Origin of the sequence: Burkholderia sp. Bp8994, from assembly GCF_003853805.1 — a bacterium.
Classification (GTDB): Bacteria; Pseudomonadota; Gammaproteobacteria; order Burkholderiales; family Burkholderiaceae; genus Burkholderia.
In genome coordinates, this window is sequence record NZ_QTQH01000025.1 from 54,507 (window position 1) to 103,272 (window position 48,766).

Genomic DNA, 48,766 nt, shown 5'->3' on the forward strand with positions numbered 1-48,766 from the left:
CGTCACGCGCCTCGCGAACCGCGGCACGCCGGCGGTGGCGCTGCAGGCGCCGCTTGCGGTGTCGGCCGGCGCCGGCCGCGTGACGCTCGGCGCGACGCGGCTCACGCTCGAAGGCGCGGCGATCGACCTGAAGTCGTTCGTGTTCGACCACGGCCAGATGCGCTCGGCAGGTGCCGTGCGCGATGCATCGGTCGCCCGTTTCCTCGAGATCCGCCAGGAACTGACGGGCCAGCGGCCGCCGGTGCGCACCGACGTCGTGCTCGATGCCGACTGGGATTTCTCGCTCGGCGCGAACGCGACGGGCTACGTGCAGGTGAAGCGGCGCGGCGGCGACGTGACGATCGAGACCGGGCGCGGTATTGCGTCGCTCGGGCTGACCGACCTGTCCGCGCGCGCGAGCTTTGCACCCGGCAACCGGCTCAACGTGGTGGCGCTCGCGAAGGCGAACCGGGTCGGCACGCTCGACGCGAACGTCACCGTGCCGTTCGCGCTGCGCGACGGCGTGTTCGGCGTCGTCGACGACGGCCCGCTGTCGGGCCGCATCGACGCCGACATTCCGTCGCTGAAGGCGACCGGCAACCTGTTCGGGCCGAGCTACCTGCTCGGCGGGCGCGCGGCGTTGAAGCTGACGGTCGCGGGCACGCCGGTGAAGCCGAACGTGTCGGGGATGCTGACCGGCGACGACCTGTCCGCGACGCTCGTCGATCAGGGCGTGCAGCTGAAGGACGGCATCGTGCGCGTGAAGCTCGCGGAGAACCTCGTCGAATTCCAGCAGGTCGAGTTCCACGGCGGCGACGGAACGCTGCGCGCGATCGGCCGCGTGCGTCTCGACGGCGAGGCGCCCGACCTGACCGCGAGCATCGTCGCGGACAAGCTCGAGCTGTTCGCGGCGCCGGATCGCAAGCTGTCGCTGTCGGGCAAGGCGACCGTCGCGAACGACGGGCCGCGCGGCGCACTGTCGATCGACGGCAAGTTCGTCGTCGACCGCGCGCTGTTCGACCTGCCGGAGGAGTCGGCGCCGCACCTGTCCGACGACGTCGTGATCGTGCGCCCGGACGGCACGGTGCGCGGCGACGTGCAGACCGGTACGGCGGTCGCGAAGCCGCAGAAGGTCGAGGACAAGCCGGCGCCGTCGCTCGCGCCGCGCGCGAACATCGACATCGGGCTCGGCAACAACTTCCGCTTCAAGGGGCACGGCGCGGATCTCGGCCTGCGCGGCACGATCACCGTGATGAGTGCGCCGGGCGTGCCGCTGCGCGCGGTCGGCAACGTGCGCGTGACGGAAGGCTCGACGTATACGTCGTTCGGCCGCAAGCTCGCGGTCGAGAACGGCTTCTTCACGTTCAACGGCCCGGTGTCGAATCCGGGCGTGAACATCCTCGCGATGCGGCGCAACCAGGAGGTCGAGGCTGGCGTGCAGGTCACCGGCACGATCCAGTCGCCGACGGTCAAGCTCGTGTCCGAGCCGAACGTCACCGACAACGAAAAGCTGTCGTGGCTGCTGTTCGGGCACGGCACCGACCAGGGCAACAACGTCGGTCAGCAGAACGCGATGACCGCCGCGCTCGGGCTGCTCGGCAGCGCGACCGGCAAGCGCGTCGCGCAGAGCATCGGTCTCGACGAATTCTCGATCGGCCGCAGCGACGTCGGCCTGACCGATGCGCAGGTCGTGCAGATCTCGAAGGCAATCAACGAGCGCTTCGTGCTCGGTTACGAGCAAGGGCTGCAATCGGCGAGCAACGCGTTCAAGGCGACGATCAACCTGACGCGCTTCTGGTCGGTGTCCGCGTACGGCGGCACGTTCCAGGGCGTCGACCTGAACTACACGCGGCGTTTCGATCGCTGGTTCGGCCAGCGGTGACGAAGCGGGCGCCTGGCCGGTCGGCCACGCGCGCCGGCGCTCCGGTTCGCGCGTGCGCACGCGCCGAAGCCTGCCCGCGTAGCGGCGAGCGTCACGCCGACCTGCAACCACCGGCCGCGGCGCCGCTCGCGGCCGCCCATGAAAAAGCCCCGCACGTGGTGCGGGGCTTCTTGTGCAAGCAGCGGCGCGTGCGGCTTACTTAACGCGCATGCCGGGCTTCGCGCCGCTGTGCGGCTCGAGGATGTAGAGGCCCGGCTCGGCCTTCTCGTCGGCCGCCGACGCGGCGAGCACCATCCCTTCGGACAGCCCGAACTTCATCTTGCGCGGCGCGAGGTTCGCAACCATCACCGTCAGCTTGCCGACGAGCTGCTCGGGCTGGTACGCGGACTTGATGCCCGAGAACACGTTGCGGGTCTTTTCCTCGCCGACGTCGAGCGTGAGCTGCAGCAGCTTGTCGGAGCCCTCGACGGCCTGGCACGCGACGATCTTCGCGATGCGCAGGTCGATCTTCGCGAAATCGTCGATCGAGATCGGACCGTCGTCGGCGCCGTTCGCCGCAGCCACCTTCGCGTTCGCCTTGGCGTTTTTCGCGTCCTTCGCGGCGTTGGCGGCGGTTGCTCCCGCGGCAGCGGCGCCGGCGGCCTCGGCCTGCAGCGAATCGCGGTTCGCGGCGAGCAGCGCGTCGATCTGCTTCGGATCGACCCGCGTCATCAGGTGCTGGTACGCCTTGATCGGCTGCGCGGACGACAGCGGCTTCGCGGCGTCGGCCCACGTGAGCGGCGCGATCCCGAAGAAGGCCTCGACGGCTTCGGCCACGCGCGGCATCACCGGCTTCAGCGCGAGCGACAGCAGGCGGAACGCCTCGAGGCTCACGCTGCAGGTTTCGTGCAGCGCGACCGCGTTGGCCGGATCCTTCGCGAGTTCCCACGGCTTCGCGCCGTCGACGTACGCGTTCACTTCGTCCGCGAGCTCCATCGTCTGGCGCAGCGCGCGGCTGTATTCGCGCGCTTCGTAGTGCGCGGCGATCGCCGGAATCGCGTCGCGCAGCGTCGCGACGAGCGGATGGTTCATCGCGCTGTCCTGCACGCGGCCGTCGAAACGCTTGAGCAGGAAGCCGGCCGCGCGGCTCGCGATGTTCACGTACTTGCCGACGAGGTCGCTGTTCACGCGCGCCTGGAAATCGTCGAGGTTCAGGTCGATGTCTTCCATCGTCGCGTTCAGCTTCGCGGCGAAGTAGTAGCGCAGCCATTCCGGGTTCAGGCCCGTGTCGATGTAGCTCTGCGCGGTGATGAACGTGCCGCGCGACTTCGACATCTTCGCGCCGTCGACCGTCAGGAAGCCGTGCGCGAACACGTTGGTCGGCGTGCGATGGCCCGAGAACTCGAGCATCGCCGGCCAGAACAGCGTGTGGAAATACAGGATGTCCTTGCCGATGAAGTGGTACTGCTCGGCCTTCGTGCCCGGGCGGATCCACGCATCGAAGTCGATGCCGTTGCGGTCGCACAGGTTCTTGAAGCTCGCGTAGTAGCCGACCGGCGCGTCGAGCCACACGTAGAAGTACTTGCCGGGCGCGCCCGGGATCTCGAAGCCGAAGTACGGCGCGTCACGCGAGATGTCCCAGTCGGCGAGCCTGGCCTCGCCGGCGTCGCCGAGCCATTCACGCATCTTGTTGGTCGCTTCGGGCTGTGCGAGTCCGCTGACCCATTCGCGCAGGAACGACTCGCAGCGCGGATCGGACAGGCGGAAGAAGTAGTGCGTCGAGGTCTTGCGCACCGGCGTCGCACCGGACACGACCGAGTACGGGTTCAGCAGTTCGGTCGGCAGGTAGGTCGAACCGCACACTTCGCAGTTGTCGCCGTACTGGTCCTTCGCGTGGCACTTCGGGCATTCGCCCTTGATGAAGCGGTCCGGCAGGAACATTTCCTTGACCGGGTCGTACGCCTGTTCGATCTCGCGCTCGGCGATCAGGTCGTTTTCCTTCAGCGCGAGGTAGATCTTCTCGCTCAGCACGCGGTTCTCGTCCGAGTCGGTCGAGTAGAAGTTGTCGAACGACACGCCGAAGCTGTCGAAGTCGCGCTTGTGCTCGGTCCACACGCGCTCGATCAGCTGCTTCGGCGTCAGGCCTTCCTTCTCCGCGCGCAGCATGACCGGCGTGCCGTGCGTGTCGTCGGCGCCGATGTAGTAGACCTCGTGACCGTGCATTCGCAGCGTCCGCACCCAGATGTCGGTCTGGATGTACTCGACCAGGTGGCCGATGTGGATCTGGCCGTTGGCATAGGGCAGTGCGGACGTAACGAGGATCTGGCGGCTGCCTTGCGGCGCCGCAGCCTGCACGGAAGTGAGGTCGGATGCGGACATAGGGTCTGTAGAAGAACGGCGGAAACGACGGAAACTGCGATTCTAGCAGGGGCGCGCGCAGGTCAGCCGGCGTGGGCGCCGTGGATCGGGCGCCGGAAGGGGCGGGGCCGCGGCGGCGGCGTGCCCGGCGGTGCGATGCTGCGATGCAGCAGGCGAATTCCGGGCAAAAAAAACCGGGGCGAATTCGGCCCCGGAGCAACAACGACAAGAGGAGAATGGTGACGCGCCGGCAGCGCCAGCCGCGTACCGTAAAGACAGACCGCGGGTCGCGACAGAAGTTCGAAATTTTTTTCGATTTGTTACGGAGCCCGCTGAAAGCCTTGTGCGGCGGGGGCGCGCGCCCGGCGCGCGACCCCGTTTCCTCTCGCGACGATGCTTACTGCTGGGCCGCGCGCAGGTAGATCTCGACGCGGCGGTTTTGTGCGCGGCCGGCTTCGGTCGCGTTGTCCGCGATCGGGTTCGACGGGCCCATGCCCTGTGCCGCCAGGCGGCCGCCGGCGACGCCACGCTGCACCAGCGCGTTGACGACGCTCTGCGCACGGTTCTGCGACAGCGTCTGGTTCAGCTGCTGCGAACCCGTGCTGTCCGTGTAGCCGACGACCGACGCCGTCACTTGCGGGTTCTGGTTCAGCGTCGTCGCCAGGTCGTTCAGCAGCGGCGTGAAGGCCGGCGTGATCGCGTACTGGTTGGTCGCGAACGTCACCGAGCTCGGCACGTTCAGCTTCAGCGAGCCGTCCGGCTGCTCGGTCACCTGCGTGCCCGTCTTGGCTGCCGACGGCGCGAGCTTGTTCTTGATCGCCTGCCAGTTGTAACCCGTCACGCCGCCGACCAGTGCGCCGACGCCCGCGCCGATCGCCGCGCCCTTGCCGCCGCCGGCCAGCGCGCCGATGCCTGCGCCGAGCGCTGCGCCCGTGCCGGTCCCGACGGCCGTGTTGTTGCCTTGCTGCGTGGCGCAGCCTGCCAGCAGTGCGCCGGCCAAGGCGAAGACGGACAGGCGAGTCGCGATTTTCATGTTCATCTTGAATTCCTCTCTTGGTTGAACGAGTCGACAACGACGACAAACAACAGTTACGGCTCCCGGCACGGACGCCCGAAAAAGGTGGGCAGGCCCGTGCCCGCGGCAGCCGCCGAGGCGGCTGCATGCCCTGTTCGCCAGCGTGGCTGTTCCGGACAGGGTGATGCGTCAGCCTCTACAATATAGGCGGTTCGTGGCCGATTTGGCCCCATAGCATGCCGCACGCGAAGATTGCTCCGCCGCGCGCGTTCGCGCAATGGCGTGCAACAGATTCTTTCACTTTTCCCGATTTTCGCAGCGTTATTTGATATTTCTTGACGTTTGCGCGAGAGAAAAACGTTTTCACGGAGTTTCGATGAGCATTGACCGGGCACAAGTCGACGCCGCATTGGCGGCTGTCGTCGACCCCAATACGGGCCGTCCTTACGCGGCGAACAAGGGCGTGCGCAACGTCGCGATCGACGGCGACGCCGTGGCGGTCGACGTGGTGCTCGGCTATCCCGCGCGCAGCCAGCACGACGACGTGCGCGCGCGCATCGCCGCTGCGCTGAAGGCCGTGCCGGGCGTGCGTGACGCACGCGTCGCCGTGTCGCAGGAGATCGTCGCGCACACGGTGCAGCGCGGCGTGAAGCTGCTGCCGAACGTGAAGAACGTCGTCGCGGTCGCGTCGGGCAAGGGCGGCGTCGGCAAGAGCACGACGGCCGTCAACCTCGCGCTCGCGCTCGCCGCGGAAGGCGCGTCGGTCGGCATTCTCGACGCCGACATCTACGGTCCGTCGCTGCCGACCATGCTCGGCATTCACGGCCAGCGGCCCGAGTCGCCCGACAACCAGTCGATGAACCCGCTGGTCGGCCACGGGCTGCAGGCGAACTCGATCGGCTTCCTGATCGAGGAAGACAACCCGATGGTGTGGCGCGGCCCGATGGCGACGTCGGCGCTCGAGCAGCTGCTGCGACAGACCAACTGGCGCGAGCTCGACTACCTGATCGTCGACATGCCGCCGGGCACGGGCGACATCCAGCTCACGCTCGCGCAGCGCGTGCCGGTGACCGGCGCCGTGATCGTCACGACCCCGCAGGACATCGCGCTGCTCGACGCGAAGAAGGGCCTGAAGATGTTCGAGAAGGTCGGGATTCCGATCCTCGGTATCGTCGAGAACATGAGCATCCACGTGTGCTCGAACTGCGGCCACGAAGAGCACATCTTCGGCGCGGGCGGTGCCGAGCGGATGGCGCAGGACTACGGCGTGACCGTGCTCGGCAGCCTGCCGCTCGACATCGCGATCCGCGAGCGCGCCGACAGCGGCACGCCGACGGTCGCGGCCGAACCGGACGGCGCGCTGGCGCGGCGCTATCGCGACATCGCGCGCGGGGTCGCGCTGGCGATCGCCGAGCGCGCACGCGACATGACGTCGAAGTTCCCGTCGATCGTTGTTCAAAATACGTAAAACCCTTGCGGGGCGGGGCCTCACGCTGTTTACGGCGCCGCGAGGCGCGGTATCATGGCGACTTTTCCCGGGTCCCTTTACCCGCCCGGCATGGCCGCCGTGTCAAATGGCCGCCAGCCGGCATGAGGATCGAATGAACCAACGACATCACGGCGTGCGCGCCGGCCGCGCGCGGCGCGCGCTGCTGGCCGCCGCCGCGCTGGGCCTGCTGGCCGGCTGTACCTCTTTTTCCTCGTCGCACGAAAAGCGTGCCGACGCGCAGTTGCAGCCGACCGTCGGCTCGCAGGCGCGCGGCGCGGTGACGTTCGTCGAACGCCCGGATGGCGTCCAGGTCACGTACAACCTGGCCGGCCTGCCGCCGAACAGCGATCACGCGCTGCAGGTGCACGAGCGCGGCGACTGCAACGCGGGCGACGGCTCGAGCGCCGGCCAGGTGTTCGCGCCGGCCGCCGACCGGCTGCGCGCGGGCGCGCGGGTCGCCGGCGATCTCGGCAACATCCATGCGGATGCGAACGGCGTCGCGGCCGGTTTCATCGTCGCGCCCGATCTGGCCCTCGACGGCGTGCGCTCCGCGCTGAACCGCGCGGCGCTGGTCCACCGCGACCCGAGCGATCCGGCGTTTCCGCAGCATGGCGCGGGACCCGCGCTCGCCTGTGGCGTGATCCGTTGACGGCCGCCGCGTACGCGAGCCGATGATCGCGTAAAATGTGCGCCTTTCCGGGTCGCCGCGTCGCGAGCGACCCTCCCTGACTGTCACGCAGCGTTTCCTGGCGCCCCGATATGAAACGACCCCAACGCTCACTTCGTCCGCTGTCCCCCGCGGGGACGGCCAGCCTTCTTGGGACGGCCCGGCGGAGGCTGGCATGAGCATCAAGTCCGACAAGTGGATTCGGCGCATGGCCGAAGAACACAAGATGATCGAGCCGTTCGTGCCCGATCAGGTCCGCGCGTCCGAGGACGGTCGCCGGATCGTCAGCTACGGCACGTCGAGCTACGGCTACGACATCCGCTGCGCGGACGAATTCAAGATCTTCACGAACATCAACTCGACGATCGTCGATCCGAAGAACTTCGACGAGGGTTCGTTTGTCGATTTCAAGGGCGACGTGTGCATCATCCCGCCGAACTCGTTCGCGCTGGCTCGCACCGTCGAATATTTCCGCATCCCGCGCACCGTGCTCACCGTCTGCCTCGGCAAGTCGACCTACGCGCGCTGCGGGATCATCGTCAACGTGACGCCGTTCGAACCCGAGTGGGAAGGCTACGTCACGCTGGAATTCTCGAATACCACGCCGCTGCCCGCGAAGATCTACGCGAACGAAGGTGTCGCGCAGGTGCTGTTCTTCGAAAGCGACGAAGTGTGCGACGTGTCGTACGCCGATCGCGGCGGCAAGTATCAGGGTCAGCGCGGTGTCACGCTGCCGAAAACCTGATCTGGTTGCATAACGTCTCACCAGTTTCCGGGTGACCGCTGCGCGTGACGCGCCGCGGTCGTTCTTTTTGGAGAATCGCCCATGAAGTTTCGTTTCCCCGTCGTCATCATCGACGAAGATTTCCGCTCCGAGAACATCTCGGGCTCCGGCATCCGGGCGTTGGCCGAAGCGATCGAGAAGGAGGGCGTCGAAGTCCTCGGCCTCACGAGCTACGGCGATCTGACGTCGTTCGCGCAGCAATCGAGCCGCGCGTCGTGCTTCATCCTGTCGATCGACGACGACGAACTCATGCTCGGCGAAACGGGCCCGGACGGCGAACTGCCCGAGCTCGCGACCGCGATCATCGAGCTGCGCGCGTTCGTCACCGAAGTGCGCCGCCGCAACGCGGACATCCCGATCTTCCTGTACGGCGAGACGCGCACGTCGCGGCATCTGCCGAACGACATCCTGCGCGAACTGCATGGCTTCATCCACATGTTCGAGGACACGCCGGAGTTCGTCGCGCGCCACATCATCCGCGAGGCGAAGGTCTATCTCGACTCGCTCGCGCCGCCGTTCTTCAAGGAACTGGTGAAGTACGCGGACGAAGGCTCGTACTCGTGGCACTGCCCGGGCCACTCGGGCGGCGTCGCGTTCCTGAAGAACCCGCTCGGCCAGATGTTCCACCAGTTCTTCGGCGAGAACATGCTGCGCGCCGACGTCTGCAACGCGGTCGACGAACTCGGCCAGCTGCTCGATCACACGGGCCCGGTCGCGGCGTCCGAGCGCAATGCGGCGCGCATCTTCAGCGCGGACCACCTGTTCTTCGTGACCAACGGCACGTCGACGTCGAACAAGATCGTCTGGCACGCGACGGTCGCTCCCGGCGACATCGTGCTGGTCGACCGCAACTGCCACAAGTCGATCCTGCACGCGATCACGATGACGGGCGCGATTCCCGTGTTCCTCACGCCGACGCGCAACCACTTCGGCATCATCGGGCCGATCCCGCGCGACGAATTCAAGCCGGAGAACATCCGCCGGAAGATCGAGGCGAACCCGTTCGCGCGCGAGGCGATGCGCCAGAACCCGGACATGAAGCCGCGCATCCTGACGATCACGCAGAGCACGTACGACGGCGTCGTCTACAACGTCGAGATGATCAAGGACCTGCTCGGCGACCTGCTCGACACGCTGCACTTCGACGAAGCGTGGCTGCCGCACGCGACGTTCCACGACTTCTACCGCGACATGCACGCGATCGGCGACGGCCGCCCGCGCACGGGCGCGCTCGTGTTCGCGACGCACTCGACGCACAAGCTGCTCGCCGGCATCTCGCAGGCGTCGCAGATCGTCGTGCAGGATTCGGAGAACCGCACGTTCGACAAGCATCGCTTCAACGAGGCGTACCTGATGCACACGTCGACGAGCCCGCAGTACGCGATCATCGCGTCGTGCGACGTCGCGGCCGCGATGATGGAGCCGCCGGGCGGCACCGCGCTCGTCGAGGAATCGATCGCCGAGGCGATCGACTTCCGCCGCGCGATGCGCAAGGTCGACGCCGAGTACGGCGACGACTGGTTCTTCAGCGTGTGGGGTCCGGACGACCTGTCGGAAGAAGGCATCGGCTCGCGCGACGACTGGATGCTGAAGCCGAACGACCACTGGCACGGCTTCGGCCCGCTGGCGGAAGGCTTCAACATGCTCGACCCGATCAAGGCGACGATCATCACGCCGGGGCTCGACGTCGACGGCGAGTTCGGCGAGACGGGCATTCCGGCCGCGATCGTCACGAAGTACCTGGCCGAGCACGGCATCATCGTCGAGAAGACCGGCCTGTACTCGTTCTTCATCATGTTCACGATCGGCATCACGAAGGGCCGCTGGAACTCGATGGTGACCGAGCTGCAGCAGTTCAAGGACGACTACGACAACAACCAGCCGCTGTGGCGCGTGCTGCCGGAATTCGTCGCGCAGCATCCGCGTTACGAGCGCGTCGGCCTGCGCGACCTGTGCACGCAGATCCACGACGTGTACCGCGCGAACGACATCGCACGCCTGACGACGGAGATGTACCTGTCGGACATGGAGCCGGCGATGAAGCCGTCGGACGCGTTCGCGAAGCTCGCGCACCGCAAGATCGACCGCGTGCCGCTCGACGAGCTCGAAGGCCGCGTGACGAGCATTCTGCTCACGCCGTACCCGCCAGGCATTCCGCTGCTGATCCCGGGCGAGCGCTTCAACAAGACGATCGTGAACTACCTGCGGTTCGCGCGCGACTTCAACGAACGCTTCCCGGGCTTCCACACCGATATCCACGGCCTCGTCGCGGAAGAGGTGAACGGGCGCGTCGAGTACTTCGTCGACTGCGTGCGCGACTGATGGCGACGCAGGGACGAATCCGGACGATACGCGCGGCGCTGGCCGCGCTCGTCGCCTGGGCGAGCTGGTCGGCAGGGCCGGCGGGGCTGAGCGTCGCGCATGCGGAAGTGGCGGCGGCCGACCCGATCGACGTCGCGATGCGGCAGTGTCTCGCGCGGCGCGACCGGTCGTCGACGGCCGGCCAGATCCAGTGCATGGGCGAAGCGCAGCAGCAGTGGCAGGCGGTGATGGACGGCGCGTACCAGCGCCTGTCGAACGACGCGCCGGCCGACGCGAAGCGCGGCTGGCAGGACAGCCAGCGCCGCTGGGTCACGTGGCGCAAGGATGAAATTCATCTGCTGAAGGCCGTGTACGACACGACGCGCGGCACGTCGTACGCGATGTCGAGCGCCGACATGCAGCTGCAGCCGGTGCGCGATCGCGCGTTGGCGCTGCGCGCGGCGGCCGACCGTTATGCACCGCCGCCTGCCGCCGTGCCGGTGGCGGCCACGAGCGGTGCGCAGGGCGGTACCCGTGGCGCGGCGGTCGCGGCGCCAAGCGCCGCCGCGGCAGCCGGCGGCAAGCCGGCGAACGCGCCGCGCGATCCGGCGGTCCGCCGCGTGCGGCCGTGCGTGCAGGATGCCGCATGCGAGCACGCGCTGTTCGACTTGAACCGCTATTACCAGAAGCTGCGTCGCAAGATGCCTGCGCATTCGGCCGCGACGCTCGTGCGCGCGCAACGCGCGTGGGAGGCGTTCCGCGATTCGACTGCGCCGCTCGTCGGCGAGGACGGCCGCGTCGACCTGATCGGCGCGCGCATCGCGACGATGAAGCGGCTGTCGGAGACGGCCGGCAACGACTGAGGATCGCCGCGATGCCGGTCATCCGGCGCGGCAACGCAAAACGGGCACCCGCGGGTGCCCGTTTGCATGTGGCGCGCCGCGTGGCGCTTACGCGGGCTGCTGCGTGTCCAGCCGGCCGAACCACGACGGCACGAGCGCGACCGCATCGTCGAGCGACGCGAGCACGTGCAGGCTCAGCGCGATGATCTCGGGCGTCGGCGCCTTCAGGTCGGGCACGGTGACGACCGATGCGCCGGCGCCGGCGGCCGATTGCGCGCCGAAATCGCTGTCCTCGAACGCGACGCACGCGTGTGCCGGCACGCCGAGGCGTTCGGCCGCGAGCCGGTACACGGCCGGGTCGGGCTTGCCGCGCGCGACTTCGTCGCCGCCCGCGATCGCGCGGAAGAACGGCAGTACGCCGACCGCGTCGAGCCGCGCACGGATCACGTCGCGCGCTGACGACGACGCGACCGCGCACGGAATGCCGGCCTGCGCGAGCGTCTCGAGCAACGCCAGCGCGCCGGACTTCAGCGGAAACTTCGGATGGGGTTCGGGCGCGGCGAGTTGCTCGCGCACGCGGATGCGCACGGCGTCGAACGTGTCGGGATGGCCGATCAGCCGCGCGAGAATCACCTGGCCTTCGGCGAACGAGCGGCCGACGATCTGCAGGTAGTCGATCTCGGTCAGCACGACGCCGTGCGCGTTCGACACGTCGATCCACGTGTTCATGATGGTCCGCTCGGAATCGACGAGCAGGCCGTCCATGTCGAAGAGCGCGGCGGAGAAGGTCATCGGCGGTGTCCGGAAACGGGAAAACGGAACAGCGGGGAAGGCGTCGGGCGGCGCGACGGCCGCCCGAATGAAGAACGGACGCCGAAGGCGTCCGCTCGTGACAGCGTGCTTACTTGCCGAGCGCGGCGCGCGCGGCCTTGACCGCCGCACGCACCTGATCGGGGGCCGTGCCGCCCGGGTGGTTGCGGCTCGCGACCGACCCTTCGAGCGTCAGGTAGCCGAACACGTCGTCGCCGATCAGGTGCGCGACGTTCGGCAGCTCCTGCTTCATTTCGTCGAGCGTCAGGTCGGCGAGATCGATCCCGCGGTCGTCGCAGATCTTCACCGCGTGCGCGACGGCTTCGTGCGCGTCGCGGAACGGCAGGCCGCGCTTCACCAGGTAGTCGGCGAGGTCGGTGGCGGTGGAGAAGCCCTGCAGCGCGGCCGCGCGCATCGCGTCCGGCTTCACGGTGATGCCCGCGACCATCTCGGCGAAGATCCGCAGCGTGTCGGCGACGGTGTCGACCGTGTCGAACAGCGGTTCCTTGTCTTCCTGGTTGTCCTTGTTGTACGCGAGCGGCTGGCCCTTCATCAGCGTGAGGAGCGCCATCAGGTGGCCGTTCACGCGGCCCGTCTTGCCGCGCGCGAGCTCGGGCACGTCCGGGTTCTTCTTCTGCGGCATGATCGAGCTGCCGGTGCAGAAGCGGTCGGCGATGTCGATGAAGCCGACGCGCGGGCTCATCCACAGCACGAGTTCCTCGGAGAAGCGCGACACGTGCGTCATCACGAGCGCGGATGCCGCCGTGAATTCGATCGCGAAGTCGCGATCCGACACCGCGTCGAGCGAGTTCGCGCAGATGCCGTCGAAGCCGAGCGTCTTCGCGACCGCGTGGCGGTCGATCGGATAGCTGGTGCCGGCGAGCGCGGCCGCGCCGAGCGGCAGGCGGTTCACGCGGGTGCGGCAGTCGCGCATGCGCTCGGCGTCGCGCGTGAACATCTCGACGTACGCGAGCAGGTGGTGGCCGAACGTGACCGGTTGCGCGACCTGCAGGTGCGTGAAGCCCGGCATGATCGTGTCCGCGTTCTGCTCCGCGAGGTCGATCAGCGCGCCGCGCAGGTCGTTCAGGAGGCCGCCGATGCGGTCGATCTCGCCACGCAGCCACAGACGGATGTCGGTCGCGACCTGGTCGTTGCGCGAGCGGCCCGTGTGCAGGCGCTTGCCGGCGTCGCCGATCAGCGCGGTGAGGCGCGCCTCGATGTTCAGGTGGACGTCCTCGAGATCCAGCTGCCATTCGAATTCGCCGCGCTCGATCTCGCCCTTGATCTGCGTCATCCCGCGTTCGATCGCGGCGAGGTCGTCGGCGCTGATGATCTTCTGCGCCGCGAGCATGCTCGCGTGCGCGAGCGAGCCGGCGATGTCGACGAGCGCGAGGCGCTTGTCGAAAAACACCGACGACGTGTAGCGCTTGACCAGCTCCGACATCGGTTCCGAGAAGCGGGCCGACCAGGCCTCGCCCTTTTTGTGCAGTTGGGACGTCATGGCGATTCTTCGAAGGGGAGTTGGGCGGCGTGCGCCGCCGAGGGAATCCCGCAATTCTAGCATTCGTGGGGCGGGCGGCCGACGCGTGCGCCGGCCGCGAACGGGCGCGGCTCACGGGGGGCTGCACGTCAGCGGTCCGATCCGCGGCAGCGTGCCGTCGTCCGGGCGCCGATACGCGAATGCGACGGCGCAGCCGCGGCCGTCGCCGGAGATTTCGAGGTGATTGTTCGCGACGAGGCCGTCGACGAAGGTCAGGCCGTCATAGCCGACGATCGTGCGCTGGCCGCTTTCGACGTGGCGAACCTCGAGCCCGGGCGGCAGCGGCGTGCCGTCCGGCGCGCGCAGCGCGATCGACGCGGCGCTGTAGCGGGTCACCGCGAAGTGCGCGAGCACGCCGGAGCGCGCCTGCGGCACGACGTCGAGCGTCGTGTCGGCGATCCGTGCGTCGGCGGGCAGCGCGGTGCCGTCGATCGCGACGCGATTGCTCTGATAGGCATTCAGGTCGGGCACGAGCAGGTAGCCGGCCCGGTCCGTCTCGCCGATCAGCCGGTTCTGGTGCAGCACGGGGACGCGCCCGGTGTCGGTCGAGACGAGCGCGAAACCGTCGTCGACGCGGCGCGCCGTCATCAGCCGGCCGTCCATCAGCACGAGCGCGCCCGTGACGTCGACCGACGCGTTGCCGCGCCCGTCGAACGATTGCGCGAGCAGCGCGACCTGGCCGGCGCGGCCGAGATACTGCAGTTGCCCCTGCGCGTAGCGGACGCCCGCGTTGGCGCCCGCCTGCACGTTCCAGCCGCCGCCGCCGCCGTAGTCGGGCGGCCGTGTCGCGTTCAGCGTGTAAGTCGAATCGCCGTTCTGCCGTCCGGCGTTCGTCGAGACCGACGTGTTGCCGTCGAGCCCGACGCTCAGGCTCACGAAGAAGCCGCGTGCGTCGTGCTGCCGGAAGTCCTGGAAGCCGCTGAACGTGATCGATGTCAGCCCGCCGAGATTGACCAGGTACGCGATCGAGCCGATGCGCGACGCGGCGACGCCGGGATACTTGAGGGCGAGATAGCTGAACGACAGGGTCTGCGCGCGCAGGAACGGGAACGAGATCGTGACGCGGTCGGTGGCGCGCGAGACCGGCACGCCTTCGCGGCTGCCGAGGTCGCTGTAGTCGCCGAAGGCGCGCAGCGTCTGCGCATCGATCGAGAAGCGCGGCGTCACGTACTGGTAGCCGACGCCGGCCTGCACGCCCGCGCGGCCCGGGGCGCTGACCGCGAGCGACGCATTCGCCACGCCGCGTTCGCCGAGGCGCGCGAGCGCGCCGGCACCTGCGTTGTAGACGCCGGCCGTCGCTTCCGCATGCGCCTCGACGGTCAGCCGCTCGCTGATGCCGTAGCGCAGCGAGCCGCTCGCCGCCGGTGTGCGCGCATAGTCGAACGAATCGTCGCCATAAGCGCGGCGCAGGAACCCGGCTTCCGCCGAATAGCTGGCGAGGCCCGGCGCGAGCAGGCGCGTATCGACGTACAGCGGAATGGACGTCGCGATCGAGCGGCCGAGCGCGTCGCGCGTGACGACCGTCGCGTTGCCGGCGCCGGTGATCCCGGGCACGCTGTTGATCACGAACGGCCCGCTCGGCACGTCGCCGCTGAACTGGCGCACGTTGTTCACGTACAGGTCGACCGAGGTCGGCACGACCGCGCTGCCGGACAGCGCAGGTACCGGAAACGTGACGAGGTCGGGGCGCAGGCCGAAGTTGCTGCGCCACTGCACGCCGCCGAGGCGCAGCGAGCGCGTCCATGCCAACGACGACGAAATCGTGTCGCCGATCTGGGTCGTCGTGAGCGTGCCGGGGTTCGAGTGGCTCCACGACGTGTCGTAGCGCACGTAGCGCCGGCGGTCGTCGTACAGGTACGCGATGCCGGTGCTGCTGAACACGCCGGCCGGATCGAAATAGCGCGCCTCGCTCCAGACCGCGAGCGGCGCATGGGCGACGGTCTGCGCGTAGGCGTCGTAGTTCAGCACGAAGCCGCGGCCGGAGGTGGCGGGCGGCGCGGCCGCGAGCGCGCGCGTATCGAACGTGTGCGGGATGCGCAGCGCGTCGGGCACCCGCAGGTCGAGCGTCTGCCGGCCCGCGTCGTAGTCGTAGCGCAGCCCCGCGAGCGTGTCGAGCGCGACGGGCGTGTTCGACGGCGCGGTCGCCCGGTCGCCGGTCGCGATGCCCAGGTCGTTCAGGTCGGCGGACGCCGCGTACAGCCGGCCGTCGATTTGCTGGAAGCGTGCGATCCGGTGCGTCGGTTCACCGTTGAGCGACACGTCGAGAAACAGGGTGTCCTGAGCAGGCGCGGGGGCGGCTGCCGGTGCCGCCTGCGGCGCCGTCTGTGCGCATCCGGCACCTGCGTGCACGGCCAGCGTGAGTGCAAGTGAAAACGCCAGCGAAAGCGCAGCAGCGGCGGGCCGGGCATGTCGCGCGGGGCAGGCAGCCCGGAGGGCCGTGCTCGTCGTCGGAACGGGCAACGTCGTGCGATCCTCCGGCGTGGATCAGGGCGATGTCAGCCGGGCCTCGACCGGCTGCGCGTTGACGGTCGCCTGGATCCTGACGAATCCCGCCGCGCCCGCATCCAGCTTGAGCGGCCAGCGTCGCGTGCTGCCCGCGAGCGCGTAGCCGAGCAGGCCGCGCGTGACGTCGTGCACGGTGCCGCGCGCGTCGACGAGCCGAACCGCGGCAATCTGCGCACGGCGTTCGCCGCGGTTGGCGACCGCGAGCCGCGTGCCGGACCCGTCGCGCTCGACGCGCCAGTCGAGGCGCGGCGCTGCCCGGGTGCCTTCGGGCTCGACGAATACGGGCACCGAATAGCGCAGCCGGATCGTGATGCCGTTCTCGACCGGCGTACCGGGCGACGGCAGTTCGTCGATCAATACGCGATAGCTTTCCTCGGCGGCCGGCGCGCCGCGCCCCGTGCGTACGAGCCGGATCAACTGCTCGGCGTTCGCGCCGATTTGCAACAGCGGCGGCGAGGCGGCGAGCGCATCGGTCGGCGTCATCACGTCGTCGCCGTTTTCCTGCGTCCAGCGATAGGCGCGGACCTGGCCGTAGATCGGCTGTCCGCCCGGATTGCTGAGCGTCATGCTCGCGGCGGCGGCCGACGGCGGCAGCTCGATCGTCACGGGCATGATCTGCAGCGTGGCGCCGCAGGCGGCCGCGGACGCCGACGCCACGCACAGCGCGGCCAAGGCGCGCGAGAACGGTGCCACGGCGCGTCAGAAATACACGGTGGCCGTGACGGTGGCCTGGTAGGTGTCGGGCTTCGGCGTCGCTTGCGTCGGCACCTGTCCATACACGCTCAGTATCTGCGCGGAACCGTTGCCGGTGCCGCCGACCGTGTCGGTGCCTTGCGTGTTGCCCCAGATCGTCGTGTGGCTCGAGTCCTGGTAGAGCTGGTAGCCGACCGTCGTGCCGGTATTGCCGCTCGTCGTCCCGCCCATCAGCCGGCTGGCGACCGTCGAGCCGCTGACCGAGCCGGCGTCGAGTCCGATGTTGTATGGCGTCGAGTTCGAGCAGGTGACGGAGACCGTGGTCTGCTGGTTGAGTGCCGACGTGAGCACGCCGGACGTGCCGAATGCAAGCGGGTTCGCGGCGATTGCGCAGTTGGCCTGGATCGTGAGCGTGACGTTGAACTGGGCGGTGGCGGTGCCGTTCGAATAGACTGCGGCAACGGTGACGGGCTGCAGCGCGGGCGCGAATGCGAAGGTGGCCGCGAGCATGGCTGAAAGAACACGACGTCGGGAATCGTTCATTATGATTGTCTCCTGCCGTTTAATGGGGTCGCCCGGCCGCGGAGTGCCTGCCGCGTGGTCTGTCGCCGGTCGCCGTTACCGCTCTGTCGTTGGTGCAAGACTACTCCACGGACTCGGTCGCGCGCATTGGAGAAAACGCCGATCCGGAGCGCATTGTCCGCGGTTCCTCGCGGAATGCCATCGGCGCTTTTGACATGGATCAAGCAACAATGCGAATGATCGCTGCGCGGACGGATACCATGGGGGCGCTGCCCGGGCTGGAAGCCGGATCGAACGGGCGGGCAATTTCGGGGGAATGCATGGCGGATCAAGGAGTCGACACGGCGCGCCGCTGGATGCGCGCGCTATCGTGCCTGTTGCTGGCCGCGCTGCTCGGCATGCCGTGGCTGCCGGCTCGCGCGGACACGTGTTCGGTGACGCCGCCGGTGCCGAGCTTCGGCTCGGTCAGCCCGATTACGCAACAGGCCTATACGACCAACAGCACGATGACCGTGAGTTGCACGTGGGACGTGCTGAGCCTGAACACCGGCGTGCTCGTATGCGTGAATCTCGGCGGCACGAGCCCGCGCTACCTGAGCAACGGGGCGAACCAGATGCAGTACGACCTGTATCAGGACGCGGGCTATTCGCAGCCCTGGGGCGCCGTCAGCACCGGCACGACGCCGATATCCGTCTCGTTGACGAAGCCGCTGCTCGGCACGTCCGCCAGTACGAACGTGACCATCTATGGCCGCATTGCGTCGAACCAGCCCACCGTGCCGACCGTGAACAATGCCAGCACGGTCTATTCGCAGAGTTTCAGCGGCAACCAGGCCGCCTACAGCTACAGTTTTTCGCTGCTCGGCGTGCTGCCGACGCCGTGCGCGTCGCAGTCGACGGCCGGCACGATGACCGTTACGGCCACGGCCACCGTCATCAACAACTGCATCATCAGCGCGACCGGCGTTGCGTTTCCGGCGTCGGGCGTGCTGGCGTCGGCGCTGACCGCGAGCGGCTCGATCAGTGCGCGGTGCACGAACGGCGATGCATTCCAGATCGCGTTGAACGGCGGCGCCAGCGGCAGTGTCACCGCTCGGACGATGCAGCGCACGGGCGGCGGCTCGGTCGCCTATCAGCTCTATCAGGACAGCGGCCACACGCAGCCGTGGGGCGACGGCACCGGCGGCACGACGATGGCGACCGGAACCGGCAGCGGATTCGAGCAGGCGATCGCGATATACGGCCGCGTACCTGCACAGGCGACACCGGCACCCGGCAACTACAGCGACACCATCACCGCGACGATCAGCTTCTGAGCCGCGTCAATCGCGCACGAGCACGACCAGCTTCAGGTCCTCGCGGTGCGCGGGTTTCAGCGTGATCTGCTGGTACACGAGGCGGCCGTCGGCCGGATGGTCGAATTCGCGCAGGCCGCCTTCGCGCTCGAACACGTCCTGCGACGCCCAGTACTGCGCGAAGGCATCGCTGCCGGCCATCAGCGCGTCGATCAGCGCGCGGGTCGGCGCATCGGCGAGGTGGCGGATCGAGTCGGCGCGGAATTCGGCCGCGAGCCGGCGCGCGCGGGTTTCCCAGTCGACGATCAGCGTGCGCGCGGCCGGCGCCATGAACGTGAAGCGCAGCAGGTTGCGGTCGTGCTCGTCGTCGAGCCAGCCCGTGAATAGCGCGGCGGCCGGCGCGTTCCATGCGAGCGCGTTCCATTGCCGGTCGAGCACGTACGCCGGCGTGGCGATCGCGGCGACGGTGGCGGCGAGCGTCGGCGGCAAGTCGCCGGCCGCGACGTCGGGCTCGGCCGGATCGCGCTGTGCGGCCAGTTCGAACAGGTACGCGCGTTCGGCTTTCGACAACTGCAGTGCGACGGCGATCCGCGCGAGCGCGTCGGCCGACGCCGACACCGGGCGGCCCTGCTCGATCCACGTGTACCAGGTCGGGCTGACGCCGCACAGCTGCGCGACTTCCTCGCGCCGCAGCCCCGGCGTGCGGCGGCGCGGGCCGGGCGGCAGGCCGACGGCCTGCGGCGACAGCCGCTCGCGGTGTGCGCGGATGAATTCGCCGAGCGCGCGGGCGGGCGTCGCATCGAGGGGCGGGGTGGGGGCGGACGACGGCTGGTTCATGCGGAAACGGCTGAAAAGGGGCGCTGAGTGCGCGGCAAGGATCAGGCAGGTGTAACAAATACCAGAATAACTGCTTAACTTGTACTGGTACAAGCGCGGCCCTATTGTAGCGATTCGCGCGCTGACAGGCAGCGAGCACCCCACCCAAGGAAGGAGCGAACGATGAAACACCACGACCAGGTCGCCGACGCATTCGGCACGACGGCCGCCGCCTACCTGACGAGCACGGTCCACGCGACGGGTGCCGATCTGCAGGCGCTGGCCGACGCCGTGCGCGCGACGCCCGAAGCCGCGGTGCTCGATCTCGGCTGCGGCGCCGGCCACGCGAGCTTCGCGGTTGCTCCGCACGTGCGCGACGTGGTCGCGTACGATCTCGCCGCGCCGATGCTCGCGACCGTCGATGCCGCCGCGCGCGCGCGCGGGCTCGCGAACATCCGTACGCAGCAGGGCCCGGCCGAGCAACTGCCGTTCGACGGGGGCACCTTCGACTGGGTGGTCAGCCGGATGAGCGCGCACCACTGGCACGACGTGCGCGCGGCGCTTGCCGAGGTGCGCCGCGTGCTGAAGCCCGGCGGCCGCGTGCTGATGATCGACATCGCGGGCAACGACCATCCGCTGCTCGACACGTATCTGCAGGCCGCGGAAGTACTGCGCGATGCGTCGCACGTGCGCGACTACCGTGCCGACGAATGGCTCGCGATGTTCCGCGGCGCCGGGTTCGACGCGCACGTGCAGAGCCGCTGGCGCCTGCCGATCGAATTCGCTACGTGGGTCGAGCGGATCCGCACGCCGGCCGACAGCGTCGCGGGCATTCGTGCGCTGTGGGCGCATGCGCCCGACGAGGTGCACGGCTACTACGCGGTGCAGCCTGACGGCTCGTTCGAGCACGACGCGTTGCTGATCGACGCGCAATGAGCGCGAGGGACGGCACGGCGGCCGGTGCCGTCGCGCCGTTCGATGAAAAAAGCCGCGATACGCGTGGTCGCGTATCGCGGCTTTCGTTTTGCGGCTTTCGTTTCGCGATGACGGCGCGGCGCGGGGCAGGCCCGCACCGCGCTCGGATCAGCCCGTGTTGCGCAGGCCGGCCGCGATCCCGTTGATGGTCAGGTGAATCCCGCGGCGCAGCCGCGCGTTCGAGTCGCCCGCGCGGTGACGCTTGATCAGCTCGACCTGCAGGTGGTTCAGCGGATCGAGATACGGGAAGCGGTTCTTGATCGAGCGCGCGAGCAGCGGGTTGGTCGCGAGGCGGCCTTCGTGCCCGGTGATTTCCGCGAGCGCCTGCGACGTGCGCTCCCATTCCGCGACGATCCGCTCGAACACGTGCTTGCGCAGCTTGCGGTCGGCGACCAGCTGCGCGTAGCGCGACGCGACCGCGAGATCGGTCTTCGCGAGCACCATGTCCATGTTCGACAGCAGGTTCGCGAAGAACGGCCAGGTCTTGTTCATCTTCCTGAGCAGCGCGACGCGCTTCGCGCGCTCGGCCGCGTCCTGCGCGCCGTCGAGATACGCGCTCACCGCGCTGCCGAAGCCGTACCAGCCCGTCAGCAGCAGCCGGCACTGGCCCCACGAGAAGCCCCACGGGATCGCGCGGAGATCCTCGATCCTGCGGTTCTTCGGATCCTGCAGCTTGCGCGAGGCCGGGCGGCTGCCGATGTTCAGCTCGGCGATCTCGGTGATCGGCGTCGACGAGAAGAAGTAGTCGGTGAAGCCGGGCGTTTCATAGACGAGCGCGCGATACGACGCCATCGCGGCGTCGGACAGCGTCTGCATCGCGGCTTCGAACGCGGGCAGTTGCGCGGGCGCGTTCGATTGCGGCAGCAGCGACGCCTCGAGCGTCGCGGCGACCACCGTCTCGAGGTTGCGCCGGCCAATCTCGGGGTTCGCGAACTTGCTCGCGATCACCTCGCCCTGTTCGGTCAGGCGGATCTGGCCGTTCACGGTGCCCGGCGGCTGCGACAGGATCGCCTGGTAGGTCGGGCCGCCCCCGCGGCCGACCGTGCCGCCGCGGCCGTGGAACAGGCGCAGCGTGATCTTGCGTTCGCGGAACAGGTCGACGAGCGCGAGTTCCGCGCGATACAGCTCCCAGTTCGACGTGAGGAAGCCGCCGTCCTTGTTGCTGTCCGAGTAGCCGAGCATCACTTCCTGTTCGGCACCCTGGTGCGCGATCAGCGCGTCGATGCCCGGCAGTGCGAAGTATTCGCGCATGATGCGCGCGGCGTCGCGCAGGTCGGGAATCGTCTCGAACAGCGGAATCACCATCAGGCCGTTCTTCGCATGGTGGCCGAGCGTGCCTTCGAGCAGGCCCGTTTCCTTCTGCAGCAGCAGCACCTCGACGAGGTCGCTGACGGTTTCCGTGTGCGAGATGATGTAGTTGCGCACCGCACGCGCGCCGAATTGCGCGCGTACCTCGCGGGCTTTCTCGAACACGCCGAGCTCGCTCTGCGCGAGCGCCGAGTATTCGAGGTACTGCGAGCGCAGCGGGCGGGGATCGGCAAGCGCGGCCAGCAGCACGCGCAGCTTGTCTTCCTCGGCGAGCGCCGCGTAGTCGGCTTCGACGCCGGCGCGCGCGAACAGCTCGGCGACCACGGCTTCGTGGATGTCGGAGCTCTGGCGCAGGTCGATGCTCGCGAGATGGAAGCCGAACACTTCGGCCGCGCGCACGAGCGGCGCAAGGCGCGGTGCGGCGAGCGACGCGCCGTGATGTTCGTCGAGCGAGGCGGTCAGCACCTTCAGGTCGGCGACGAAGGCCTCGGAGTCGGCGTACGGCACCGCGCGCACCGGCGGCGCGCCGCGGCCGGCGCTGCGTACCGGCACCGTGCCTTCGCCGAGCCGCACGCGCGCGCTTGCGGCGAGCCGCGTGTAGATGCCGATCAGCGCACGGCGATACGGTTCGTCGACGCGATGCGGCGACTGGTCGGGCGACGCGGCCGCGAGCGCCTTCACCGCGTCGTTCGCGCCGACCAGCAGGTTCGATACCGACAGCTCGGCGCCGAGCTTGTGCACCTGTTCCAGATAGTGTTCGAGGATCACCGCGGATTGGCGGTTGATCGCTTCTTCGAGGGTCGGGGCGGTCACGTTCGGGTTGCCGTCGCGATCGCCGCCGATCCAGCTGCCCATCTGGAAGAACGCCGGTACACGCGCGGACAGGCCGTGCTCGGCGAGCGCGGCCTCGATGTCGCCGTACAGCGCGGGCAATTCGTCGAGGAACGTCGCGCGGTAGTACGACAGCGCGTTCTCGATCTCGTCGCCGACCGTCAGGCGCGCGTCGCGCAGCATGCGGGTCTGCCACAGCGCGGTCACGCGCGCGCGCAGCATCGATTCGTTGTACTGGCGCTCGCGCGCGGTCAGCTCCTGGTCGCGCTCGGCGAGCAGGCGCGCGATGTCGTGCTGCGCGTCGAGGATGCTCTTGCGCTGCACTTCGGTCGGGTGCGCGGTCAGCACCGGCACGATCAGCGCATCGTCGAAGAAGCGCTGCAGCAGGCGCTTCGACGCGTTGCCGGTCGTCTTCAGCTGCTCGAGCGCGTATGCGACGGTGCCGGGCTGCGGCGCGGAGCCGGCCAGCGCGTGGATGCGGCGGCGGCGGTTGTGGTGGCGGTCTTCCGCGATGTTCGCGAGGTGCGAGAAATAGCTGAACGCGCGCACGACGCTCACCGTCTGCTCAGGCGTCAGCTTGCGCAGCTTCTTCTCCAGCGTTTGCGCGGCCTCGCTGTCGTCCTCGCGGCGAAACTTCACCGCCGTCTGGCGAATGGTCTCGACGACGTCGAACACGGTGTCGCCTTCCTGTTCACGCACCACGTCGCCGAGCAGGCGGCCGAGGTAGCGGATGTCCTCGAACAGCGGACCGTCCTTGTCCTCGCGCGTGCGGGCGCCGGGCTTCGCCGCGCCGGCCTTGCGGGCGGCCGGGGCGGCGGATTTGATCGCGCGTTTTGTCTGACGTATCGGGTCTTTCGGTTTCGTTGCCGTTTTCGCACGGCCGTTCGCGGCGGTGGCGATGGTGCCCGTCGGGGCATCGGAGGAGGGCAGGGCAGCATTGCGGCGCGCCGTACGCGCCGATCCGGAAGACTTCACGATGGGTTTCCTTGGGAAAGCTCGAGTCAAAAGGGACTGCGGGGACTGCGGAAACTACGGGAACTGCGGTCAAGCAACCAGCTACGTGCGGCACATCCGCGCATCGGTGTCGCCGCCTGCGCCGAAGCGCGGCGGGCGCAGGCTCCGGGCCCGGGCGGGCCGGGGCGTGCGTGCTACCATTGTTCGATCTTCAATCCCGTCCTTCGATGTTCCAGCAATGAATTCCGAGACTCTTGCGGCACAAGCTCCCGCGACGCTGACGATCGCTTCGCGCGAGAGCCGCCTGGCGATGTGGCAAGCCGAACATGTGCGTGATGCGCTGCGCAAATTATATCCAGCTTGTGACGTGAAAATCCTCGGGATGACGACCCGTGGCGATCAGATTCTCGATCGCACGCTGTCGAAGGTCGGCGGCAAGGGCCTGTTCGTGAAGGAGCTGGAGAATGCGCTCGCCGACGGCCGTGCCGACCTCGCCGTGCATTCGCTGAAGGACGTGCCGATGGCGCTGCCCGACGGTTTCGCGCTGACCGCGATCATGGAGCGCGAGGATCCGCGCGACGCGTTCGTGTCGAACGACTACGCGTCGCTCGACGCGCTGCCGGCCGGCGCCGTCGTCGGCACGTCGAGCCTGCGCCGCGAGGCGATGCTGCGCGCGCGCTATCCGCACCTCGACGTGCTACCGCTGCGCGGCAACCTCGACACGCGCCTGTCGAAGCTCGATCGCGGCGATTACGCGGCGATCATCCTCGCGGCCGCGGGCCTGAAGCGTCTCGGCCTCGAAGCGCGGATCCGCGCGCTGATCGACGTCGAGGACAGCCCGCCGGCCGCCGGCCAGGGCGCGCTCGGCATTGAAATCGCCGCGCACCGCACGGACGTCGCCGGATGGCTCGCGCCGCTGCACGACCCGCAGACCGCGCTCGCGGTCGAGGCCGAGCGGATGGTGTCGCGCGCGCTCGGCGGCAGCTGCGAGGTGCCGCTTGCCGCGCACGCGGTGTGGCGCGCGGGCGAGCTGTACCTGACGGGCCGCGTGTCGACGACCGACGGCCGGCGCGTGCTGACCGCCGAGGAGTGCGGCGCAGTGATGACCGTCGCCGATGCGCTCGCGCTCGGCCGCGCGGTGTCCGACGAGCTCGAGGCGCAGGGTGCGCTCGACATCGTCAACGCACTGCTCGCCGGCTCGCAGGCCGGCAAGGGCGACGCCTGATGGCAGGCGGCGCGCGTGCGTTCACCGCCGTCCTGACGCGCCCCGACGGCCAGTCGGCCGCGCTGGTGGCCCAACTGGCCGAGGCCGGCTGCGACGTGCTCGAATTCCCGCTGATCGACATCGCGCCGGTCGACGATCCGGCGCCGCTCGATGCCGCGTTCGCGGCGCTCGCGGACTACGCGCTCGTGATCTTCGTATCGCCGAACGCGATCGACCGCGCACTCGCGCAGTACGGCGCGATCTGGCCGAATGCACTGCCGGTCGGCGTCGTCGGGCCCGGCAGCGTCGCGGCGCTCGAGCGCCACGGCATCGCGGCGCCCGCGCATCGCGTGATCGCGCCGCAGGCGCCCGCCGACGGCGGCGTCCCGCATTACGATTCGGAAAACCTGTTCGCGAGCATCGAGGCCGCGTTCGGCGGCGCGCAGGCGCTGGCGGGCAAGCGCGTGCTGATCGTGCGCGGCGACGGCGGGCGCGAATGGCTCGCCGAGCGGCTGCGCGAAGCCGGCGCGGACGTCACGCTGGTGGCCGCGTACCGGCGCGTCGTGCCCGAGCCGCGCGTCGGCGCGTGGGAGCGCGTGCATGCGCTGCTCGCCGGCGCGCCGCACGCGTGGCTCGTCACGAGCTCGGAGGGCGTGCGCAACCTGCACGAACTCGCGCGCACGCACCTGAACGACGCCGAGATCGAGGCGCTGAAGCACGCGCCGCTCGTGACGCCGCACCCGCGCATCGAGCAGACCGCGCGCGCACTGGGTTTTGATAGGATTACGCTGACCGGCGCGGGCGATGAGCGCATCGTCCGCGCGTTTCGAACGATGGCCGACGAGGCCGTCCAACCGGCGACAGCCGCACCGGTGACTAAACGCATGACAGATACCAACGATTCCAAAAGCGTCGCTTCCCAGCCGGCCGCTGCTTCCGCACCGCCGTCCCGTCCCGCCTATATGGCGTCCGAACCGCCTGCGCGCCGCGGCGGCAGCGCGGTGCTGTGGTTCGTCGTCGTCGTGCTCGGCTGCGCGGCGGGCGCCGGCGGCTATGCGCTGAACCGCAAGGTCGACCGGCTCGACGATTCGTTCGTCGCACGCCAGAAGGCGCTCGATGCGCAGACGGCCGAGATCCGCATGAAGACCGAGCAGGCGCTCGCGGGCACGCACCAGGTCGACACGCAGCTCGCGCAGCTCGACGGCAAGCTCGCCGACGCGCAGAGCGCGCAGCAGGCGCTGCAGCAGCAATACCAGGACCTGTCGCGCAACCGCGACGCGTGGATGCTCGAGGAAGTCGATCAGATGCTGTCGAGCGCGAGCCAGCAACTGCAGCTCACCGGCAACACGCAGCTCGCGCTGATCGCGCTGCAGAATGCCGACGCGCGACTCGCGACGTCGCAGAGCGCGCAGGCCGTCACGGTGCGCAAGGCGCTCGCGCAGGACATCGAGAAGCTGAAGGCCGCGCCGTCGGCCGACCTAACGGGCCTCGCGATCAAGCTCGACGACGCGATCGCGAAGATCGACGCGCTGCCGCTGTCGGGCGAGGCGACGGTTCCGCACGCGTCGCCGAAGGCCGCTCCGGCCGAGGCCGCGTCGCCGGTGGCAGCCGACACGCCGCGCTGGAAGGTGTGGTGGCATGACTTCTCGGCCGGCCTCGGCGAGCAGCTGAAGGGCCTCGTGCAGGTGCGCCGGATCGACAATGCCGACGCGATGCTCGCGTCGCCCGACCAGGGCTACTTCGTGCGCGAGAACGTGAAGCTGCGCCTGCTCACGGCGCGGCTGTCGCTGCTCGCGCGCAACGACGGCGCGATGAAGGCCGACCTGCACGCCGCGCAGGCGTCGCTCGGCAAGTATTTCGACCAGGCATCGAAGGACACGCAGACCGTCGAGGATCTGCTCAAGCAGGTCGACGGTGCATCGCTGACGGTTGCGGTGCCGAACCTGAACACGAGCCTGAACGCCGTTCAGCAGTTCAAGAGCCGGGGGTAACGATGACGCTTCGAGGAATCGTCTGGCTCGCGATCCTGTTCGCGATCGCCGCGGCACTCGCCACCGTCGGCCATTTCGACGCGGGGCAGGTGCTGCTCGTCTATCCGCCGTACCGGGTCGACGTGTCGCTGAACCTGTTCGTGATCTCCATCGTCGTGCTGTTCATCGTCGTGTACGCGCTGCTGCGCATCGTGCGCAACATCTGGCGCATGCCGCAGCGGGTCGCCGCGTATCGTGCGCGTTCGCGCAACGAGAAGGCGCAGGCGTCGCTGCGCGACGCGATCGCGAACCTGTACGCGGGCCGCTTCTCGCGCGCCGAGAAGGCTGCGCGCGACGCGCTCGCGGTCGATGCGAACCAGGGCGCCGCGAGTCTCGTCGGGGCCACCGCCGCGCACCGGATGCACGAGTACACGCGCCGCGACGACTGGCTGTCGAAGGTCGACGCGCCGGAATGGCAGGACGCACGGCTGCTCGCCGCGGCCGACATGCGCGCGGATGCGCGCGATGCCGACGGCGCGCTCGCCGCGCTGGCCGACCTGCAGGCGGGCGGCAAGCGCATCCATGCGCAGCAGGTCGCGCTGCGCGCGCAGCAGCAGTTGAAGAACTGGGCCGAGGTGCTGAAGCTCGCAAAGGCGCTCGAGAAACGCGAGGCGCTGCATCCGGCCGCGGCCGTGCGGCTGCGCCAGCAGGCGGCGGAGAACCTGCTGCGCGAACGCCGGCACGACCCGGACGCACTGCTCGAGGTGTGGCAGTCGCTGTCGCCGCTCGAGCGCCAGTCGCCACGCCTGGCCGATCTCGCGGCCGAGCTGCTGGTGACGCTCGAGCGCCGCACCGAAGCGCGCCGCATCGTCGAGGACGCGCTCGCGCACAACTGGGATGCGCGCCTGCTGCGCCGCTATCCGGACACGGCCGGCGGCGATGCGCTGCCGCTGATCCAGAAGGCCGAAGGCTGGAGGAAGGATCACCCGGACGATGCCGACCTGCTGTTCGCGCTCGGCCGTCTCTGCCAGCAGCAGCAGCTCTGGGGCAAGGCGCAGTCGTTCCTCGAAGCCGCGCTGAAGCAGGCCGACAACGAGGCGCTGAAGGTGCGTGCGCACCGTGCGCTCGCACGCCTGTTCGAGCACCTCGGCGAAACCGACAAGGCGGCGAAGCACTACCGCGAAAGCGCGCTCGCGATCACCGTGGTCTGACGCGGCGGCGCTCGCCCGCCGCGCGTAAAAAAGCCCCGAACGCCGGATGGCCTTCGGGGCTTCTCTTATGCGCTCTCGCCTCGCCGGACTGGACGCTACGCGCGGAGCCGGCGCGGCAAGTCGTTTTCGCCCGCGACGAACGGCATCGCGGCGCGCCGCGTCACGTCACTTGTCGACGAGCCGCTTCGGCACCGACAGCGCGAGCAGCCCGCCAAGCACGAGGAACCCGGCGAGCATGTACATGCCCGCGTCGTTGGCGCCCGTCGCCTGCTTGAGCCAGCCCATCATGTACGGGCTCAGGAAGCCCGCGAGGTTGCCGATCGAGTTGATCATCGCGATGCCCGCCGCGGCCGCCGCGCCGCCGAGGAACGCGGTCGGCAGGCTCCAGAACAGCGGCAGCGTCGTCAGGATGCCCATCGTCGCGAGCGTGAGGCCGAGCATCGCGAGCGCCGTCTGGTGCGCCCAGATCACCGACAGCACGAGCCCGAGCGCGCCGAACGCGGCCGGAATCGCCAGGTGCCAGCGTCGTTCGCGGCGCTTGTCCGCGCTGCGCGCGATCAGGATCATCGCGACCACCGCCGCCGCATACGGAACCGCCGACAGCAGCCCGATCATGAACGTGTCGGTCACGCCGGTCGCCTTGATGATCGTCGGCAGCCAGAAGCCGACGCCGTACAGCCCCATCACGAACGAGAAGTAGATGAGCGCCATCAGCCACACGCGCGGGCTCGCCATCACCGCGCCGAGCGGCAGGTCTTCCTTGGTCGCTTCCTCCGCGTCGACGTTGCGCGCGAGCAGCGCCTTTTCGTCGTCGGTGAGCCATTTGGCCTTCGCGATCCGGTCGTCGAGCGCGAAGAACACCAGCACGCCGGCCAGCACCGACGGGATCCCTTCGAGCAGGAACAGCCATTGCCAGCCGTGCCAGCCGCTCACGCCGTTGAACGCCTTCAGGATGAAGCCGGAGATCGGCCCGCCGATCACCCCGGACAAGGCGACTGCCGTCATGAAGAACGTCGTCATCCGGCCGCGCCGGTGCGCGGGATACCAGTAGGTGAGGTACAGGATCACGCCGGGGAAGAAGCCGGCCTCGGCGACGCCGAGCAGGAAGCGCATCACGTAGAACATCGCGGGCGTCGTGACGAACATCGTCAGGATCGAGATCACGCCCCACGTCGCCATGATGCGCGCGATCCAGACGCGCGCGCCGACCTTGTGCAGGATGATGTTGCTCGGCACTTCGAACAGGAAGTAGCCGAAGAAGAAGATCCCGGCGCCGAGCCCGTAGACGGTATCGCTGAGATTCAGGTCGCTCGCCATCTGCAGCTTCGCGAAGCCGACGTTCACGCGGTCGAGATACGCGACCACGTAGCACAGCAGCAGGAGCGGCGTGAGCCGCCAGGACACCTTGCGGTAGGTTGCTTCCTCGAATGCGCCGGACGAGCCCGGCAGCGACTGCGTCGATGTTGCCATGTTGTCTCCTGTCCTTTCTTGTGGTGGCCGGAGCCGGCGCGGCGGCGCCCGATCCGGTGTCGTGCGAAGCAATGACGATGCGTGGATGCGGCGCCGGCCGGCGCTGCCGGCGCGGCGCCATCACGGCCGTGCGGCTAGATGCAGCGCCCGCCGTCGACTTCGAGACAGACGCCGGTGATGAACTCGGCTTCGTCGGATGCGAGGTACAGGGCCGCGTTCGCGATGTCCTGCGGCGTCGAGAAGCGGCCGAGCGGAATCGTCGCGAGGAACCGGCGGCGATTCTCCGGCGTGTCCTCGCAGCCCATGAACTCGGTCATCAGGCCCGTCTCGCCGAGCACCGGGTTGATGCAGTTCACGCGAATCCGGTCGGCGCCGAGCTCGGCCGCGAGCGACTTGCTCGCGGTGATCATCGCGCCCTTCGTGCTGTTGTACCAGACGAGGCCCGGGCGCGGCCGCACGCCGGCCGTCGACGCGACGTTCACGAACACGCCGCCGCCCTGCGTGCGGAAATACGGAACGAAGGTCTGCACGCTCCAGAACAGGCTCTTCATGTTGACGGCGTACACGCGGTCGAACTCGGCTTCCGTCACGTCGAGCACCGGCTTGTTGCGATGGGTGGTGCCGGCGTTGTTCACGACGATCTGCACCGAATGGAAATCGTCGAGCGCGGCCTGCAGCAGCGCGCGCCAGTCGGCGTCCTTCGACACGTCGCCCGCGACCGCGATCGCCTTGCCGCCCGCCAGCGCGATCTCGCTCGCGACGCGCTCGGCCGCCGCACCGTTCAGGTCGTTGACGACGACGTTCGCGCCTTCGCGCGCATAGGTCTTCGCGATGCCTTCGCCGAAGCCCGAACCGCCGCCCGTGACGAGGGCCGTCTTGCCGCTCAACCGCATGGTGTGTCTCCTGTGCTGGATGCGTGCAGGGTGCTGCGGGACACGGCCGGTCCGTTGCCGGCCGCGTTCGTCTGGTTCAGCCGTGCCGGATCGCGATCGTCTTCAGCGTCGTGAAACCGTACAGCGCCTCGAAGCCTTTCTCGCGGCCATGGCCCGAGTGGCCGACGCCGCCGAACGGCAACTCGACGCCGCCGCCCGCGCCGTAGTTGTTGATGAACACCTGGCCGGCGCGCAGGCGGCGCGCGAGACGCAGCTGGCGTGCACCGTCGCGGGTCCAGATGCCCGCGACGAGGCCGTACGGCGTGCCGTTCGCGAGTGCGACCGCTTCGTCTTCGTCGACGAAGCGCATCGCGGCGAGCACCGGGCCGAACACTTCCTCCTGCGCGAGCCGGTGCGACGCCGGCACGTCGCGCAGCAGCGCGGGCGCCTGGTAGAAGCCGCTTTCGGGCGCGTCGGCGACGACCTGGCCGTGCCCGGCCATCGGAATGCCGTCGTGCTGCGCGTCGGACAGGAAATCCCACACGCGCTGCTGCTGCTTCGCGTTGATCAGCGGGCCACAGTCGAGATCGGCGCGGCTCGGGCCGACCCGCAGCCCGTTGAACGCGGTGGCGAGCCGTTCGACGAGCGGCTCGTAGACCGCGCGCTCGATCAGCACGCGGCTGCCGGCCGAGCAGGTCTGCCCGCCGTTCTGCACGATCGCCGACACGAGCACGGGCAGCGCCGCGTCGAGATCGGCGTCGGCGAACACGATCTGCGGCGACTTGCCGCCGAGTTCGAGCGTGACGGGCACGTGGTTCTCGGCGGCCATCTGCGTGACCAGCTTGCCGGTCGCGGGCGAGCCGGTGAACGAGATGTGGTCGATGCCGGGATGGCGCGCGAGTGCCGCGCCCGCTTCATGGCCGTAGCCGGTGACGATGTTCAGCGCACCGGCCGGCAGCCCGGCTTCGGCGGCGAGTTCGGCCACGCGCAGCACCGACAGGCACGCATCCTCGGCCGGTTTCACGACGCATGCGTTGCCGGCCGCGAGCGCCGCGCCGACGCTGCGCCCGAAGATTTGCATCGGGTAGTTCCACGGCACGATGTGGCCGGTGACGCCGTGCGGCTCGCGCACCGTCAGTACCGTGTAGCCGGCCTGATAGGGGAGGGTTTCGCCGTGCAGCTTGTCGGCGGCGCCCGCGTAGAACTCGAAGTAGCGGGCGAGCGCGGCGGCGTCGGCACGCGCCTGCTTCAGCGGCTTGCCGGTGTCGCGTGCCTCGATCGCGGCCAGTTCCTCGAGATGGTCGGCGACGCGCGCGGACAGCCGCATCAGCACGCGGCCGCGCTCGGCGGCGCTGGCCGCGCCCCACGGGCCCGCGAACGCGTCGCGGGCGGCGGCGACCGCGCGTTCGATGTCGGGCGCGGTGCCGCGCGCGATCGTCGCGAACGGCTGGCCGTCGGACGGGTCGACGACCGGAATCGTCTCCAGTTGCGCGGGCAACGTCCATTCGCCTGCGATGAAGTGCTTCGCTTCTTCCATGCGTGCTCCTGTCGACCCGAGTTGGCGCTTTAGCGCCTACTCGGGTCCCATGCTTCGCGGTCGACCCGGCTTGGCGTTTCAGCCCGTGCTCGGCTTCCATGCAACATCACCCGGGGTTCGATGGCCGGACATCCGGAACGATTATCGCGCCGATCGTCATCCGGACGCCACCGGTCGATTGGCTATAATGGCGCATTCCCTGCGGGGACGCCCGCGGCGGTGCAACGGCCGCGGCGCCCCTGTCCCGAATTCCATCGACCAACAGAGAGCGCTATGAGCTTCAATCATGTTCCGGCCGGCAAGGACCTGCCGCACGATTTCAACGTGATCATCGAGATCCCCGCGCAAAGCGATCCGGTGAAGTACGAGGCGGACAAGGAGCTGGGTCTCCTCGTCGTCGACCGCTTCATCGGTACCGGCATGCGCTATCCGGTGAACTACGGCTACATCCCGCAGACGCTGTCGGGCGACGGCGATCCGGTCGACGTGCTGGTGATCACGCCGTTCCCGCTGCTGGCCGGCTCGATCGTGCGTTCGCGCGTGCTCGGCATGCTGCAGATGACCGACGAGTCGGGCGTCGACGCGAAGCTGGTTGCGGTGCCGCACGACAAGGTCTGCCCGATGACGGCGAACCTGAAGTCGATCGACGACGTGCCCGAGTACCTGAAGGACCAGATCAAGCACTTCTTCGAGCAATACAAGGCGCTCGAGAAGGGCAAGTGGGTGAAGGTCGAAGGCTGGGCCGGCATCGACGCCGCGCACAAGGAAATCGCCGACGGCGCCGCGAACTACAAGAAGTAAGCCGGCTGGCCGGCCTCGCGGCCGGTTCGTTCGGAACGCAAACCGCGCGTGTCTCCTCAGGAGGCCGCGCGGTTTTGTTTTGTGCGCGGTTTGGCGCCGGTGGTGGTGCTCTTTCGCGTGCGGGCGGGCGCGGGCTGGGAGCCGGCGTTCGGCGAGGTTTTCGTACGCTTCGCTCGCGTTGAGTCGGTTGAGCGAATTGCGCCCGTTGCGCCGCGCTCGGTGGTGGCCGGAGCAGCGGCTTCGACGGCTTCGGTTCTGGCCTTTCCGGCCGCCGACGTACCGCGGCGCCCCGGCGATGTCGAAGCGCTGCCGGCGCGTGCCTTCGCGACGGACTTGCCGCCGGCGGCCGGCGCTTTCCGTTTCGGCGTCGAGTTGACGGCAGGCTCGTCCTGCTTTGCCGCCGTGCTGCGCGACGAGGCCTTTTTTGCTTCGGCGGCGTCGCCGTTCGTCGCGCGCTTGCTGGCTGGAGCTGCTTTCGTCTTCGCACGAGCCTGCGCGCTTTGCCCGGACTTCGAGGTCTTGCCGGACCGCGATGCTTTCCCGTCACTACCGGCCTTCGCGGCTTTCTTCACGGGTTGTTCCGTTTCGGCCGCCTGCATCGTGATTTCGGCGGGCTGCGGCGCCTTCTTCACTTTCTTCCGCCGCCGCGTGCCGGCCTTCAAACCGTCCGCATCGACTTCCCCGTCGATCGTCACCACAGCCGGCAGCACCGATTCCAGCGTCCGCAATCCTGCCGCCAGTTCGCGCTTCTGCGCGGCGGTCAGCCGCTTCACCCAGTACTCGGCGCGCGACGCGATCGAGCGGTCGGGCAGCGGGAACGACGCGAGCACCGCGCGCGGCTTGCGCGAGCGCGTATAGCGCGCGCCCTTGCCGGATGCGTGCTCGTCGAAGCGCGCAGCGACGTCGGTCGTGATGCCGGTGTAGACGCTGTCGTCGGCACACTCGATCAGATACAGAAACCAGGACATGGGCAGGCGGCGGGATGCGAAGCCGTCAGTGTCTCAGAATTGGCGCGTGCCGCCGCAAGCGACATGATTCGCGCCCGCCGTCACGGCCCTCGCCGGAACGGATCGTGCTCGCGCAGCTCGTCGACGTACGCGTGGATATGCTCGGTCTCGCGTTCGAGAAAGCGCGCGACCGCATCGGAGAACGCCGGGTGCGCGAGCCAGTGCGCGGAATGCGTGACGGTCGGCAGGAAGCCGCGCGCGAGCTTGTGCTCGCCCTGCGCGCCGCCCTCGAACGTGTCGAGCCCGGCCTCGATGCAGAATTCGAGCAACTGGTAGTAGGCCGTTTCGAAATGCAGGCAGGGCACGTGTTCGAGCGCGCCCCAGTAGCGGCCGTACAGCGTGCCGCCGCGGCCGTGCGCGCCGCGCCGGTAGACGGCGAGCGAGCTCGCGATCGGTTTGCCGTCGGCTTCGGCGATCACGAGCAGCAGGTTCTCCGGCATCGTCGCGCCGATCGCGCGGAAGAAGTCGAGATTCAGGTAGGGGCTCGAATAGTGCTCGCGATAGGTCTGCCGGTAGCAGCGCGAGAAGAAGCGCCAGTCGGCGTCGGTGATCTGCTCGCCGGCGAGCCGTCGGAACGTGACGCCGGCATCGCGCACCTTGCGACGTTCCGCGCGGATGTTCTTGCGCTTCTTCTGCTCGAGCGTGCCGAGGAAGTCGTCGAAGTCGCGGTAGCCGTCGTTGAGCCAGTGGAACTGCACGCCTTCGCGCAGCATCATCCCCATCGACTCGAGCAGCCGCGCCTCGTCGCCGGTCGGGAACAGCACGTGCAGCGACGACACGTCGCTTTGCTCGGCGAACGCGAGCAGTGTGGCCGCGAGCCGGCGGCGCGCGTCGTCGTCGGCCGCGAGCAGGCGCGTGCCCTGCACGGGCGTGAACGGCACCGCGCACAGCAGCTTCGGGTAGTAGGACAGCCCGTTGCGCTGGTACGCGTCGGCCCACGCCCAGTCGAACACGTATTCGCCGTACGAATGCTGTTTCGCATAGACGGGCGCGGCCGCCGCGAGCCGGCCGGTGCGCGCGTCGGTCAGCGTGACGAAGTGCGGCGACCAGCCGGTGTCGTCGACCGCGCAGCGCGCGACGTGCAGCGCGTCGAGGAATTCGTGGCGCAGGAACGGCGTCGGCTGCGCGTCGCGCTCGAGCAGCGCGTTCCATTCGTCGGCCGGCACCTCCGCGGGGGACGACAGGATGCCCGTGCGATAATCGATGCGTTCGTGTTTCAAGCGTGAATCCGTACAGTTGGATGCCGCCGGATGCGTGCCGCCGTGGCCCGCTTCCGAGGCGTTTTCGTCAGCCGTTCAGGGCGCGCCGCCGGGCTGCGCCGATCCCGTCATGAAGACCCGACTCGCTCTCGCCCAGATCAACGTCACCGTCGGCGATTTCGCCGGCAACGTCGCACGGATCGTCGCGGCCGCCCGCGCCGCGCACAACGATGGTGCGCGCCTGATGATCGCGCCCGAACTCGCGCTGTCCGGCTATCCGCCGGAAGACCTGCTGCTGCGGCCCGCGTTCTACACGGCGGCGGCGGCCGCGCTCGACGCGCTCGCCGATGCGCTGCGTGCGTTCGACGGGCTCGCGGTGCTGGTCGGCCATCCGTTGCGGAGCGCGGGCGGCGGTCCGTCGGGCGGCGCTCCGCACGCGCCAGCCGTCGATGGTAATGCAAACCGCCCGATCGAGCGCGGCGTGCCGCCGGCCGACACCTACAACGCGGTGTCGCTGATCGTCGGCGGCGAGATCGTCGGCACCTACCGCAAGCAGGATCTGCCGAACGCCGACGTGTTCGACGAGAAGCGCTACTTCGCGACCGACACCGAGCCGCTCGTGTTCGAGCTCGACGGCGTCAGATACGGCGTGATCATCTGCGAGGACGCATGGCATGCGTCGGCCGCGCAGATCGCGAAGGCCGCCGGCGCGCAGGTGCTGCTGATCCCGAACGGTTCGCCGTACCACATGAACAAGGAAGCGCTGCGCATCGACATCCTGCGCGCGCGGATCCGCGAAACCGGGCTGCCGATGGTGTACGTGAACCTCGTCGGCGGCCAGGACGAGCTCGTGTTCGACGGCGGCTCGTTCGTGCTCGACGGCGAGGGCGCGCTCGTCGCGAAGATGCCGCAGTTCGACGAAGGGCACGCGATCGTCGAGTTCGACGGCGCGCGCCCGCTGCCGGGTGCGATCGCGCCCGAGCTGCCGGTCGACGCGCAGGTCTATCGCGCGCTCGTGACCGGCGTGCGCGACTACATCGGCAAGAACGGTTTCCCCGGCGTGCTGATCGGGCTGTCGGGCGGCGTCGATTCGGCGCTGGTGCTCGCGGTCGCCTGCGACGCGCTCGGGCCCGAGCGCGTGCGCGCGGTGATGATGCCGTCGCGCTACACGGCCGACATCTCGACCACCGACGCGGCGGAGATGGCGCGGCGCGTCGGCGTGCGCTATGACGAGATCGCGATCGCGCCGATGTTCGACGCGTTCCGCGCGGCGCTCGCGGGCGAATTCGCGGGCCGCGCGGAGGACGCGACGGAAGAGAACATCCAGGCGCGCATCCGCGGCACGCTGCTGATGGCGCTGTCGAACAAGTTCGGCTCGATCGTGCTGACGACCGGCAACAAGAGCGAGATGGCGGTCGGCTACTGCACGCTGTACGGCGACATGGCCGGCGGCTTCGCGGTGATCAAGGACATCGCGAAGACGCTGGTCTACCGGCTGTGCCGCTATCGCAACGCCACTGCGGACTACGGGCTGCGCGACGTGATCCCCGAGCGGATCCTGACGCGCGCGCCGTCGGCCGAGTTGCGCGAGAACCAGACGGACCAGGACAGCCTGCCGCCGTATGACGTGCTCGACGCGATCATGCGGATGTACATGGAGGAGGACCGGCCGCTCGCGGAGATCGTCGCGGCCGGCTATGCGGAGGCCGACGTCGCGCGCGTGACGCGGCTCATCAAGATCAACGAATACAAGCGCCGCCAGGCGCCGATCGGCATTCGCGTCACGCATCGCGCGTTCGGACGCGACTGGCGCTATCCGATCACGTCACGCTTTACCGAACGTCTCGACTGAGCCGCGCCGCGCTGTGCGCGGCCGGCCGGCTTACGGCTTACACTTACGGCTTAAAATCGGGATTGCGATTTTTCATCCAAACGAGCATTAAGGGACAACCATCATGAAACGCATCACCGCCATCATCAAGCCGTTCAAGCTGGACGAAGTCCGCGAAGCGCTCGCCGAAGTGGGCCTCACCGGCCTGACCGTGACGGAAGTGAAGGGCTTCGGCCGCCAGAAGGGGCACACCGAGCTGTATCGCGGCGCCGAATACGTGGTCGACTTCCTGCCGAAGATGAAGATCGAGGTGGTCGTCGCGGAAGCGCAGGTCGACCAGGTGATCGACGCGGTGATCGGCGCGGCGCGCACGGGCAAGATCGGCGACGGCAAGATCTTCGTGTCGGACGTCGAGCGCGTGATCCGCATCCGCACCGGCGAAGAGAACGAAGCGGCGGTCTGAGCGCCGCATCCGGCCCGTTCGGCAGGGCAGATCGGGCCGCGGATCGCACGATCCCGGACCGCCAATAAAAAACGGTGCGGATACCCGGGAGGGTACCGCACCGATACGCGCCTCTCGCAGCAGCGTGGAAAGTGTTGTCGAATCGTTCTCTGGACGGCGCCTGATCAGAACAGGTGCTGGATGCCGGCGTAGACGCCGGTCTGGCTGCCGCCCGGATGCGGGTTGCCCGTCGACACGGCGGTGCCTGCACCGTTCGCGTTCAGGCCGAAGTTGGCCGTCGAGCTGTTGCGCACCGTCGCGACCTGCACGTCGAACAGCGTGCGCTTCGAGATGTTGTACGAACCGCCGACCGTGTAGATGTTCGCGTTGCCGCCGCCGTGGTTGGCGTTCACGTGGTACACGGCCGCGATCAGCGCTGCCGCCGGCGTGGCCTGCCACGTCACGCCGCCCCAGACCTGCTGGGTGCCGGTGATGCCGTTGTTGACGGCCGGGCCGCCGCTGCCGTCAGCATGCGACGACTGGTAAGCCGCCTGCAGCTTGAACTGGCCGAGGAACACGTTCAGGCCCGCGAAGTATTCACGCGAGTAGTTGAACACGTCCGAGAAGCGGCCGTTGCTGTCGCGCGTTTCGTCGTAGATGCCGCGCAACTGGAACAGCGAGTTCGTGTACGTGACCTGTGCGCCGGCTGCACGACCAGGCTGGCCGGCCGTCGTGTTGCCGTTGAAGCTGGTCGAGTTCGAGAACGCGAACTGGCCGTAGAAGTCGAGGCCGTAGAACTGCGGCGACTGGTACGACACGTTGTTGCTGGTCTTGTTCCAGTTGCGGCCGCGCACGAGCGATGCCGACGACCAGCTCGACTGGCCCAGCGGATCGAAGTCCCACACGCCGTTCGCGATCGCGAGTTCGCGACCCAGCAGCAGCGTACCGTAGCGGTCGTTGGAGATGCCGACGGTCGCGAAACGATCCCAGATCGAGCCGCTGAAGCCGCCCGTCATCGTGTTGAACGCGCCTTCGAGGTGGAACAGGACCTTGTTGCCGCCGCCGATGTCCTCGCTGCCCTTCAAGCCCCACAGGCTCGTGCCCCAGTCGCCACTTTCCGCGCGCACTTGGTGGCCGTTCTGCAGGCCGTTCAGGTACTCGAGGCCGGCATCCAGGCGACCATACAGCGTGACGCTGCTCTGCGCGTGCGCCGTAACCACCCCAGCAGCCATCAGCGCGGCCGCGACCAAAGCTTTCTTCATCATCTCCTCCATACCCTGTCAAAAAGTCAACCCAGACTGCACGAGATGCCCGGAGCAGCGAGCGCCGGGCAAAAGCGAAAAGCGGGATAACCAGGGAGACCTCGTGCAGGGCCGGTAAGCGCGGCACGCGGGCAAGCGGACGGAAAACCGTTGAGCGGTCCCGCGCGGCCGGGTCGGCTTGCGGGGTCTCCTTGTTGTGTCGTGAAGCTAAACTACATTTCACGAACTTCGTTTTGCTACTTTGGTTACTAATTTAGCAAAAATACAATTTTGTGGCGATGGAAATCGTTGTTTGACTAACACGTGTCGCCAATTTGCCATGCAACACAGTGCGCAGCGGGTGCCCAAGGGGCCGTCGATTCCCGGAAAACCCTTGTGAGACAAGGGAGACACGGATTCGGCGCCGGTGGGTCAAGGATTGTCACTATTGACGTTGCCGGGGCGCGAGCGTAAGCGCCGGACGCGCGGAATTGGTAAGTATTTCGTAATGAGTTGGCGGTGGTCCGCCGCCGCCCGGGCGCCGGAAACGCTGGTGCGGCGGGCGCCCCGCGCGCCGCACCGGAGCGTCGAACTCAACCGCCCGTCGGCCGGACGTCGAGCAGCTGCGCGCGCAGCCACCGGTGCGCGTCGGTGCGCGCATGCTTCGCGTGCGAGTAGACCTTCACCGTGTAGCGCGGGATCTCGAACGGCGCGGGGAAGATGCGGATCGGCGCCGCGTGGCGCAGCGCCTGCGCGGCACGGTTCGGCACCGTCATCAGCAGTGCCGATTCCGAGATCACGAACGGTGCGGCCAGCACGCTCGGCAACTGCACGGCGACCTGCCGCGTGAGGCCGAGCCGGTCGAGCACGTAGTCGACGACGCCGCGCGACTCGTTCCACGGCGTGACGACGACGTGGCGTGCCGCGAGGTACTGGTCGAGCGTCAGCCGGCGGCGGATGTCCGGATGCGTGGCGCTCGCGATCACCACGTAGTCGTCCGAAAACCAGTCGAAATCCTCGATGCCCGGTGCGTCGGCGGCCGACTCCTCGTGATAGCCGAGCGCGAAGTCGATGCGGCCGGCCGCGAGTTCGTCGATCGAGATCTTCCGGTCGGAGTGGACGACGCGGATCCGCAGCCGCGGCGCGACCTGCTCGATACGCGCGAGCAACGCCGGCAGCACGGCGAACGCCGTGTAGTCGCTCGCGGCGAACACGAACGTGCGGTCGCTTTGCGCGGGATCGAAGCGGCGTGCGCGGGCGAGCCCCTTCGACATCGTGTCGAGCGCATCACCGGCCCAGGTGGCGATGTCGTCGGCGCGCACGGTCGGCTGCATCTCGTTGCCGAGGCGCACGAACAACGCATCGCCGATCGCTTCGCGCAATCGGGCGAGCGCGTGACTGAGCGCGGACGGGCTCATCGCCAGCTCGTGCGCGGCCGCGGCGACCGAGCGGTGGCGGTACAGCGCGTCGAACGCGAGCAGCAGGTTCAGGTCGAGACGGCGCAGCTCTGGATGCATCATGTTCATGTCAGGATGAAGAAACTGCACTTCCTGCAGTTGTTTCGTGAACGTAGCATGTCGATCCGGGCGGCGTCACGCGCGATTGCGCGAGCGAGCGCCGCCGCATCTCGTTTTCAGTCCGGGCCGAAGGAGGGCTCCCCACCGTGCAAATCGACATCCGTTCGGCCACCGTCGCCGACGTGCCGCAGATCCTGCGTTTCATCACCGAGCTCGCCATCTACGAGAAGGCGGAGCATGAAGTGGTCGCGACGCCTGCATCGCTCGAGCGCAGCCTGTTCGGCGAAGGTTCGCCCGCGCGTGCGCTGATCTGCGAGGTCGACGGCGAGCCGGCCGGCTTCGCCGTGTATTTCTTCTCGTATTCGACGTGGCTCGGCCGCCAGGGCCTGTATCTCGAGGATCTGTACGTGTCGCCGCGCTTTCGCGGCGCGGGCGCCGGGCTGCGGCTGCTGAAGGCGCTCGCGCGCGTCGCGGTGGATACCGGCTGCGGGCGTTTCGAATGGAGCGTCCTCGACTGGAACGAGCCGGCGATCCGCTTTTACGAAAGCGTCGGCGCCGCGCCGCAGAGCGAATGGGTGCGCTACCGACTCGCGGGCGACGCGTTGCGTGCATTCGCCGACGGCGCGCCGGTGGACGTCGCGTAAACGCAAGACGGGCGCCGCATGGCGCCCGTTCGTGCAGTGCGACGCGGAGGAGCGCGCGTTACTTGAGGCTGCCCGACAGGAACCCGCGCAGGCGTTCGCTCTTCGGGTTCGCGAACACCTCGGACGGCACGCCTTCTTCCTCGACGCGCCCCTGGTGCAGGAACATCACGTGGTTCGACACGTTGCGCGCGAAGCCCATCTCGTGCGTGACGACGATCATCGTGCGGCCTTCCTCGGCCAGCTTCTGCATCACCTTCAGCACTTCGCCGACCAGTTCCGGGTCGAGCGCCGACGTCGGCTCGTCGAACAGCATCACGTCCGGATGCATCGCCAGCGCCCGCGCGATCGCGACACGTTGCTGCTGGCCGCCCGACAGGTGCGACGGATACTGCTTCTCGACGCGCGGCGCGAGACCGACCTTCTCGAGATACTCGCGCGCGCGGTCTTCAGCTTCCCTCTTCGGGATGCCGAGCACGTTGACGGGCGCTTCCATCACGTTCTCGATCACGTTCATGTGCGACCAGAGATTGAAGTGCTGGAACACCATCGACAGCTTGGTGCGCACGCGCTGCAGCTGCTTCGAATCCGCGGCGCGCAGCGCGCCCGTCTTGTCGAGCGCGGTGCGCACTTCCTCGCCGTCGACGAAGATGCGGCCGGAGTTGGGCTGTTCGAGGAAGTTGATGCAGCGGAGCATCGTGCTCTTGCCGGAACCGGACGAGCCGATCACGCTGATCACGTCGCCCGAGTTCGCCTTCAGCGATACGCCCTTGAGCACCTCGTTGTCGCCGTACCGCTTGTGCAGATCGTCGACGAAAAGCTTCTGAGTCTGGGAATTCATGAATAGTCCTGCGGAAACTTACTTGCCTTGCGGGCGCAGATACGCGAGCCAGCGACGCTCGGCCTGGCGGAACAGCCACACGAGCGCGAACGAGATCACGAGATAGAGCAGGGCGGCGATGCCGAACGCGTGGAACGACATGTAGGTCGCCGAGTTCACGTCGCGCGCGATCTTCAGGATGTCCGGCACGGTCGCGGTGAACGCGACGGTGGTCGCGTGCAGCATCAGGATCACTTCGTTGCTGTAGAGCGGCAGCGCGCGGCGCAGCGCGGACGGCAGGATCACGCGGCGATACATCGTGAAGGTGGACATCCCGTACGCGCGCGCGGCCTCGATCTCGCCGTACGACGTCGCCTTGATCGCGCCCGCGAAGATCTCGGTGGTGTACGCGCAGGTGTTCAGCGTGAACGCGAGCAGCGTGCAGTGCATGCCGTCGCGGAAGAACGCGTCGAGCAGCGGCGTGCCGCGCACGACCTGCAGGCTGTAGAGGCCGGTGTAGCAGAGCAGCAGCTGCACGTAGAGCGGCGTGCCGCGGAACACGTACGTATAGAGCCACACGGCGCTCGACAGCCACTTCCTCTTCGACACGCGGGCCACCGCGAGCGGCACCGACAGGCAGAAGCCGAGGCCGATCGACACGACCAGCAGCCACAGCGTGATCGCGACGCCGGTGATCCGGAAGCCGTCGGTGTAGAGGTAGTTGCGCCAGTATTCTTGGATGAGTTCGATCATAGGTCAGCCTTGCGGACACCGGTCGAGTAGCGCTTTTCGAGCCACATCAGCACGAAGTTCGAGATCGTCGTGATGGCGAGGTAGACCGCACCGGCGATCAGCGTGAAGAAGAAGAACCGCAGCGTGCCCTTGCCGGCGTCCTGCGACGCCTTCACGACGTCCGCGAGGCCGATGATCGACACCAGCGCGGTCGACTTCACGAGCACCTGCCAGTTGTTGCCGATGCCGGGCAGCGCGAAGCGCATCATCTGCGGGAACATGATCCGCGTGAACACCTGCCAGTTGGTCATCCCGTACGCGCTGCCGGCCTCGAGCTGGCCGCGCGGCACCGACAGGAACGCGCCGCGGAACGTCTCGGTGAAGTACGCGCCGTAGATGAAGCCGAGCACGAGCACGCCGGCGAGGAACGGGTCGATGTCGATCTGGTCCCAGCCGAGCGCGTCGGTCGCCATGTTCAGCCAGATCTGCAGGCTGTAGAACAGCAGCAGCATCAGCACGAGGTCGGGCACGCCGCGGATCAGCGTCGTGTAGACGGTGCCGGCGCCGTTCGTGAAGCGGTTGCGCGACAGCTTCGCGCCCGCGCCGAGCAGGCCCAGCAGGAACGACAGCGCGAGCGAAAGCACCGCCAGCTTGACGGTTTGCCAGGTGCCGGCGAGGATCAGCGGGCCGTAGCCTTGTAGAAACATATGTGGTCCCTGGTGTGGTCCCGGACGGCGCACGCGGTGCGCCGCGAAAGACGCGCCCGCCAAGCTGCGCGGAACGCCCCGTACGTATCATGACCGTCCGCCCCGGCAACGGTGCCGGACCAGCCCGTCGCGCGAGCGGCGGGCGAGGGGGCGGGCGGCGCGTGGTTGACTGCCTGTCGTGCCGGACGCGGGGCCGCCCCCGCATCCGCTTCCCGGTATTGTCGGCGCTCAGCGCGCCGAGTAGACGCTGAACGAGAAATACTTGTGCGACAGCCGGTCGTACGTGCCGTCCTTGTGCATGTCGGCCAGCGCCTTGTTGATCTTGAGCTTCAGGTCCGTGTCGTCCTTGCGCAGGCCGATCGCGGTGCCGTCGCCGATCGTCTTCGGATCCTTCACCTCCGGGCCGGCGAACGCGAAGCCCTTGCCGCGCGGCGTGCGCAGGAAGCCGTAGTCAGCCTGCAGTTCATCCTGCAGCGTCGCGTCGAGGCGGCCCGAGCCGAGATCGGCATAGACCTGGTCCTGGTTCTGGTAAGGAACGATCGTCACGCCCTGCGGTTCCCAGTACGCCTTCGCGTAGGATTCCTGCGTCGAGCCCTGCTCGACGCCGACGTGCTTGCCCTTGAGCGATGCGACCGTCGGCAGCAGCGGCGAGCCGGCCTTCGCGATCATCCGCGCGGGCGCGTCGTACACCTTGTCGGAGAAGTCGATCTGCTCGCGACGCTTGTCCGTGACGGTCAGCGACGACACGATGACGTCGTACTTCTTCGCCTTCAGTGCGGGAATGATTCCGTCGAGATCCTGCGCGACCCACACGCATTTCACGTTGATCCGCTTGCAGATTTCCTTGGTGAGATCGACGTCGAAACCGACGATCTCGCCGCTCGGCGCGGTCGACTCGAACGGCGGGTAGCTGGCATCGACACCGATCCGCACGGTCTTCCACTCTTTCGCGAAGGCGCTGCCCGCCACGAGGGCGAGGGCGGCGCACAGGGCGGCCTTCTTCATTTCCATCCTTTTGTCGCTCACTTCCGGGGAGGCGCTCGCGGCCGGTCGGGCCGGGCGCCGCGGCGTATTCTAGACGGCCAAAATTCGTGTTTCGGCGCGCAGGCAACGGCGCTCGCCGGACGGGCGAACGCCAAAAGGGCGGTATTTTACCCGAACGCGATACCCGGAAAACGGCAATCCGGCGCGACCGATCGATTCTTCGATTCGGGCGTTGCGGCAATCGCGGTATTCGCAACGAGCATTACACCGATTGGGTTCGTGGGTGCAACGATGCGGTGCGCGGGCGGCGGATTGTGGCGCGCCCGGCACGCCCCTACAGTGCAGGTAAACCCGAAGAAAGAATATCTGCCTGCCGGAGTGCCCGCCCCATGTTCCAGATCCGCCGCGCCGCCGACCGCTGCCACACGCGCCAAGGCTGGCTCGAATCGAGCCACAGCTTTGCGCTTGCCGGCGCCGCCGGGGCCGCGCATCCGCCGTTCGGCGCGCTGCGCGCGCTGAGCGAGGACCGGATTGCGCCGACGCGCGGCTTCGGGATGCAGCCGCGCCGCGACCTCGAAATCGTCACCTGCGTGCTCGACGGCGCGCTCGCGCATCGCGACAGCCTCGGCAACGGCGCCATCGTGCGGGCCGGCGGCGTCCAGCGGATGAGCGCCGGCACGGGGCTGATGCACAGCGAAACCAATGCGTCGCGCGACCGGGTGCTGCATCTGCTGCAGATCTGGCTGCAGCCGGCGGAGCGGGGCGGACGGCCCGGCTACGCGGAGCGGCATTTCGCCGACGACGAGAAGCGCGGCCGCCTGCGGCTCGTCGCGTCGCCGGACGGCGACGACGGTGCGCTGTCGATCCGTGCGGATGCGCGGATCTTCGCGGGGCTGATCGATGGCGACGAGGCGGCGGCATTGGCCGTGCCGGCCGGGCGCAGCACCTATGTGCACGTGGTGCGCGGCGACGTGGAGGTCAACGGCCACGCGCTGGCCGCGGGCGACGGCGCGCGGATCGCCGGGGTAGAAGCGGTCGCGTTCGCACGCGGCCGGGCGGCCGAGGTGCTGCTGTTCGACGTCGCCTGAAATGAAACGGGGGACGCGGGCCGGGTGCCCGCGTCCCCCGCGATGCCGCCCGGGGAGGCGGCCCGCCGGCTTACTGCGCCGGTGCCGACGCGCCGTTGGCCGCGCGGTGCTGCTCCCAGCGTTCCTTCATCTTCTCGTGACGCTGCTCCATCCGCGCGAACTGCTGCTTCAGCGCGGTGCTGACCGTCGTCTTCTGCTGGTCGTTCAGCCCGTTGTAGAACGCGAGCCACGCGGCCGAGCTCTGCTCGCGCAGCTGCGCGTTCTGCTGCTCGGCCTGCTGACGGGCGGCGTGCATCGCGTTCAGGTCGAGGATCGGCTGGTTCTGCTGCGCCTTGAACTGCTCGCGCATCTGCTCGTGGCTCTTGCGCATCGCTTCATGGTTCTGCTTCATCGTGTTGACGGCCGTCTGCCACTGCTGTTCCTGCGACGCGTTGAGCTTGAGCTGGTCGTGCAGCTTCATGATCACGCCGAACGGGCCGCCGTCATGGCCGCCGTGCATCTGGTGCATGCCGGGGCCGCCCGGCGGCGGCATGTCGTTGGGCTGCGCGGCATGCGCGGTGCCGAATGCGAGAGCGAGCACGGTGGCGGCCGCAATGGCCACGCGGGAAGTGTTCTTATACATTTCAGAAACTCCTTGTATCCAAAGGGTCCGGCGATGCGGCGCGCGGAGTGACCCGGGTGCCGCATCCGGTAAGACGCAGGTTAGCGGCGCGTGCTCGGGCCGGTGTTACGCGGGATGGCTGCCGGGTTACGGCGCATTACAGTTCCCTTGCGTCGTAACCCGCAGTAACCCTTTCGCCCCTTTGTTTCGTTCTTCGACTCCGCGCTCGCGCGCTAAACTTCGAGCCATGACTACCCAGATCCTCATCGTCGACGACGACCAAGAACTCCGAGACCTGCTGCGCGACTATCTCGTGCGCCAGGGGATGGAAGTGTCCGTGCTGCACGACGCGGCGACGCTCGAGAAGCGCCTCGAGCGCGAGCGGCCCGACCTGATCGTGCTGGACCTGATGATGCCGGGCGTGGACGGCCTGACCGCGCTGCGCCAGCTGCGCGCGGCCGGCGACGACATCCCCGTGATCATGCTGACCGCGCGCGCGGACGACGTCGATCGCATCGTCGGGCTCGAGCTCGGCGCGGACGACTACCTCGGCAAGCCGTTCAACCCGCGCGAGCTGCTCGCGCGCGTGCAGGCCGTGCTGCGCCGCCGCCGCGCGACGCCGTCGGCGGCGGCGCCGGAGCAGCGCGAGCCGTTCGCGTTCGGCCGTTTCGTGCTCGACTTCCAGGCGCGCACGCTGTCGGTCGACGGCAAGCCGGCGACGCTGTCGAGCAGCGAATTCGCGCTGCTGAAGATCTTCGTGAATCACGCGCTGCGCACACTCACGCGCGAACGGCTGCTCGAGCTGCTGCACGGGCCCGAGTACGACGGCACCGACCGCGGCATCGACGTCCAGGTATGGCGCCTGCGCCGCATCCTGGAAACGGATCCGTCGACGCCGCGCTTCATCCAGACGGTCCGCGGGCGCGGCTACGTGTTCGTGCCCGACGGCGAGGCCCATGCGCAAGCCCATTGATTCGCTGTTCGGGCGGCTGGCGCTGCTGGTCGTCGGCGTGTTGCTCCTGTCGCACTTCGCGTGGTTCTTCGCGATGCGCCTCGAGCGCAACCAGATGCAGACGCGTTATGCCGTCGAGGAGGCCGCGTTCCTCGTCGACGCCGTGCGCCAGCACGTCGAGCGCACGCCCGACCAGCCGCTGCCGTCGCGGGTGCGGCTGGTGTCGCCGGACAGTCCCGATGTGCCGAAAGACGCCGATTCGAACCTGGCGGCGCCGCTCAAGCGTTTCCGCGACGACGTGAGCGAGCGGATGCCGCCCGGCACGCTGGTCGAGATCGGCGCGCCGGGCCATCCGCCGGTGCTGTGGGTCAAGGAGCCGAGCGACCGCAACTGGATCGTGGTGCCGGTGCAGCCGCTGCGCCCGCCGCGCTCGCTCGACCGGATGCTGCTGTGGCTCGGCACGATTTTCTCGGCCGGCGTGATCGCCGCGCTGTTCGCGGCCTGGCAGCTGCAGCAGCCGCTGCGCTCGCTGGCGCGCGCGGTCGCGCGCTTCGGCCGCGGCCAGCCGGTGCCGCCGTTGCGCGAGCGCGGCCCGCGCGAGCTGCGCCAGCTCACGCACGGCTTCAACCAGATGGTGGAACAGGTGTCGCAGGCCGAGAGCGACCGCGCGGTGATGCTGGCCGGCGTCGCGCACGACCTGCGCACGCCGCTCGCCAGGATGCGCCTGCGCGCGGAAATGATGGACGACGCGCGGCTGCGCGACGGTGTGGTGCGCGATGTCGACTCGATGTCGCACATCGTCGACCAGTTCCTCGTGTTCGCGCACGGCGGGGCGGACCGCAGCGAGCCCGTGCCGGTCGACCAGGCCTGCGAGCGGATCGCCCGCAGCTATCGCGCGGTCGCACCGAACGCACCGGCTGTCCAGACGCATCTGGCCGCCGACGAAGGCTTCCGCCTGCCGACCGCGACGCTCGACCGGATCCTGTCGAACCTGCTGGACAATGCGCATGCGTACGGCGCGCCGCCCGTGCTCATCGAGACGGCGCGTACGCCGGCGGGTTACGTGCTGTCGGTCAGCGACAGCGGCGGCGGGATTGCGCCGCGCGATCTGGCGGCCGCGACACGGCCGTTCGTGCGGCTCGACCCCGCGCGCGGCGGGAACGGCCACAGCGGGCTCGGGCTGGCGATCGTCGAGCGGCTGGTGCTGCGGCTGGGCGGGGCGTGCGAGATCGGCAATCGTCCCGAGGGCGGCCTGCGCGTGGCGATGACGTTCCCGTTCGACGTGGTGCCGAAGGACGAACTTCACGCCCAGGCCGCGTAAGCGGCGCATGCGGCGCCTGCCGGGCAGGCGCCGCGCGGCATCATTCGCCGAACAGCGTGCCGAGCGTCTCGGCGGCGTTGCTGTCGATGGTGTTGTAGGTCACGCTCGTGGCCTCGAAGATATAGACGGTCGTATAGCGGCCGAGGCGCTCCAGGATCTCCTCCTGCAGCGATTCCGGCACGACGTTCATGTTCAGGTACCACGCCGTCGACGACAGCCGGGTCTGGAACGACCCGTACTCCTGCATCAGCTCGTAGAACGCATCGGCGTCCTGATCGCGGCAGACGATCACCAAGTTTCCTGCCATTCGCTTCCTCCCGCTGGTCGGTCGATCCCTGGCGGCTATGGGGCTAGCGACGCCAGGGGCTAGCCCCGATCATACCTGCTTCGCCGCAATCGTCCGCTGACGTCCTGCATGGTTTGTGTCCGTGTGCGGCGGGCGGGTTCCCGGCCGGCCCGGATCACGGCATAATTCGGGGCCTGCATGCCGGCCGCACGACCGCGGCCGGGCTGCTCCGCACCGCACGCCTGCCGTTCGCCCGCGTGCCGGGCACGATCCGTGCGCCGCCCGCGCGCCGCGCCGAGCCGAGCCGGCCCCGGACGGTTGAACCTGAAATACAGGTTGGTGTAGTGTCGTGCCGTCGCGGCCCGACTCGCCGCGCCCGGAGGGCGCAGCTTGCACGCACGGCGCCTCGCGCCGGCGTGAAATCGTGAATCAATCGAATTACCGCGTCGAATTACCGCGCCCGTGCGCTTTGCCATGAATCAACATCGTCTGCCGGCTTCGTTCGGCCTTACCGGGGAGGGCGCCTGATGGACGTCGGATTCTTCAATCCGAACCGGACTGCCAACGCGTCCGCGTGGCGCGTCCTGCCGAACCGGTGGGACTTCATCGCGTTTCCGCTGATCATCTGCCTGATCGCGATGGCGGTCGTCGGCTTTCATGAAACGATGGCGCCGATCGGGACCCTTCAGACCCAGAAGATCTCGCTCGACCCGTCGAACCTGCCCGAATACGCGTTGCGCACCACGCTGCGGATGCTCGCCGCGATGGTCGCGTCGCTCGCGTTCAC

At 68.6% G+C, this 48,766-nt stretch carries 40 protein-coding genes and 1 pseudogene (1 of these 41 running past the window's edge); 19 read left to right on the forward strand and 22 right to left on the reverse strand.

All coding sequences use genetic code 11. From position 1 onward, the window contains the following. Positions 1 to 1,861, forward strand: the 3' portion of a protein-coding gene (locus DIE04_RS25275) for a translocation/assembly module TamB domain-containing protein (RefSeq protein ID WP_124521551.1). Its footprint begins 2,225 nt before the window's first position; 1,861 of the gene's 4,086 nt are visible here — the last part of the coding sequence; its start codon lies off the left edge, out of view; the stop codon is at positions 1,859 to 1,861. Positions 1,862 to 2,056: 195 nt separating this feature from the next. Here the strand turns inward: DIE04_RS25275 and metG are convergent, their stop codons facing one another. Together metG and DIE04_RS25290 are read right to left on the reverse strand one after the other, a co-directional pair. Continuing rightward, on the reverse strand, positions 2,057 to 4,219 hold the full coding sequence (gene metG, locus DIE04_RS25280) for a methionine--tRNA ligase (RefSeq protein ID WP_044847721.1): 2,163 nt from the start codon (positions 4,217 to 4,219) through the stop codon (positions 2,057 to 2,059). A gap of 376 nt (positions 4,220 to 4,595) precedes the next feature. Beyond that, positions 4,596 to 5,237 carry an OmpA family protein gene (locus DIE04_RS25290; RefSeq protein WP_044847722.1) on the reverse strand — a complete coding sequence of 214 codons (642 nt, stop codon included), beginning with the start codon at positions 5,235 to 5,237 and terminating at the stop codon, positions 4,596 to 4,598. Positions 5,238 to 5,589: 352 nt separating this feature from the next. Here DIE04_RS25290 and apbC point away from each other — a divergent pair, with 352 nt between their 5' ends. From apbC to DIE04_RS25315, 5 genes are all read left to right on the forward strand, one after another. Then, the gene (gene apbC, locus DIE04_RS25295; RefSeq protein ID WP_124521553.1) at positions 5,590 to 6,681 is read left to right on the forward strand and encodes an iron-sulfur cluster carrier protein ApbC; all 1,092 of its coding nucleotides are present in this window, start codon (positions 5,590 to 5,592) and stop codon (positions 6,679 to 6,681) included. Between the two features lie 133 nt (positions 6,682 to 6,814). Next, entirely contained in the window at positions 6,815 to 7,351 is a 537-nt protein-coding gene (gene sodC, locus DIE04_RS25300; RefSeq protein WP_044847724.1) for a superoxide dismutase [Cu-Zn], read from the forward strand. Positions 7,352 to 7,544: 193 nt separating this feature from the next. Beyond that, positions 7,545 to 8,114: a dCTP deaminase gene (gene dcd, locus DIE04_RS25305; RefSeq protein ID WP_006398615.1), complete on the forward strand. Its 570-nt coding sequence runs from the start codon at positions 7,545 to 7,547 to the stop codon at positions 8,112 to 8,114. Between the two features lie 81 nt (positions 8,115 to 8,195). Continuing rightward, complete coding sequence (locus tag DIE04_RS25310; RefSeq protein ID WP_044847725.1) at positions 8,196 to 10,475, forward strand: arginine/lysine/ornithine decarboxylase; 2,280 nt, start codon at positions 8,196 to 8,198, stop codon at positions 10,473 to 10,475. Then, entirely contained in the window at positions 10,475 to 11,317 is an 843-nt protein-coding gene (locus DIE04_RS25315; protein ID WP_124521555.1) for a lysozyme inhibitor LprI family protein, read from the forward strand. The genes DIE04_RS25310 and DIE04_RS25315 overlap by 1 nt, the downstream gene beginning before the upstream one ends. A gap of 87 nt (positions 11,318 to 11,404) precedes the next feature. On the opposite strand, the gene DIE04_RS25320 is transcribed toward DIE04_RS25315, so the two are convergent. The 5 genes from DIE04_RS25320 to DIE04_RS25340 form a co-directional block, all read right to left on the reverse strand. Further along, a complete protein-coding gene (locus tag DIE04_RS25320) occupies positions 11,405 to 12,088 on the reverse strand; it encodes an HAD family phosphatase (RefSeq protein ID WP_124521557.1) in 684 nt (227 codons plus the stop codon). A 109-nt stretch (positions 12,089 to 12,197) separates the two neighbouring features. Next, positions 12,198 to 13,607, reverse strand: a complete 1,410-nt coding sequence (argH, locus tag DIE04_RS25325; RefSeq protein ID WP_044847728.1) for an argininosuccinate lyase — start codon at positions 13,605 to 13,607, stop codon at positions 12,198 to 12,200. A gap of 111 nt (positions 13,608 to 13,718) precedes the next feature. Next, a complete protein-coding gene (locus DIE04_RS25330; RefSeq protein WP_124521559.1) occupies positions 13,719 to 16,106 on the reverse strand; it encodes a fimbria/pilus outer membrane usher protein in 2,388 nt (795 codons plus the stop codon). Between the two features lie 24 nt (positions 16,107 to 16,130). Further along, the gene (locus DIE04_RS25335) at positions 16,131 to 16,844 is read right to left on the reverse strand and encodes a molecular chaperone (protein ID WP_124521561.1); all 714 of its coding nucleotides are present in this window, start codon (positions 16,842 to 16,844) and stop codon (positions 16,131 to 16,133) included. Between the two features lie 6 nt (positions 16,845 to 16,850). After that, positions 16,851 to 17,387, reverse strand: coding sequence for a spore coat U domain-containing protein (locus tag DIE04_RS25340; RefSeq protein WP_124521563.1), 537 nt, complete (start codon positions 17,385 to 17,387; stop codon positions 16,851 to 16,853). 299 nt (positions 17,388 to 17,686) lie between these two features. Here DIE04_RS25340 and DIE04_RS25345 point away from each other — a divergent pair, with 299 nt between their 5' ends. Next, positions 17,687 to 18,682, forward strand: coding sequence for a spore coat U domain-containing protein (locus tag DIE04_RS25345; protein WP_124521564.1), 996 nt, complete (start codon positions 17,687 to 17,689; stop codon positions 18,680 to 18,682). A 6-nt stretch (positions 18,683 to 18,688) separates the two neighbouring features. On the opposite strand, the gene DIE04_RS25350 is transcribed toward DIE04_RS25345, so the two are convergent. After that, positions 18,689 to 19,498, reverse strand: coding sequence for a helix-turn-helix transcriptional regulator (locus DIE04_RS25350; protein ID WP_044847729.1), 810 nt, complete (start codon positions 19,496 to 19,498; stop codon positions 18,689 to 18,691). Positions 19,499 to 19,660: 162 nt separating this feature from the next. Between DIE04_RS25350 and DIE04_RS25355 the strand changes: the two genes are divergently transcribed. Further along, entirely contained in the window at positions 19,661 to 20,413 is a 753-nt protein-coding gene (locus DIE04_RS25355) for a class I SAM-dependent methyltransferase (RefSeq protein WP_124521565.1), read from the forward strand. A gap of 147 nt (positions 20,414 to 20,560) precedes the next feature. On the opposite strand, the gene ppc is transcribed toward DIE04_RS25355, so the two are convergent. Then, entirely contained in the window at positions 20,561 to 23,566 is a 3,006-nt protein-coding gene (gene ppc, locus DIE04_RS25360; RefSeq protein ID WP_124521566.1) for a phosphoenolpyruvate carboxylase, read from the reverse strand. Positions 23,567 to 23,783: 217 nt separating this feature from the next. Here ppc and hemC point away from each other — a divergent pair, with 217 nt between their 5' ends. Genes hemC through DIE04_RS25375 form a run of 3 tightly spaced genes read left to right on the forward strand, consistent with a single transcriptional unit; the run spans position 23,784 to position 27,930 of the window. Further along, the gene (gene hemC, locus DIE04_RS25365) at positions 23,784 to 24,770 is read left to right on the forward strand and encodes a hydroxymethylbilane synthase (protein WP_044847732.1); all 987 of its coding nucleotides are present in this window, start codon (positions 23,784 to 23,786) and stop codon (positions 24,768 to 24,770) included. After that, entirely contained in the window at positions 24,770 to 26,740 is a 1,971-nt protein-coding gene (hemDX, locus tag DIE04_RS25370; RefSeq protein WP_124521567.1) for a fused uroporphyrinogen-III synthase HemD/membrane protein HemX, read from the forward strand. The genes hemC and hemDX overlap by 1 nt, the downstream gene beginning before the upstream one ends. 2 nt (positions 26,741 to 26,742) lie before the next feature. Further along, positions 26,743 to 27,930 (forward strand): heme biosynthesis protein HemY, encoded by a 1,188-nt coding sequence (locus tag DIE04_RS25375; RefSeq protein ID WP_124488443.1) that lies wholly within the window; start codon positions 26,743 to 26,745, stop codon positions 27,928 to 27,930. A 165-nt stretch (positions 27,931 to 28,095) separates the two neighbouring features. On the opposite strand, the gene DIE04_RS25380 is transcribed toward DIE04_RS25375, so the two are convergent. From DIE04_RS25380 to DIE04_RS25390, 3 genes are all read right to left on the reverse strand, one after another. Continuing rightward, positions 28,096 to 29,400, reverse strand: a complete 1,305-nt coding sequence (locus tag DIE04_RS25380) for an MFS transporter (protein WP_124521568.1) — start codon at positions 29,398 to 29,400, stop codon at positions 28,096 to 28,098. Between the two features lie 134 nt (positions 29,401 to 29,534). Beyond that, complete coding sequence (locus DIE04_RS25385; protein ID WP_044847736.1) at positions 29,535 to 30,293, reverse strand: SDR family oxidoreductase; 759 nt, start codon at positions 30,291 to 30,293, stop codon at positions 29,535 to 29,537. A gap of 76 nt (positions 30,294 to 30,369) precedes the next feature. Next, entirely contained in the window at positions 30,370 to 31,809 is a 1,440-nt protein-coding gene (locus DIE04_RS25390) for an aldehyde dehydrogenase family protein (protein ID WP_124488441.1), read from the reverse strand. A 273-nt stretch (positions 31,810 to 32,082) separates the two neighbouring features. On the opposite strand from DIE04_RS25390, the gene ppa reads away from it, so the two are divergent. Continuing rightward, positions 32,083 to 32,610: an inorganic diphosphatase gene (gene ppa / locus DIE04_RS25395; RefSeq protein WP_011885693.1), complete on the forward strand. Its 528-nt coding sequence runs from the start codon at positions 32,083 to 32,085 to the stop codon at positions 32,608 to 32,610. A gap of 56 nt (positions 32,611 to 32,666) precedes the next feature. Here the strand turns inward: ppa and DIE04_RS25400 are convergent, their stop codons facing one another. Beyond that, positions 32,667 to 33,578, reverse strand: coding sequence for a GIY-YIG nuclease family protein (locus tag DIE04_RS25400; protein WP_124521570.1), 912 nt, complete (start codon positions 33,576 to 33,578; stop codon positions 32,667 to 32,669). Positions 33,579 to 33,658: 80 nt separating this feature from the next. Further along, the gene (locus tag DIE04_RS25405; RefSeq protein WP_124521571.1) at positions 33,659 to 34,837 is read right to left on the reverse strand and encodes a GNAT family N-acetyltransferase; all 1,179 of its coding nucleotides are present in this window, start codon (positions 34,835 to 34,837) and stop codon (positions 33,659 to 33,661) included. A 109-nt stretch (positions 34,838 to 34,946) separates the two neighbouring features. Here DIE04_RS25405 and DIE04_RS25410 point away from each other — a divergent pair, with 109 nt between their 5' ends. After that, complete coding sequence (locus DIE04_RS25410; RefSeq protein ID WP_124488438.1) at positions 34,947 to 36,668, forward strand: NAD+ synthase; 1,722 nt, start codon at positions 34,947 to 34,949, stop codon at positions 36,666 to 36,668. 103 nt (positions 36,669 to 36,771) lie between these two features. Next, positions 36,772 to 37,110, forward strand: coding sequence for a P-II family nitrogen regulator (locus DIE04_RS25415; RefSeq protein WP_006398637.1), 339 nt, complete (start codon positions 36,772 to 36,774; stop codon positions 37,108 to 37,110). A gap of 164 nt (positions 37,111 to 37,274) precedes the next feature. On the opposite strand, the gene DIE04_RS25420 is transcribed toward DIE04_RS25415, so the two are convergent. Together DIE04_RS25420 and DIE04_RS25425 are read right to left on the reverse strand one after the other, a co-directional pair. Next, on the reverse strand, positions 37,275 to 38,354 hold the full coding sequence (locus DIE04_RS25420; protein WP_044847749.1) for a porin: 1,080 nt from the start codon (positions 38,352 to 38,354) through the stop codon (positions 37,275 to 37,277). A 569-nt stretch (positions 38,355 to 38,923) separates the two neighbouring features. Then, positions 38,924 to 39,850 (reverse strand): LysR family transcriptional regulator, encoded by a 927-nt coding sequence (locus DIE04_RS25425; protein ID WP_124521573.1) that lies wholly within the window; start codon positions 39,848 to 39,850, stop codon positions 38,924 to 38,926. Between the two features lie 143 nt (positions 39,851 to 39,993). On the opposite strand from DIE04_RS25425, the gene DIE04_RS25430 reads away from it, so the two are divergent. Beyond that, positions 39,994 to 40,491, forward strand: coding sequence for a GNAT family N-acetyltransferase (locus DIE04_RS25430; protein ID WP_124488436.1), 498 nt, complete (start codon positions 39,994 to 39,996; stop codon positions 40,489 to 40,491). 58 nt (positions 40,492 to 40,549) lie between these two features. Here the strand turns inward: DIE04_RS25430 and DIE04_RS25435 are convergent, their stop codons facing one another. From DIE04_RS25435 to DIE04_RS25450, 4 genes are all read right to left on the reverse strand, one after another. After that, complete coding sequence (locus DIE04_RS25435) at positions 40,550 to 41,329, reverse strand: ABC transporter ATP-binding protein (protein WP_124521574.1); 780 nt, start codon at positions 41,327 to 41,329, stop codon at positions 40,550 to 40,552. 18 nt (positions 41,330 to 41,347) lie between these two features. Further along, positions 41,348 to 42,061: an ABC transporter permease gene (locus DIE04_RS25440; RefSeq protein WP_044847742.1), complete on the reverse strand. Its 714-nt coding sequence runs from the start codon at positions 42,059 to 42,061 to the stop codon at positions 41,348 to 41,350. Then, positions 42,058 to 42,747, reverse strand: coding sequence for an ABC transporter permease (locus tag DIE04_RS25445; RefSeq protein ID WP_044847743.1), 690 nt, complete (start codon positions 42,745 to 42,747; stop codon positions 42,058 to 42,060). The genes DIE04_RS25440 and DIE04_RS25445 overlap by 4 nt, the downstream gene beginning before the upstream one ends. A gap of 228 nt (positions 42,748 to 42,975) precedes the next feature. Continuing rightward, positions 42,976 to 43,752 (reverse strand): ABC transporter substrate-binding protein, encoded by a 777-nt coding sequence (locus tag DIE04_RS25450; protein WP_044847744.1) that lies wholly within the window; start codon positions 43,750 to 43,752, stop codon positions 42,976 to 42,978. A gap of 368 nt (positions 43,753 to 44,120) precedes the next feature. On the opposite strand from DIE04_RS25450, the gene DIE04_RS25455 reads away from it, so the two are divergent. Beyond that, positions 44,121 to 44,819 carry a pirin family protein gene (locus tag DIE04_RS25455; protein WP_124521612.1) on the forward strand — a complete coding sequence of 233 codons (699 nt, stop codon included), beginning with the start codon at positions 44,121 to 44,123 and terminating at the stop codon, positions 44,817 to 44,819. A 70-nt stretch (positions 44,820 to 44,889) separates the two neighbouring features. Here DIE04_RS25455 and DIE04_RS25460 read toward each other — a convergent pair whose 3' ends face one another. Then, positions 44,890 to 45,441, reverse strand: a complete 552-nt coding sequence (locus DIE04_RS25460) for a Spy/CpxP family protein refolding chaperone (protein WP_124573295.1) — start codon at positions 45,439 to 45,441, stop codon at positions 44,890 to 44,892. Positions 45,442 to 45,667: 226 nt separating this feature from the next. Between DIE04_RS25460 and DIE04_RS25465 the strand changes: the two genes are divergently transcribed. After that, positions 45,668 to 46,393, forward strand: coding sequence for a response regulator (locus DIE04_RS25465; protein ID WP_006755678.1), 726 nt, complete (start codon positions 45,668 to 45,670; stop codon positions 46,391 to 46,393). Next, a complete protein-coding gene (locus tag DIE04_RS25470; RefSeq protein ID WP_124521576.1) occupies positions 46,377 to 47,693 on the forward strand; it encodes an ATP-binding protein in 1,317 nt (438 codons plus the stop codon). Before DIE04_RS25465 ends, DIE04_RS25470 begins: the two co-directional genes overlap by 17 nt. A 40-nt stretch (positions 47,694 to 47,733) precedes the next feature. On the opposite strand, the gene DIE04_RS25475 is transcribed toward DIE04_RS25470, so the two are convergent. Beyond that, positions 47,734 to 48,000: a hypothetical protein gene (locus DIE04_RS25475; RefSeq protein ID WP_027786765.1), complete on the reverse strand. Its 267-nt coding sequence runs from the start codon at positions 47,998 to 48,000 to the stop codon at positions 47,734 to 47,736. A gap of 506 nt (positions 48,001 to 48,506) precedes the next feature. Here DIE04_RS25475 and DIE04_RS25480 point away from each other — a divergent pair. Next, positions 48,507 to 48,766: pseudogene (locus DIE04_RS25480) on the forward strand (sulfonate ABC transporter permease); the annotation flags it as partial.

Coding starts and splice junctions, on each gene's coding strand:
- metG (WP_044847721.1), bottom strand. CDS start 4,219: ATGTCCGCATCCGACCTCACTTCCGTGCAGGCTGCGGCGCCGCAAGGC.
- DIE04_RS25290 (WP_044847722.1), bottom strand. CDS start 5,237: ATGAACATGAAAATCGCGACTCGCCTGTCCGTCTTCGCCTTGGCCGGC.
- apbC (WP_124521553.1), top strand. CDS start 5,590: ATGAGCATTGACCGGGCACAAGTCGACGCCGCATTGGCGGCTGTCGTC.
- sodC (WP_044847724.1), top strand. CDS start 6,815: ATGAACCAACGACATCACGGCGTGCGCGCCGGCCGCGCGCGGCGCGCG.
- dcd (WP_006398615.1), top strand. CDS start 7,545: ATGAGCATCAAGTCCGACAAGTGGATTCGGCGCATGGCCGAAGAACAC.
- DIE04_RS25310 (WP_044847725.1), top strand. CDS start 8,196: ATGAAGTTTCGTTTCCCCGTCGTCATCATCGACGAAGATTTCCGCTCC.
- DIE04_RS25315 (WP_124521555.1), top strand. CDS start 10,475: ATGGCGACGCAGGGACGAATCCGGACGATACGCGCGGCGCTGGCCGCG.
- DIE04_RS25320 (WP_124521557.1), bottom strand. CDS start 12,088: ATGACCTTCTCCGCCGCGCTCTTCGACATGGACGGCCTGCTCGTCGAT.
- argH (WP_044847728.1), bottom strand. CDS start 13,607: ATGACGTCCCAACTGCACAAAAAGGGCGAGGCCTGGTCGGCCCGCTTC.
- DIE04_RS25340 (WP_124521563.1), bottom strand. CDS start 17,387: ATGAACGATTCCCGACGTCGTGTTCTTTCAGCCATGCTCGCGGCCACC.
- DIE04_RS25345 (WP_124521564.1), top strand. CDS start 17,687: ATGGCGGATCAAGGAGTCGACACGGCGCGCCGCTGGATGCGCGCGCTA.
- DIE04_RS25350 (WP_044847729.1), bottom strand. CDS start 19,498: ATGAACCAGCCGTCGTCCGCCCCCACCCCGCCCCTCGATGCGACGCCC.
- DIE04_RS25355 (WP_124521565.1), top strand. CDS start 19,661: ATGAAACACCACGACCAGGTCGCCGACGCATTCGGCACGACGGCCGCC.
- hemC (WP_044847732.1), top strand. CDS start 23,784: ATGAATTCCGAGACTCTTGCGGCACAAGCTCCCGCGACGCTGACGATC.
- hemDX (WP_124521567.1), top strand. CDS start 24,770: ATGGCAGGCGGCGCGCGTGCGTTCACCGCCGTCCTGACGCGCCCCGAC.
- DIE04_RS25375 (WP_124488443.1), top strand. CDS start 26,743: ATGACGCTTCGAGGAATCGTCTGGCTCGCGATCCTGTTCGCGATCGCC.
- DIE04_RS25380 (WP_124521568.1), bottom strand. CDS start 29,400: ATGGCAACATCGACGCAGTCGCTGCCGGGCTCGTCCGGCGCATTCGAG.
- DIE04_RS25385 (WP_044847736.1), bottom strand. CDS start 30,293: ATGCGGTTGAGCGGCAAGACGGCCCTCGTCACGGGCGGCGGTTCGGGC.
- DIE04_RS25390 (WP_124488441.1), bottom strand. CDS start 31,809: ATGGAAGAAGCGAAGCACTTCATCGCAGGCGAATGGACGTTGCCCGCG.
- ppa (WP_011885693.1), top strand. CDS start 32,083: ATGAGCTTCAATCATGTTCCGGCCGGCAAGGACCTGCCGCACGATTTC.
- DIE04_RS25400 (WP_124521570.1), bottom strand. CDS start 33,578: ATGTCCTGGTTTCTGTATCTGATCGAGTGTGCCGACGACAGCGTCTAC.
- DIE04_RS25410 (WP_124488438.1), top strand. CDS start 34,947: ATGAAGACCCGACTCGCTCTCGCCCAGATCAACGTCACCGTCGGCGAT.
- DIE04_RS25415 (WP_006398637.1), top strand. CDS start 36,772: ATGAAACGCATCACCGCCATCATCAAGCCGTTCAAGCTGGACGAAGTC.
- DIE04_RS25420 (WP_044847749.1), bottom strand. CDS start 38,354: ATGATGAAGAAAGCTTTGGTCGCGGCCGCGCTGATGGCTGCTGGGGTG.
- DIE04_RS25425 (WP_124521573.1), bottom strand. CDS start 39,850: ATGATGCATCCAGAGCTGCGCCGTCTCGACCTGAACCTGCTGCTCGCG.
- DIE04_RS25435 (WP_124521574.1), bottom strand. CDS start 41,329: ATGAATTCCCAGACTCAGAAGCTTTTCGTCGACGATCTGCACAAGCGG.
- DIE04_RS25440 (WP_044847742.1), bottom strand. CDS start 42,061: ATGATCGAACTCATCCAAGAATACTGGCGCAACTACCTCTACACCGAC.
- DIE04_RS25445 (WP_044847743.1), bottom strand. CDS start 42,747: ATGTTTCTACAAGGCTACGGCCCGCTGATCCTCGCCGGCACCTGGCAA.
- DIE04_RS25450 (WP_044847744.1), bottom strand. CDS start 43,752: ATGAAGAAGGCCGCCCTGTGCGCCGCCCTCGCCCTCGTGGCGGGCAGC.
- DIE04_RS25455 (WP_124521612.1), top strand. CDS start 44,121: ATGTTCCAGATCCGCCGCGCCGCCGACCGCTGCCACACGCGCCAAGGC.
- DIE04_RS25460 (WP_124573295.1), bottom strand. CDS start 45,441: ATGTATAAGAACACTTCCCGCGTGGCCATTGCGGCCGCCACCGTGCTC.
- DIE04_RS25465 (WP_006755678.1), top strand. CDS start 45,668: ATGACTACCCAGATCCTCATCGTCGACGACGACCAAGAACTCCGAGAC.
- DIE04_RS25470 (WP_124521576.1), top strand. CDS start 46,377: ATGCGCAAGCCCATTGATTCGCTGTTCGGGCGGCTGGCGCTGCTGGTC.
- DIE04_RS25475 (WP_027786765.1), bottom strand. CDS start 48,000: ATGGCAGGAAACTTGGTGATCGTCTGCCGCGATCAGGACGCCGATGCG.